The sequence below is a fragment of the Ensifer sp. Root423 genome (assembly GCF_001426275.1).
Classification (GTDB): Bacteria; Pseudomonadota; Alphaproteobacteria; order Rhizobiales; family Rhizobiaceae; genus Ensifer; species Ensifer adhaerens.
Map to the genome: position 1 here is coordinate 606,221 of NZ_LMEG01000045.1, position 56,370 is coordinate 662,590.

The following is a 56,370-nucleotide window of genomic DNA, read 5'->3' on the forward strand; positions in this document are numbered from 1 at the left end:
TGGTGGCGGCGAATGCGGCGCACGATCAGCCAGACCCCGGCAACGGCGAAGGGCACGGCAAGCCCGGTCAAGAGACCGGGATCGATCGGCAGCTCGTGGCTGACCGCCTTGGCGAGATAGCCGAACAGCCCGACCACGTAATAGGAGATGGCGGCGACCGACAGGCCTTCGACGGTCTGCTGCAGGCGCAACTGCAACCTGGCGCGCCGGTCCATCGAGTTCAAAAGCGCGCTGTTCTGCCGTTCAAGCTCGACGTCGACCCAGCTTCGAAGCAGCGCCGTGGCGCGGGCGAGCTTGCGCGACAGGTTCGCCTGGCGCTCCTCGACCGACTGGCAGGTGCGCATGGCCGGCGCCAAACGTCGTTCGAGGAAGGTGCCGATGGTCTCGTAGCCTGGCACCGGCGTTTCGGCGAGCGTGCGGATGCGCTCCTGGACGATGCCGTAATAGGCGCGGCTGGCGCCGAAGCGATAGAGGCTGAGCGCGGCACCGGCCTCGAGATCGGCCGCGAGCCGAGTGATCTCGGCCAACATGTCGTCGGCCTCCTCGCGCACGTTTTCCTTCATGCGCTGGGTCACCGCCGTCAACCCGTCCTCCGTCCGGCGGATTTCCGGCGACAGCGACTGCGCAAGCGGCAGGCCCATCATCGCCAGCGTCCGGTAGGTTTCGATATCGAGCAAGCGCTGGACGAGTGCGCCGGTACCGGCTTCCGTCATGCCGCGATCGATCACCAGGATCTGCGTCAGGCCGTCACCGTTCTGGCGGAAGTCGGTGACGATCACCGCCTGGCCGTTCTTGGTCTCGCTGTAACAGAGGCTCGTCGGATCGAAGAGGCCGATGGCCTCGCGGGTCTCGGGCGTATCCGGCCGGATCTCGAGGCGGATGCCGGAGATCAGAGAGCCGGGCGGCGAAAAGCCGTCGCCGAACGGATGGATCGGCACATCGCCGCCGAATTTCTCCGGCGGCGGCGCGTCCCAGAAATAGGTGGAGAATTCGGTATGACGCTCCCAGCGCAGCGTGCCCTGCCCCCAAGGCATCGCGTGATGGTTGGCGTCACGGCCGGGCGGCGCGATGCCGCGGGCCCGCGAAAGCTCCGACAGCACGGCGTGATCGACGATCGAGCCACCATCTGTCAGGAAGGCGAGCTGAAAGATCACCCGCGGCGTGGTCACCAGCGCATAGGGGCGCGAATGAACCTCGCCCAAGGCCAAAGCGCGCATCGGCGCCACCGGAAATGCAAAACTACCCTTTGCCATGAAGCGCCTTGTCCCCCTCACGCGTTCATCACAACTTTCTTATCAACGGAAAGAGCAAAAGAACAAAGGACGCATTGCCGCAGTTTGACTTTTGTCAGTCGCATCCAATCGGACGCACCCAAGTGGACAATCAAATTGACCACTTTGCGCGACCTGCCTAGATTGCGGCGCTGAGCATCGACGCTCCTTTCGCCCTTGCCGCATGCAAACCGACCACATTCGCGATTTCGGGCAAACCCGGCCGAAATCCGCGTGATCTGGAGACCAGACGTGACCGAAGACCAGATCGACCTTTTCGCCCGTATCAGCCATAGCCGCACGGCGGACGAGGTCGTGCAGCAGATCGAGCTTTTGATCCTCGAAGGCGTATTGCGCGACGGCGACCGTCTGCCCGGCGAGCGGGAACTCTCCAAGCGCTTCGACGTGTCGCGGCCGATCCTGCGCGAGGCGCTGAAGGAACTCGAAGGGCGTGGCCTGGTCGAAAGCCGCCACGGCGGTGGCACCTCCGTCGCCGACGTCGTCGGGCAGATCTTCTCCAGGCCGCTGATCGACCTCATTGCGCGCCATCACAAGGCAACCCAGGATTACCTCGAATACCGGCGCGAGCTTGAGGGGCTGACAGCGGAACTCGCCGCCACCCGCGCGACGGATTACGACCGGGACATCCTGACACGGATCATCGAGCGCATGCGCAGAGCGCACGCCGCCGGCGATTTTGACGCCGAACTCGAAGCCGATATCGAGCTGCATCAGGCGATCGGTGAGAGCGCCCACAACATCATTCTCCTGCACACGCTGCGCGCCTGCTACCGGCTGCTCCAGCAGGGCATATTCTTCCATCGCAATTCGGTCTTCGATGCGCCGGGGGCGCGCGACCGGCTTCTTGTGCAGCACGAAGCGATCTACGAGGCGATCATGGCAAGGGATCCGGCGAAGGCGAAAGCCGCCTCGCAGAGCCATATCGACTTCGTCGCCGCCGCCACCCGCGAGGCGGAACGCACCGGAGAATGGAACCGCATCGCCCGCCTGCGCATGCAGCAGCGCGACCGCGCGAACTGACAGATCGGGCCCGCGCCCGACCCCCGGCTCTACCCTGCAGCCGCCTCTCCGGTCGGAATCAATCGCCCTTGCGATCTCGAACCGTTCCACCCCGAAACCAATCGTGATCCGACGACAACGTATGGCTGTCGGTCGGTTTGCAAATATGCCGCGAAAACACCATATCCTGTCGTATCCGGACCACAGTTCTGCGGAAAGCAAACCGCATATCCGGCTGCCGAATACCCGCGACATTTACACGCTGCAGGACGCTGCCATACTGGCCGGCAAAGCAATTAAAGCCACTGATTCGCCGAGAGGAGCACAGACGACCTTGAACTTCTTGAACAGGCTCGCATCCGATGTCCAATTGATGCTGCGTCGACCGGCGCGCATGCAGTATGCCGCGCTCTGCTATCGGATCCGCAAGAAGACCAAGGCCCTCGAAATCCTCCTGATCACCAGCCGCGATACCGGCCGCTGGGTCATTCCCAAGGGATGGCCGATGCAGGGCAAGCGCGCCCATGAAGTGGCCGAGCGCGAAGCCTACGAGGAAGCCGGCGTCAAGGGGCATGTGCAGAAGGCGACCGCCGGCTACTATCTCTACCAGAAGCGCATGGATCACGGGCTGAAGATTTCGGTCAAGGTGCAGGTGCACGCGTTGGAAGTCGACGATCTCTGCAAGCACTTCCCCGAGGAAGGGCGCCGACAGCTCGAATGGGTCGACTACAAGGAAGCGGCCTCGCGGGTTGCCGAACCGTCGCTGAAAGATCTCATCCTTGCCTTCGGTGAACGCATGGAGAGCGCAGCGAGCCCGATGCCGAAGGCTGTGAACGGCTAGCCTTTCAAGCATTCCAAGAGCATTCGACGCCGCCAGACGCGGGTTCCCGGCCTGCGCCATACGGATGTCCATCAAATCCACTTGAATGCGTGTCGCTGTGGCCTTAGTGGCCGTCGTGACAATGGAGTTCCAGGTAGTGGCACAGCCGCGCATACGCCTCGCAAAACAAACGATCGACAAAGACCTCGACAAGCTCAGCCTTGCCGAAGAGGCGTCGCAACATGTCAAGCGCAGCCTCGCGGCACCTGCGCTCGCCGGGCTGTTCCTGCTCTTGAGCATGGCCTTCGCCGCGAGCTTCGTGACGAGCTCCGCCAGCGCGCCGATCATCATCGCGGCGGCTGCCATTGCCGGCTACATGGCCATGAACATCGGCGCGAACGACGTGACCAACAACGTTGGCGCCGCAGTCGGCGCCAAGGCGATGTCGATGGCGACGGCGCTCGCCATCGCCGCGATATTCGAGATCGCCGGGGCGCTGCTTGCCGGCCGGCAGGTCGCGCTGACGATAGAGGCGGGCATCGTCTATGGCGAAGACGTGCTTGGACCACAGGCAATCGTCTGGATCATGATGTCGGCACTCGCTTCCGCGGCGGCCTGGATCAACATCGCCACCTATTCCGGGGCACCGGTCTCGACCACGCACTCGATCATCGGCGGCATCGTCGGCGCCGGCATCGCGGCGGCCGGCTTCTCGAGCGTGCAATGGTGGTCGCTCGCCGGCATCACGCTCAGTTGGTCGGTCTCGCCGCTACTCGGCGGCGCCATCGCCGCAGCCCTCCTCGCTTTCCTCAAGGAATTCATCATCTACCGCGAGGACAAGATCGCCGCGGCCAGGCGATGGATGCCGGTCATCCTTGGCGTCACCGCCGGCTGCTTCATGGCCTATCTCGCGGTGATCGCACTGGTTCAGGTGGCCGCGATCACCATGCCCGTGGGTCTTGCTGCCGGCGGCGTCGCCGGTTTTGCGGTCTATCTGCAGGCAAAGCCCTGGATCGCCAGCCAATCGGAAGGGCTCGAAAACCGCAACCAGTCGCTGCGCCGGCTCTTCCGCCTGCCTTTGATCGTAGCGGCGGCACTGCTTTCCTTCGCTCACGGCGCCAACGACGTCTCCAACGCCATCGGTCCCTTGGCTGCGATCGTCTCGGCGCTCGACGGCGTCATCACGACGGACAAATCACCGGCGCCCCTGTGGGAACTTGCGATCGGCGCGCTCGGCATCTCGATCGGTCTGCTGCTCTACGGCCCGAAGCTCATCCGAGTCGTCGGCCAGGAGATCACCAAGCTCAATCCGATGCGCGCTTTCTGTGTGGCACTGGCCACCGCGGTCACCGTGCTGCTGGCATCGGCGCTCGGCCTGCCCATCAGCTCGACGCACACGGCCGTCGGCGCCGTCTTCGGCGTCGGCTTCTTCCGCGAATGGTACATCCGCAATTCCAAGCGGCGGCTCGAATATGTCCGGCAAAAAACGGGACAGGCGGATTTCATGGAATCGGCGGAAACCAACTTTGCCGAGGTGCGGCGCCGGCATCTCGTCCGTCGCTCGCATTTCCTCACCATTATCGGCGCCTGGGTTATCACCGTCCCGGCCTCTGCCGCCCTGTCGGCCGTACTTTATTTCATCCTCTCCGGCATTTTCACCTGAAGGCCTCCTCAATGCGCGCCAATTTTCGCATGCAGCGACTGTTCGTCGAACACCCCTTGAGTGCCGGCTCGGCGCACGAAGCGTCCAAGGAACAGTTCAACTACCTGGTGAACGTGCTGCGTTACGAAGAAGGCGCCTCGATCCTCGTCTTCAACGGGCGCGACGGCGAGTGGCGGGCCGAGCTTTCCTTCGCCAGCAAGAAGCGCTTGGTGCTGACGCCCGTCGAGCAGACGCGCCCCCAGCCGGCGCCTTGCGATCTCGTCTATCTCTTTGCCCCGCTCAAGGTCGGGCGGCTCGACTATCTCGCGCAGAAGGCCGTCGAAATGGGCGCCGGCACTTTGCAGCCGGTCATGACGCAACATGTGCAGGGCAAGCTTGGCAATATCGAGCGGGTTCGCGCCAACGTCATCGAGGCGGCCGAACAATGCGGCGTACTCGGCATTCCCCATGTCGAGGAACCGCGCCGGCTCGAAGACCTGCTTGCCACCTGGCAGAGCGACCGGCGCATTATTTTCTGCGACGAAGGCAGCGACAGCCAGAATCCGTCGCCGATCCTCGCCGGCATCAAGGAAAAGAAGCTCGCGCTGTTGATCGGCCCGGAAGGCGGCTTCTCGGAAGCCGAGCGCACGCTGCTGCACAGCCTCGATTTCGTCACCGCCATTCCGCTCGGGCCCCGCATCCTCAGGGCCGACACGGCAGCCGTCGCCGCCATGGCGGTCATCCAGGCAACTGTCGGCGACTGGCGATAGCCGGTCGTTCCCGGGCAAATCGGACACCGCTCGCTCCCCTAGAAGGGGACGATCTCTCCGGCAAGGCAGGATTGGGTCACCAGTACCCATTTCCGCGGTGCTTGCTCCAGAGCAAGCAAATGTCCTACTTTTTTTGATGAGATCTTGAAAGAAATTGACTTGCACCGCACCTGATTACGGTTCAAGCAGCCTCCATCAACTCCCGCTAACCTGCGGGAGCCGCCCAAACAAAAGAAGACGCTCATGGCCCGAGATACCACCGACCAGACGCCGGTAACCTCTGTCGCTGACCTGACCGCCTACCTGGCAGAAGGTTCGAAACCGGAGGAGCGGTTCCGGATCGGCACGGAGCACGAAAAGTTCGCCTTCTTTAAGGCGGACAACAGCCCCGTCCCCTATTTCGGCGAGGCCAGCATCCAGGCGCTTCTGAACGGCATGGCGGCGAAAAGCGGCTGGGAACCGATCATCGACGAAGGCAACATCATCGGCCTTGCCGAACAGTCGGGCAATGGCGCGATCTCGCTGGAACCGGGTGGACAGTTCGAACTTTCCGGCGCGCCGCTCGAAAACCTGCACCAGACCTGCAAGGAATCGAACCAGCATCTGGCGGTGCTGCGCGAAGTCGCCGAGCCGCTCGGCATCCGCTTCCTCGGCATCGGCGGCAGCCCCAAGTGGACCTTTGATGAGACCCCGCGCATGCCGAAATCGCGCTACGGCATCATGAGCCGCTACATGCCGAAGGTCGGCACCCAGGGCCTCGACATGATGTATCGCACCTGCACGATCCAGGTGAACCTGGACTTCTCCTCGGAAGAGGACATGCGCCGCAAGATGCAGGTGTCCTTGAAGCTGCAGCCGCTCTCGACCGCGCTGTTTGCAAGCTCGCCCTTTACCGACGGCAAGCCGAACGGGCTTCTCTCCTGGCGCGGCGACATCTGGCGCGACACCGACAACCAGCGCGCCGGCCTGCTGCCGTCCGCCTTCCGTCCCGATTTCGGTTTTGCCGACTACGTGGAGTGGGCGCTCGACGTGCCGATGTACTTCGTCGTGCGCGACGGCCACTACCACGATTGCACCCACATCACCTTCCGCCAGTTCATGGGCGGCGCACTCAAGGGCGAGGTCGCCGACTGGCAGCCGAACATGGGCGACTGGACCAACCATCTCTCGACGCTGTTCCCCGACGTGCGCCTGAAGCGCTTCCTCGAAATGCGCGGCGCCGATGGCGGCCCGTGGCGGCGGATCTGCGCGCTGCCGGCCTTCTGGGTCGGCCTGCTCTACGACCGCGAGGCACTCGACGCCGCCGAGGCACTGACGCGCGACTGGACCTTCGAAGAGGTGAGTGCCATGCGCAACGCCGTGCCGGCTCAGGCGCTTGCCGCCAAGTTCCGCACCGGCACGCTTTACGACGTTGCCCGCGAGGTCATCTCCATTTCGCGCGGCGGTCTGAAGCGCCGCAACAGGCTGAACGGCGATGGTATCGACGAAAGCCAGTTCCTGGCGCCGCTCGACGAGGTGCTGGCCAAGAAGGCAACGCTCGCGGAAGACCTTTTGGCGCTCTACAATGGCCGCTGGAACGGCTCCGTAGACCCGGTCTTTGCCGAGTACCAGTATTAAGGCTCGGACAGGGGCGCGGTGCTCGTCGCGGCCCTCTCAAAAAGCGGTTCCCAGTCCCTGATTTCCCGTTATAGTGCAAGGATATGCGTCGCTTAGAGCGCCGCGCGTCCATAAAGGGGAACTGGGATGGCACCGCTTTTCGACATGTTCGCGCAGGCGCAGAACGGCAAGGCCATCGAGCTGATGGCGCAACAGTTCGGCATCGCCCAGGAGCAAATGACGAAGGCGACAGCGGCGCTGCTGCCGGCCTTCTCGGCGGCTTTCAAGCGCAACACCGCCAACCCCTACGACTTCGGCGCCTTGCTGACGGCGCTCGGCAGCGGCAACTACGCCAAATACTTCGAAGACATGAGCCAGGCCTTCACGCCGCAGGGCATGGCCGACGGCAACGGCGTTCTCGGGCAACTGTTCGGCTCGAAGGAAATGTCGCGCGCGATCGCCGCGCAGGCGGCCCAGGTCACCGGCGTCAGCCAGGAGATCTACAAGCAGATGCTGCCTGTGATGGCCGATACGCTGATGGGCGGGCTGTTCAAGCAGACAACCGGGCAATTTGCCGCCGCAAGCGATGCCTTTGCCAACAACCCGATGGCGACCGCGATGCGGCAATGGATGGAAGCGGCCGGTTTCGCCAAGAAGCCGGAACCGCAGCCGAGCCCGTTCGACAACCCCTTCACCCAGGCGATGCAGGGCTTCTTCGGCATGGCCCCGAAGAAGGAAGAGAAGCCGAAGACAGCCGACGTCTTTGCCGACAACCCCTTCGTCAAGGCGTTTCAGGACATGATGCAGGCGGGTGCCGCCGGCGCGCAGAAGCCGGCAGCCGACAATCCGGCGCTGGCCCAATTCTCCCAGGTCATGAACAGCATGTTCGACACCGGGCTGGAGATGCAGAAAGAATACCAGAAGAACGTCGAGGCGCTGTTCGACCTTTACAAGACCGGCCCCGGCACGAAGAGCTGAGGCCAAGCCTCCCCGTCAGCACATCCCGCGCCTCCATCGGACGGCAATCGCCTGCAAGTGCGGGCGTCAGCGCGTTGTTTCGAACAGCTTCGGAAAGAAAAAGGCCCGGTGCATGTCTTGGTCATGCACCGGGCCAAGCGGCAGGGTCTATTGGCTCTACCCTGCGGGGAACGTTTGGGCGCGCGACCGTTGAGGTCAGCGGCACCGAATTTCGCAGCATGACCCGCGGCGGCGGCAGGCTTTCGCGGATCATGCTCGACTGGCACATCTCAAGCGGCGGGATGCGCCATTGGGGACGATCAGTCGTGGCGGGCCCCTTTGTAGAAGAGGCTCGCCCGGTTTCGCGACGCGCGTGTCAGGTAACTCGCCGGATTGTCGAAGAAGGGCGAGGTAATCGCCTCGCGCACATCTTCGCGTTTCAGCCCCATGTCGAGGAGCTGGCGGTCATCCAGGTCGTTCAGACGGCCGATCGCATAGCGATTTCGGAGGAGCTGCCATACGGACGTTAGCATGCCTGTCACGCCGACGGCGCGGGAGGCATAGGACTGCGTTCCGGCAACGAGGTCGAGATCGAGGGCGTGCTGTGTCGTGCGCATGACAATTTCTCCTTTCAGGCACGAAGAGGCCCATCCCCTGCGGGAGATCAAACGCAGGGGCGGGCCAAAGAGTTTGGGATTCGCTGGCGAAATTGCCGGCCGGGGATCGATGAATTTGCCTCCGATAGATCGCAAATCCTTATTGATCAGTCCAACGAATGTTTTTAATGATATTCATCAAACAATCTTATGGATGCATTACGGCCATGTCCGCACCCCTTGATATCGATCAGCTCCAGACCTTTGTCGCGATCGCCGATACGGGCAGCTTCACCAAGGCGGCCGACCGGGTCTTCAAGACCCAATCCGCCGTTTCCATGCAGATGCGCCGCCTGGAAGAGCGCATCGGCAAGGCGCTGTTCATGAAGGACGGCCGCGGCAACCGGCTCACGGTCGAAGGCGACCGGCTGCTCAATTTCGCGCGCCGGATGATCCGCCTCAACAACGAGGCGATCGCTTCCTTCGACGACAATCGCCTCGAAGGCACGCTCCGGATCGGCACGCCAGACGATTACGCCGACCGCTACATGCCCGAGATCATCATGCGTTTTGCCAAGACGCATCCGAATGTCGAGCTTTACATCATCTGCGAGCCCTCCGTGGACCTCGCCGAGAAGATGGCCAAGGGCGACCTCGACATCGCGCTCGTCACGCACAATCCGCGTGCCCGCGCGTCGGACGTGGTGCGGACCGAACCGCTCTGCTGGGTGAGCTCGATCAACCACCCGCTGCCCGAGAACGCACCGATCCCGCTTGCTGTCGGCCGGCGCGACTGTCTGTGGCGCCAGGCGGCCTGTGCCGCACTCGATGCGACGGGTCGGGAGTACCAGATCCTGTTCACCAGCTGGTCGTCGACGGTCGTCGCCGCCGCTGTGCTGGCCGGCATGGCCGTCTCTGTCCTGCCGGAATCGGCGCTTCGTCCCGGCATGAAGGTGCTGACGCTTGCGGACGGCTTCCCGGCCTTGGCGCCGGTGCAGATCGGCATCATGAAGCGTCCGGGCCTTTCGCCCTCGCTTTCGAACGCGATCAGCAACCACATCACCGCCTGCCTCGACAACATCACGCCGATCAGCGCCAACGACGACCTCGAGGCCGACATCAAGGGCTTCCCGCGTTATCCGCGCCTCCGGCAGAGCCATATGCTGCCGGGCTGGTAAGAGCTGCAGAAAGCGGAAAAGGCCACGCACCAAGCCGGTGCGTGGCCTTTTTTTGTCCAGAGATCAGCACGCGGCCGAACTCGATACCAGTCTATTCGGCTGCCGCGCCGACGGCGTCGGCTTCGTAGCCGTGGGCCGCGTGAAGGGCGGCGCGCACACCGGCCTCATAGTCCGGGTGGACGCGCTTGAAGTGCGCAAGCTGGCGCTCGACGATCGGCCCCGGCACGCCGCCCATCGCCGCGGCGATGTTGGAGAACAGGCGCGCCTTCTGGCCGGCATCGAAGAGGTTGAAGAGCGCACGCGGCTGGACGTAGTCGTCGTTGCCTTCGCGGTGGTCGTAGCGGGCCATGTCGCCGCTGATGCGTAGCGGCGGTTCCATCGCGGAGGGCTGCTCGACCGGGCCGTTGAACGAATTCGGCTCGTAATAGGCACTCGGATTGCCGGTCTGAATGCCGCCGAACGTGTTCATCTGGCCATCGCGGTGATAGTGATGCACCGGGCATTTCGGCCGGTTGACCGGAATGTGCTCGTAATGCGTTCCGAGCCGGTAGCGGTGGGCGTCGGCATAGGAGAACAGCCGGGCCTGCAGCATCTTGTCCGGCGAAAAGCCGATGCCGGGCACGATGTTGGACGGCGAGAAGGCGGCATTCTCGACCTCGGCGAAATAGTTCTCCGGGTTGCGATTGAGCTCCAGCACGCCGACCTCGATCGGCGGATAATCTGCATGCGGCCAGACCTTGGTGACGTCGAAGGGATCATAGGCCGTCTTCTCGGCTTCGAGCTCGGGCATGATCTGCACCTGCAGCGTCCAACGCGGATAGTTGCCCTCTTCGATCGCCCCATAGAGCGCTTCCTGGTAGCTTTCGCGCGTCCGGCCGATCACGTCTGCCGCCTCGGCGTTGGTGTAGTGCTTGTGGCCGTGCTGGGTCTTGAAGTGGAACTTGACCCAATAGCGCTCGCCGGCGTCGTTCCAGAACGAGAAGGTGTGCGAGCCGTAGCCGTTCATGTGCAGCGGCGACACCGGACATCCGCGATCGGACATCAGGATCGTGACCTGATGCAGGCTTTCCGGCGACAGCGACCAGAAATCCCACATCGCGGTCGCCGAACGCAGGTTGGTCTTCGGGTGGCGCTTCTGGGTGTGGATGAAGTCCGGGAACTTGTAGGCGTCGCGAACGAAGAAGATTGGCGTGTTGTTGCCGACGAGGTCCCAATTGCCCTCGGGCGTATAGAATTTCAGCGCGAAGCCGCGCACGTCGCGTTCGGCGTCGGCAGCACCCAGTTCACCGGCAACAGTCGAGAACCGCGCCAGCATCGGCGTCTCGGCGCCGGGCTGCAAAACCTTGGCCTTGGTGTATTTCGAGATGTCGCCGGTGATCTTCAGCGTGCCATAGGCGCCCCAACCCTTGGCGTGAACGGCGCGCTCGGGAATGCGCTCGCGGTTTTGATGCGACAGCTTCTCGATAAGCTGATAGTCCTGCATCATGACGCCGCCGCGCGGGCCGGCCGTCAGCGAATTCTGGTTGTCCGGCACCGGGGCTCCGGCACTCGTCGTCAATATGGGTCGATCAGACATCGCGTCCTCCTGTCAAAGGGTTTCGCGTCCGGGTGGTCGCACAGGACCGACGGCAGCCGGCTGCAATCTGCGCGGCGATCAAAGCCCGAACGCTCTGGCAAGAGGTTTTTCCCACGGCGCCTCGATAATCTCCAATTGCATAAAAATTAAAGATCGATAAGATTTTCCTATCATGCTTACACTCAGACAGATGCGCTATTTCGATGCGCTCGCCTCCGCTCGCCACTTCGGCAAGGCGGCCGAACTCGTCCATGTCAGCCAGCCGGCGCTCTCCGCCCAGATCATGGAAATGGAGAACCACTTGGGCGTGAAGCTGGTGGAGCGCAGCCGCAGCGGCGTCTTCTTGACCCGCAAGGGCGAAGAGGTTTTGGCCCGTACCCGCGCCATCCTCTCTGAGGTGGATCAGCTGGAGTTGAGCGCGCGCGCCAGTTCCGGCACGCTCGAAGGGCGGATCCGCATCGGCGTCATCCCGACGCTTGCCCCCTACCTCGTGCCGCGGCTGGTGCCGCACCTGCGCCAGGTCTACCCGGCAATCGAGATCGAACTGAAGGAATCGGTGACATCAAGACTGGTCGCCGATCTCGGCGAGGGTCTGCTCGACGCCGTCGTCGCCGCCTTGCCGATCGAGGCCGACGGACTTTCGACGAAGCCGCTCTTTTCCGACCGCTTCTACATGGCAATGGCGGACGACGAGCGAAACATCCTGATGTCGCCGCTGACTGAAGACCAGGTGGATGTCGAACAGTTGCTCCTGCTCGAAGAGGGCCATTGCCTGCGCGATCAGGCGCTCGCCGTCTGCAGCACGGCCGGCAAGCGCCGTCTCGTCTCGTTCGGCGCGACCTCGATGACGACGCTCCTGCAGATGGTCGCCAACGGCATGGGCATGACGCTCATCCCCGAGATCGCGATCGCGACCGAGGCGGCGCGCAACTCCATCCGCATCGTACCCTTCGCCGCGCCTGAACCGGCGCGCGAGATCGGGCTTATCTGGCGGCGCAGCAGCCCGCGCGAGCGCGACATGGAAGCGCTCGCAGCGGCGATCAGCGGCTGCGCCGACGATATTCTCCAGGCGGCAGCGGCCTGAGCGTAGCAGCGCTCAGGCGAGCTTGGCCTTCAGGAACTCGACCGTCCGGCTCCAGGCGAGATCGGCCGCGGCCTTGTCATACCGCGCGGCCGAGGTGTCGTTGTTGAAGGCGTGGTTGACGCCGTCATAGACATAGATCGTCGCGTCCTTGCCGTTGTCTTTCAGCGCCTTCTGATAGGCGTCGATGCCGGCATTGATGCGTTCGTCGAGGCCTGCATAGTGCAGCAGCAGCGCCGCCTTGATCTTCGGCACGTCTTCGGCCTTGGGCTGCGCGCCATAATAGGCGACGCCGGCCTTCAAATCCGGGGATCCGACCGCGAGCCGGTTGACGAGACCGCCGCCCCAGCAGAAGCCGATGGCGCCGACCTTGCCGGTCGATTGCGCGTGTCCTTCCAGAAACGCCACGGTCGCCGCCGCATTCGCGGTCGTTGCCGCCGCATCGAGCGCGCCGATCATCTCGCGCGCCTTGTCCTCGTCCGTCGGCGTGCCGCCCGCAGGCGACAGGAAATCCGGCGCCAGCGCCAGGAAGCCTTCGAGCGCCATGCGCCGCGCGACGTCGCGGATATGCGGGTTCAGCCCGCGGTTCTCATGGATGACGATGACCGCCGGCAGCTTGCCGCTCACCTCTGCCGGACGAACGAGATAGCCTTTCATATCGCCGGCAGCGCCGGGATAGGTGATGTCCTCGCCGGTCACGCGGGTGTCGTTTGCAGCCACGATCTCCGCCTTGGCACCATTGGCCGCCAGCAGCGGCGCGATCGCCGCGGCCGCAGCCGCGGAACCGGCGAGACCGGTGAGCTTTTCCATGAAGCGACGGCGATCGAGGGTCAGATGCGTGTACTCGTCATAGGCGTCGATCATCGCCTGCGTGATTTTCGGTTCCTGCATGCCAGCCTCCTTCGGTTCTTATCTCCCGCGGCGGCAGACAGAACCGCCCGCGACAGAATAGGTCGGCGGGCGGTCTGGAACATACAAACTTGCGTTACTGCCGCGTGTTTCCTTTCGCCCTCACAGGTCGAAGCTCCCACGCACGCCGATCAGCCGTTGAGGTCGAGCACGATGCGACCGTCGATCTTGCCTTCCTCCATGCGCTTGAAGATGGCGTTGATGTTCTCGATCTTGTCCCAGGTGAAGTGCGAGGCGACCTTGCCTTCACCGGCGAACTCGAGCGATTCCTCCAGATCCTGCCGCGTCCCGACGATCGAGCCGCGGATGGTGATGCGCTTCAGAACCGTATCGAAGATTGGCAGGCACATCTGGCCGGGCGGCAGGCCGACCAGCGCCATGGTTCCCTTGGAGCGGAGCATGTTGAAGGCCTGCTCCATCGCCTTGGGCGCGACGGCCGTCACCAGGGCACCATGCACGCCCCCGGTCGCATCTCGCACCTGCTCGACCGCATCCTTGTCGCGCGCATCGACGACGAGGTCGGCACCAAGTTTTCGGGCAAGCTCCAGCTTGTCCGGGAAGATATCGACGGCGGCGACATGCATGCCCATGGCCTTGGCATATTGCACCGCCATGTGCCCGAGTCCGCCGATGCCCGAGATCAGCGCCCATTCGCCCGGACGCACTTCGGTTTCCTTCAAGCCCTTGTAGACGGTGACGCCGGCGCAAAGGATGGGGGCCGCGGGCCCGAATTCGAGCTTTGCCGGCAGGCGGCCGACGAAGTCAGGATCGGCGAGGCCGTATTGCGCAAACGTGCCGTTGACGGAATAACCGGTGTTCTGCTGGCTGCCGCAGAGCGTTTCCCATCCGGTGCGGCAAGGCGTGCAGCCGCCGCAGGCGGTGTGCAGCCACGGAACGCCGACGCGGTCGCCTTCCTTCAGCCGCGCGACGCCGCTGCCGAGCTTGGCGACATAGCCGACGCCTTCATGTCCGGGGATGAAGGGCGGCTTCGGCTTGACTGGCCAGTCGCCGTTGGCGGCGTGCAGGTCCGTGTGGCAGACGCCCGTCGCCTCGTATTTGATCAGCACCTGGCCGGGACCCGGCTCCGGTATCGGCACATTCTCGATTACCAGCGGCTTGCCGAATTCGCGCACCACGGCGGCTTTCATCGTTGCGGTCATCTCGTCCTCCGATGCGTTGTTGCCCAACGCCGGAGAGACTACGCGCAAAAGCGGCATCGGGTAATTGATACGCATCAAGACGGGAAGATGAAGGCGCAGACTGTCTCAGATCTGCGTCAGAATGGCGGTGCGCCTATCCGGATCAGCTCATCGCCATCCAGACGGCAAGCCACACCCACATCGCAAACAGCGTTGCAACACCGCCCATGAACAGCGGGCGGCGATAGCGCAGGCGATTGCTGGTCACATGCACGAAGGCGTGCACATAGCGCAGGGCAACGAAGAGCCAGGCAAGAGCGAGGGAGACGATGTTGTCGGCCTCGGTGATGTAGAGCAGCACGCAGCAGACGTAGAAGAGAACCGGCAGCTCGAACTGGTTGGCGATGCTGTTTTTCACCACCAGGCTTTCGCCCGGCTCGTCACGGTTTTCGCGAAACTGGCCGGCATTCGCCTTACCGGCGCGCACCAGGCCCATCCGGCGGAAGGAGAGAAGAGCATAGAGGCAGAAGACGAGGAAGACATGCGCCACGATCGGCCAGAAAATCTCGAAACCCGTCATTACGCTACTCCCTCAAACACGCTTACTCTGAAATAGCGAAGGGCGCCGCGCGATGGCGCGGCGCCCTTCGAATGCAATCGCAATCAGTGCGCGCCCGGGTAGTTCGGGCTTTCGCGAGTGATCGTCACGTCATGGGCGTGGCTTTCGCGCAGGCCCGCGCCGGAGATGCGCACGAACTGGGCGCGCTCCTGGTATTCCTTGATCGTCGGGCCGCCGACATAACCCATGGAGGCCTTGAGGCCGCCCGCGAGCTGGTGCAGGACGCCTGCGACCGGACCCTTGTAGGGGACCTGGCCTTCGATGCCCTCGGGAACCAGCTTCAGCGTGTCGCGCACTTCCGCCTGGAAGTAGCGGTCCGCCGAGCCGCGCGCCATGGCGCCAACGGAGCCCATGCCGCGATAGGCCTTGAAGGAGCGGCCCTGGTAGAGGAACACTTCGCCCGGGCTTTCATCGGTGCCGGCAAGCAGCGAGCCGATCATGACGGCCGAAGCACCGGCGGCGATCGCCTTGGCAAGGTCGCCAGAGAACTTGATGCCGCCATCGGCGATGACAGGAATGCCGGCCGCCTGGGCGGCTTCGACGGCGCCCATGATCGCAGCGAGCTGCGGCACGCCGACACCGGCGACGATGCGCGTGGTGCAGATCGAGCCCGGGCCGATACCGACCTTGACCGCATCCGCACCGGCATCGATCAGCGCCTTGGTGCCGGAGGCGGTCGCGACGTTGCCGGCCATGATGCGAACCGAGTTCGAGAGCTTCTTGACGCGGGCGACCGCGTCGAGAACGCGCTGCGAGTGACCATGGGCGGTGTCGACGACGATCAGGTCGACGCCGGCATCGATCAGTCGCTCGGCGCGCTCAAAGCCGTCATCGCCGACCGAGATGGCGGCGGCGGCACGAAGGCGGCCCTGCGCATCCTTGGAGGCGTTCGGGTTCAGCTGTGCCTTCTCGATATCCTTGACGGTGATGAGACCGACGCAACGGCCGTCGCCGTCGACCACGAGCAGCTTTTCGATGCGATGGGCGTGCAGCAGGCGCTTGGCTTCCTGCTGGTCGACGCTTTCCTTGACCGTGACCAGGTTCTCATGGGTCATGAGTTCGTGGATCTTCTGGTTCGGATCCGAGGCGAAACGAACGTCGCGGTTGGTGAGGATACCGACGAGGCGGCCCTGCTTCTGGCCACCGGCACCGCCGTTTTCAACGACCGGGATGCCGGAAATGCCATGCTGCTTCATCAGGCCGAGCGCATCGGCGAGCTTGGCGTCGGGACCGATGGTCACCGGATTGACGACCATGCCGCTTTCGAACTTTTTGACCTGGCGAACCTCTTCGGCCTGCTCGGCCGGCGTCAGGTTGCGGTGGATGACGCCGATGCCGCCGGCCTGCGCCATGGCGATTGCGAGACGCCCTTCAGTCACCGTGTCCATGGCAGACGACAGGATCGGCAGGTTCAGGTCGATGTCCTGGGCAATGGTGGTCGCGATGTTGGTCTGACCCGGCATGACTTCGGAATGCCCGGGCAGGAGCAGGACGTCGTCGAAGGTCAGAGCCTCCAGACCAGTTGCCGTTTCGATGATGCGCGCCATGGCCAATTCCCTTCAAATAGCGAAAATCCCCGGGGACGGGCTGCGTTTTGTCCACCGGGCGACTTCAAAGCGTGTCTTGGAAGTTGGCGAGGGCTCGTAACACGGATATGTCAGGATGAAAATAGCCAAAGCCGGGAAATGTCCCGCCGTCGGCCGATATTTGTTGCAGAGCAGCAATTTCGCGCGAAGAGGCGCGGCAACCAATCAGATATCGGGCTGATAGCTTGCGGGCACGAAACGGTAACCCTCGCCCTGCCTCTCGACGAAACCGACCGCAGGAAACGGCATGTGGTAGCCGATAAAGGGCAGCCGTTCGTTGGCGATCATGTCGAACACGCGACGGCGCGTCTCTGCTGCCTTCGCCTTGTCCATGTCGAAGCGCACTTCCCAGTCCGGCCGCTGCAGCGACAACACATAGTGGTTGGCGGCATCGGCCGTCAGCATCAGCGCCTTGCCGTCGGAATCGAGACGGAACACCATGTGCCCCGGCGAATGGCCGAAAGCGGCAATGGCCGAAATGCCCGGAACGACCGCGGCACCGTCGCCGATGAAGGTGGTCTTTTCCGCAAGCGGCACGACCTTTTCCAGCACGGCCTTGTGACCGTTTTCTGCTGGCGTGCCGGCGCGCGCCGGATCTTTCCAGAAGGCGTATTCGACTTCGCCCATCACATAGCGGGCATTGGCGAAGGCCGGTTTTTCGGCCTCCATGAGGCCGCCGATGTGATCGCCATGCATATGGGTTACCACGACAACCGAGACCTGCTCCGGCGAATAGCCGGCAGCGCGGATCCCGTCGAGCAGGCGGCCAGCGCCGGTCTCCCGACCGCCCTCGCCCATGCCGGTATCGAAGAGCACGAGGTCCGATCCGGTATCGACAAGAACCGGCGAATAGCTGTTGAGCAGCGCATCGGTCGGCAGGAAGTTCTGCTGCAGCAGTTCGGCCACCGCCTGTTGCGGCTGGTTGGTGCCGTAGGTCTCGTGCGGCTTGTCGCTGACGCGAGTGCCGTCATTGACGACAACGATCTTGAACGCGCCAAGCTTGAGCATTCTTGTCGGAGGGCTGGCTTTCATGCCGGTGTTTTCCGATTTTTCCTGAGCGACTGCAATGCCCGTCATCAGCGAGGGCGCTGCGAGCACGCCGAGCGTTCCCGCTCCCATCAAGGTCCTGCGCTTCATCGACATTTCACTCATGGTTCGTTTCCGCTTTCTGTTGGATCCATCGGCGACAACTCGGCCAGAACTAGCGTCTTGACAGCAAAGGCCAGTCGGGATCACAGGCTTTTGATCCGCAATCACCGGTTTTGCCCCGACAAAAGCCATGGCCGGTATTATTAGCTTCTGCTTATCGCTGACCGTCCGAAGCATCGTTTCATGAACCGTATCGTCCCGATGATCCTTGCCGTCGCTCTTTTCATGGAGCAGATGGACTCGACCGTGATTTCCACGTCGCTGCCGGCAATCGCCCGCGACATCGGCGTCGGGCCGATCACGCTGAAGTTGGCGCTGACCGCTTACATGGTGGCGCTGGCGATCTTCATCCCCTTGAGCGGCTGGATGGCCGACCGCTTCGGCGCCAAGAGGATCTTTCGCGCGGCGATCCTGGTCTTCATTGCCGGATCGATCTTCTGCGCCATTTCGAACAGCCTGCCCGCCTTCGTCTTCTCCCGGTTCCTGCAGGGAATGGGCGGCGCGATGATGACGCCGGTCGCTCGCCTCGTGCTGGTTCGCGGGACGCCGCGCAGCGAACTGGTGTCGGCCATGGCGCTGTTGACGATCCCCGCGCTCGTGGGTCCGCTTGCCGGACCGCCCCTCGGTGGCTTCATCACCACCTACTTCTCCTGGCACTGGATCTTCCTGATCAACGTGCCCGTGGGCATCGCCGGCTACATCCTGTCGGGCATCTACCTGCCGAAGATGGAGCCGCTCGATCCGCCGCCGGTCGACGTGCTGGGCTTCCTGCTCGGCGGCATTGCTGCCTCCGGCATCGTCTTCGGCCTGTCGGTGATCAGCCTGCCTGCCCTGCCCCCCGTTGTCGGCATCGCCTCGGTAGCGATCGGCCTTGTTTCGGCCCTGCTCTACATCCGCCATGCGCGGCGTCATCCGGCCCCGGTCCTCGACCTGAAGCTCTTCCGCGACAACGCCTTTCGCGCCGCTTCGATCGGCGGCACGATCTTCCGCATCTCGGTCGGCGCCGTTCCCTTCCTGATGCCGCTGATGCTGCAGGTGGGGTTCGGCCTCAACCCGTTCCAGTCCGGCCTCATCACCTTCATCGGCGCGGTCGGCGCGATTACCACCAAGTTCTACGCGCGGCGCGTTCTGGCCTTTGCCGGCTTCCGTACCACGCTGATCATCGCTGCGATCATTGCGGCGATCACCACCTTCGCCAACGGCTTCTTCACGCCGGAGACGCCCTATCTGGTGCTGATCACCATCCTCCTGATCGCCGGCTTTGCGCGCTCGTTCTTCTTCACCAGCGTCAACGCGCTGTCTTTTGCCGATATCGACGATGCGGATGCCAGCAAGGCGACCTCGATGAGCGCGGTGCTGCAACAGATCAGCCTGGCGCTCGGCGTTGCGGTCGCCGGCGCGATCCTCGAAATCGAGACGAAGCTCAGCGGCGGCCCGCTGCAGCTCGACGATTTCCACACCGCTTTCATGATCATCGCCGCCGCCAACCTGATCGCGGCGATCCCGTTCCTCACTATGGCGAAGAACGCCGGCTCCTCCGTGTCGGGACACCGGCTGCCGGCGCGCGAAGTCGAGACGGCTGCGGGGAAATGATCCCTTGGGCACCGACTGATCGACGGTGCCTTCCCAGCAACGGTGCCGGCCTTAGTAGTTGGCCAGCCACTGTTCGGCGCCCAGGTCTCCAAACCGGGGCTTCACCCCGAGGAGCGGCGCTGACCGACCGATGATCGACTTGACCATCGGAGCGGCGTTGGCCGCGGCCGTCCGCCCGCCGTTTTCTCCGGTTTTCGGCGCGTCGATGATCGACAGCACGATGTATTTGGGCTTATCCATCGGGAAGGCCGCAAGGAAGGCGTTGAAGTTGATGTCCTTGGCATAGCGGCCGTTGATGACCTTGTCGGCCGTGCCGGTCTTGCCGCCGACATGGAAGCCTTCCACCTGCGCCCGCCTGCCGGAGCCCTTCACGCCGTTCCAGTTGTAGAGGAAGCGCATGTCGGCGCTGGTCGTTTCCTTGATCACCCTTTGCGAGACGAACTTCGTTTCCTCCGGTGAGCGCGGCAGGAAGGTCGGCGGGATCAGGTGTCCGCCATTCATCAGCGCCGCGGCGGCGACGGCCGTCTGCAACGGCGTGGTCGCCACGCCGTGACCGAAGGAGATCGTCACCGAATTGATCTTCTTCCACGTGCGCGGCTGGGTCGGGATGGCGACCCCCGGCATTTCGGTTTGCATGCGGGACAGGAGGCCCATCTTCGTCAGGAACTGCTGGTGACCTTCGATCCCGACCATGTCGGCAACTGCCGCGGTGCCGATGTTGGAGGAGTACTGGAAGACCTCCGGGATCGATAGCGGACGGTTCTTGCCCTTGAAGTCCTTGATGGTGAAGCCGCCCATGCGGATCGGCCGCGACGCGTCGACGACCGAGTTCAGGTTGACCTTGCCCGCGTCGAGGCCCATCGCCAGCGTGAAGCTCTTGAAGGTCGAGCCCATCTCGAACGTGGCGTTGCTCATCCGGTTGAACCAGCCCTTTTCGTACTCCTTGTCGACGCCGCCGCCAGGCAAGGTTCGCGAGGGTTCGTTCGGATCGTAGTCGGGTACCGAGGCCATGGCGAGCACCTCACCGGTCTCTGCATCGAGAACCACAGCGCCGGCCGCCTCGGCCTCATAGTCGGTCATCGCGTTGGCGACCACTTCGCGCACGATGTTCTGGACGCGCAGATCGATCGACAGCCGCACAGGCTCGAGCGAGGCGTTGCTGGTAAGGCCAGCGGCCCGCAGATCGGCAAAGCCCTGCTGGTCGAGATAGCGCTCGATGCCGGCCAGCCCCTGGTTGTCGACATTGACGTGACCGAGGATGTGCGAAGCGGTGACGCCGCCGGGATAGAAACGGCGCTTTTCCGGGCGGAAGCCGATGCCGGGAATGCCGAGCGCCAGAATGTCCGACTGCTGCTTCGGCGTGAGCTGGCGTCGCAGCCACTGGAATGCTGATCCGGACTGGAGCTTGCGGTGCGTATCGCGCCAATCGAGATTGGGAATCACGGTCGCGAGCTTCTCGACGACCTCGTCGGCGTCGACGATCTTGCGCGGCTCCGCATAGAGCGACATCGTGTTGAGATCGGTCGCCAAGAGATGGCCGTTGCGGTCGACGATATCCGGGCGAGAGGCGATGACATGGCCGCTGCCGCCGATCGACGCGGTTTCGGCCGGCGCCGACAGGCCATATTGAACCAGCCGCCCGCCGACGACGAGAAAGACGACGGCAAAGCCGGCGATCAGGATCCCCACGCGCTGCCGCGCCTGGTTCCTGCGGCCGGCGCTGGTGCCGATGATCACCCCCGGCTTGCCGGCACCATTCCTCTTGACGGAAAAATGCGCGCGGCTTCTGAGCCGAACGGCAAGCGAAATCATCGACATCCAGGTACTTCCACATGCAGCCAACCGGGCACGTGCTCGACCCGTCGCCAATCGTCGATCGGCAGCCAGCGCTCGGTGAAATTTAAAACCTTAGGAGGTCCTAATGGACCAGATAGTAACACCAGAGTTGCACTCAACTGGTTAATGGCCGATTAACCACGATGCGCCGTCTTTGGGGGGGGCCGGGTTTTGGAGGGCGATCAGGAGTGCGGCCGATCGGCACAAGCCGGCCTGGCCCCGTGGCGCCTGCGTGCGCCATCAGGACATCGTTGGAAGCTCGGCGCCGTGCGACAGGTTACTCCGGCTGCTCGCAGACGGCGGCGATCTTGTTGCCGTCGTGATCGCGAACCCAGGCACCATAAAAATTTGCGTGAAACGGGCGTAGGCCCGGCGCACCCTCGTCCGTGCCGCCATTGGCAAGGGCTGCGGCATGAAAAGCGTCGACGGCGGCGCGGGTCTCAGCTGCAAGCGCGATGCTCACGCCATTGCCATAGGTGGCGGGCGCGCGGTTGAAGGGCGTCACCACCCAAAAGCGGATGCGATCGCCCTCAGCGCCATAGCCGATCTCGGTCTCGTCCTGGCGCTGCCGGCGGTAGCCAAGGGTCGGCATTACCGCATCGTAGAACGCGCCGGCGCGTGTCAGATCGTTGCTGCCGACGGTGACGTAAAGCAGCATGTTATTTGGCCGCTTCGTCTTCGGTTTCCGTTTCGCTGCCGGCCTGCTGGCGCCCCTTGAAATCCTTGGCAAGCAGGAACATCTCGACCGATTCGGCGCGCGAGGAGGCCGGCTTCACATGGATGACCTGACGGAAATTCTGCTTGAGCATGTTGAGCAGCTCGCGCTCGGTGCCGCCCTGGAAGGTCTTCGCCAGGAAGTGCCCGCCCTTGGCCAGCACGTCGACGGCGAAATAGGCCGCGACCTCGCACAGATGCATGGTGCGCAGGTGGTCGGTCTGGCGGTGGCCGGTCGTCGGCGCCGCCATGTCGGAGATCACCAGATCAGGCGTTCCGCCGATCGCTTCCATCAGCTTGCCCGGCGCTTCCGGATCGAGAAAGTCCATCTGAAGAATGCGCACGCCCGGAAGGGGGTCGACCTCGAGGAAGTCGATCGCCGCAACGCGCGGATCGGTATCGGTGGAGTTGGTGACCTTGGCGGCAATCTGCGACCAGCTGCCGGGGGCAGCGCCCAAGTCGATGATGCGGCGCGCGCCGCTCAGGATCTTGTGCTTCTCGTCGATCTCCAGGAGCTTGAACGCCGCGCGAGCGCGGTAGCCCTCGAGCTGCGCCCGCTGCACATAGGGGTCGTTGATGTGGCGCTCGATCCAGCGGCGGGAGGATGCCTTGAGCTTGCCCTTCTTGACCTTCTGGCCAAGCTTGCGGCCGCTACGGTTGGCGCCGACGGGGGGTTTCGTCATGGTTTGTTTCCTTCGTGGCTGCCGGAGGCATTGGAACCGCGCTGGTGGCGGCGCGGCCGCGAGCGGCGCCAGGCGCCGTCGTCCGCCATCATATCGGTGAGCAGGCCTTCGCGCAGGCCACGATCGGCAACCCGCATGCGGGTCGACGGCCAGCGCCGGCGGATCGCTTCGAGGATGGCGCAGCCGGCAAGCACCAGATCGGCGCGATCAGGGCCGATGCAGGGATTGGCGGCGCGCGCGTCGAAATCCCAGGAGAGAAGCCGCGCCTGCATGGCCGAGACTTCGTCGTCCGTCAGCCACAGGCCATCGACGCGGCGGCGATCATAGCGCGGCAAGTCGAGATGCACGCCGGCAAGCGTCGTCACCGTGCCTGACGTGCCGATCAGGTGGAAACCGCTGCCCGACGTGCCGTTCGCCAGAGCTTCGACAGGCGGGCTGTCGAAGCGGGAAAGCATGCCTTCCACTTCCTGCACCATCGCCTCGAAGCTTGCCGGCGTCACATGCTGGCCGCCATGGCGCTCCGAAAGCGTCACGACGCCGACCGGCAGCGAAGTCCAGTGGGTGATGTGGTTGGCGAGCCGGTTCGAGCGCGAATCACCGATGCGGATGACGGCGATCTCGGACGAGCCGCCGCCGATATCGAAGAGCACGACCGAGCGCGTCTCGCGATCCACCAGCGACGAGCAGCCGGAAACGGCAAGCCGTGCCTCGGTTTCGCGGTTGATGATCTCGAGATCGAGACCGGTTTCGCTCGCAACCCGCTCAAGGAAGCTTTCACCGTTTTCAGCCGCGCGGGCAGCCTCTGTCGCAATCAGGCGGCTTCGGCGGATGGTACGGGCGCCGAGCTTCGACGCGCAGATCTTCAGCGCCTCGACGGCACGCTCCATCGCCTCGTCCGACAGCCGGCCGCTGGCACCGAGCCCTTCGCCGAGACGGACGATGCGCGAGAAGGCGTCGACCACCCGGAACTGGCCGGGACGGGTCGGCTGAGCGATCAACAGACGGCAATTGTTGGTGCCGAGATCAAGTGCGGCATAGAGCGGCGCGGGCGGTTCGCTAGCAGCGATATAGGGTGCACGCGGTTGTTCGCCGCGATTGCCCGAACGCGGCTGTGCGCCCGCCTGACCGCTGCCGGCGGCAGAAGTCTGCCGCGCATTGCCGCCGCCATCGGCGCCACGCTGCTGCGCCGGCTGGCGCTCGCCGCTCGTCAGCGGGCGCCCCTGGAGCCCGCGGCGGTGCTTGGCCTTCTTGCTGCGCTTGTGGCCCTTGCGTTCGCCAAGCGACGCATCGACGACCTGAACGCCGCTGCTTTGCGACGCGGATCCGGCCTGCGCCTGCTGTTTTGCTGATTTCGAACGACGCCGCCGCTTGCGCTTGCGCGCCGGCTCCGTTTCGTTCTCTCCTGCGGGACGCCCTGCCAAACCGGCTGCGCCGGACTGGCTGGCAATTGCAGACGGCGAAGCAGACGACTTGCGTCGTTTACGCTTGCCCTTGCCGTTGCGCGGACCGAGCTTCGATCCATCACTGCGGCCTGCTGCCGACGCCCCGGATTCGGACGGCTTATCGCCGTGATCGGGGTCTTTCACTTGTTTCAACCATGGCGCCGCGCAAGGCCTTAGGGCCGCTCAAGGCGCTCTCTCGATTTTTCGTTGGCGCGACTGTACCAGCGCAACCCCCATTCGCCAAACTTTTTTTGAGAACCGGCTTGTGCACAACAAAGGCGTCGGGCGCCCGAACCCAGCAAACACACCGGGTTGAGCACCTGGGCCCCTGTTCCGGTCCCCCTCGATGGCTGCGATCTCACTTCAGCCGCGATTTTTTTTGCAAAAGGTATTTGCATCAGCCGTCGATTTGTTTATAAGCCCGCCAACCACACCGACGGGCTTCGCTCCGACGGCGGCTTTGGGGAATAGGTTAACGGTAGACCCACGGACTCTGACTCCGTTAGTCCTGGTTCGAATCCAGGTTCCCCAGCCAATCTTCTCTCTTTAAATCCTTGATTTTCAGATCGCGCTGGATGTCGCTTTGACGCCATTGGCGGCCCGATACGGCGCCGAAATCCCTGCCCACCGTAAGCTCCGTCACCTCTGAGGTAGGAATATTAGGATATTCTGCCCCATGGTCGCTTGCCTATGCGTGGCAAATGGAGTGGGATGTGGTCAACTCGGCTGACGTTGGGCGATGGCGAGAATGAAGGGGTCCGATTCGCGAATTCAGCTCGGCGGCGAAAGGCGCCAGGTGACGGCGGTTTTCTACGATATCGTCGGTTCGACCGAGCTGTTGCTCAGCAACGACCCGGAGAAATACCTCCGCTCCATCGCCAGTCTCCACAACAGTTCGGAAGACATCATTCGTCGCCATGGGGGCAATCTTAGCCGGCGGCTTGGCGACGGCGGATGCGGCTACTTCGGCTATCCGGCGCAGGTCGAGGACGCAGCCGAAATGGCCGTCCAGGCGGCTCTGGAGCTCATTGAGATGGCGACCCGGCAAAGCCACCGCCCGCGCACGGTACCCTTCAAGTTGCGCGTCGGCGTCGCAACCAGCGTCGTCGTCCTCTCCTCCGACGGCAAGGATATTGTCGGCACCGCACCGATACTGGCGGCGCGGCTTCAGGCGGAAGCGCAGCCTGATACGGTCCTTGTTGCCGAGGCAACCTACCAGCTCACCCGAAACAGGTTCGACTATACTTTCTTGCGCGACGCCGCTCTCAAGGGCTTCTCTGAACCGTCGGCGTTGTGGCAGCCTCTTGCCAGAAGCCCTGGATCTCTCCGCGACCGGTCGAACCCGGCGCGCGGCGCGCCGATGGGCGGGCGCGAGAAAGAGCTGGCGCGGCTCACGATCGAGTGGAACGCCGCATGCAGCGGCACTGGCAGATCGGTCGCCGTGACCGGTGAAGCCGGTATCGGCAAGTCCCGGCTCGTCGCCGAACTGCGCCGCTCGCTCGGGCGCGAAAACGATGCCGATATTCTTCTGCAATGCGATGCACGGATGACCGGCGAGCCCATGCAGCCGCTGATCGGCTTTCTGGAAGCAAGCGTGGGAAAGGATGTCCTGCAGCGCGGCAACGCACCGCAGCTGCGGGAGGCCCTGCACGGCATCGGGCTTCCCGTCGACGAGCGCGCGGCGCGCGCGATCGCCACGTTTACCGGCGGCGATTCGCGACGCAAGGCCGGCAATATCCAGGTTGCCGATCTCTCCGGCGAGGCGTTCCGAAAGGATGTCATCCGGGCGGCCGTGCAGATCCTGTGCGCCGGCGAGGCGGCCAAGCTCATCGTGATCGAGGACGTGCACTGGGCCGACAGCATGACCCTGACGATGCTCGAGCACCTGGTGAGCCACGCTCGCCATCGTCCGGTTCTCGTGGTCCAGACCTCGCGTGGACCGACGGCGGTTGCAGCCGCCGAAAGCCTGCCCCTCCAAGGCCTCGGAACCGCGGCGATGAAGAGCCTGGTCGCCTCCGTATGGGGCGGCGCGCCACCGGCAGGCCTGGTGTCCTTCATTCTGCAGCAATGCGACGGACTGCCGCTTTATGCCAAGGAACTCGCGCTTCTGCTTCGCAGCCGGCATTCCGTAGCGCCCGCCGCCGCCAGCTGGACGAAGCTGCTCGTCGAAGAAGGCGTTTCGTCGCTGAACGATCTCCTAGCCGTCAAGCTCGCGAAGGTTGGAAGCGCGCGCCGCGTTGCCCAACTGGCAAGCGTCATCGGCAGGGAGTTCAGCGTCAGCCTGCTCAATCGGCTGCTCGATGGCGCAGCGGCAGCCTCGCTCGAAGCGGACCTTGCCGCACTCGTCGCGCATGGCGTGATCGAACAAGGCGCCACATCCAACGACGCCTTCCAGTTCCGCCACGTGCTGCAGCACGAGGCGACCTATGGCAGCCTGCTTCGCACCGACCGGCGCAGGTTCCACAAACGCATCGCCCAATTGCTAAGCGAGGAGGACGTGCCGAGCGTGCCGCCAGCCGTGGCCGCCTGGCAATGCGCCGAAGCTGGCCTCCATCTCCAGGCGGCGCAATTTGCAATGAAGGCGGCGGAGGCGTGCGTCCTGCGATCGGCGATGCGCGAGGCCCGCCAGTCGCTCGATCTTTGCGCCCGCGAGATTGCGGCGATGCGGCGGCACGTGGATCGCCGTCCGTTCCTGCTGGACCTGCTGCAGCTTCAGGGCGTCGTGGCGACGGCGCTCGAGGGCGAAGGGTCGCAACTGGCCCGCCGGACCTACGCGCGCGCCATTTCACTGCTCAAGCGCGACGGCTCCGCCAACCGCGAAGAGCGCCTGCCGCTTTATTGGGGCTGGTGGTTCACCGCTCCGAACATTTCTCTGCAACAATCGCGGGCGCGCGTGCTGGTGAGCGACATGGAGGGCGCCCGGGATCCCGAAACGCGGCTTCAAGCTTATCATTGCGGCTGGGCGACGAGCTTCCATGCAGGCCATCACGACTACTGCCTGGACTGCGTCGGCAAGGGCATCGCCCTATATGACGCGGAACGGGCGCTTCGCAATCGCGCCTTCTACGGCGGCCACGACGCCAAGGTCTGCGGCCTTGGCGAAAGCGCCTTGTCCTACCTTCTGACGGACGCACACGAACCGAGCGAGGCGGCCATCCGGCAATGCCTGGAGTGGGCCGACAGGACGGAGCATGTCGGCAGCATGGTGCATGCGCTCTACTACGGAATCGTGTTGCGTCGCTGCCAGCAGCGATATGAAGACGTGCACAGCCTCGGCGAACGCATGCTGGCGCTCGCCGACGAAAATGGCCTGGTGGCGAGCCAGGCGCGCGCCAATATGTACTGCGGCTGGGCGGAAGCCATGGCCTCGTCACCGGAGCGGGGCGCTGCGCGCTTCGAGGAAGGGCTGCGCCTCCAAAAGCTCACGGGGACCGACGACAATCTGTCGATCCACAGCGACATGCACTCCGAGATCCTGGAACGCATGGGAGATCCCGGAGCGGCGGTCGTCCCGATCGAGAACGCCATCGCGCTTGGCCGCAAGAGCGGCCAATGGTTCTGGCTTGCGGAGCTCTACCGGCGAAGGGCGCATCTGCGGCTGGCGCTCGGCGACGCTCCTGCGCGGGCACGGCGCGACCTGCGATATGCCTTGCAATCGGCCGAGACGCAGGGCGCCGAATGGCTGGCCAAGCGCGCCGGGCACGATTTGCGACATCACTTCGGCTAGTCGGCGATGGCGAGCGTTTCGTTCCAGGACCGATCGCTCGAGGGCGTGCTGAACGCCCCCTCCCCAGCCCCTCCCGACACCTGGCAAACCGTGGAGAAAATTCTCGCCCTCCGACGGGATTTCGGGATCACCCGCCTCGGATCGGTAACCGGGCTCGATCGGATCGGCATACCGGTCGTGCAGGTGGTCCGCCCGGCCTCGCGCTCGGTTTCGGTCAATCAGGGCAAGGGCCTCAGCTATGCCCAAGCCGCCATCTCCGGCCTGATGGAATCGCTTGAAGGATGGGCATCGGAGCGCATACCGGCGGAGCGCGTGTGGCGGGCCAGCCTTGCGGACATGAATGCCGACGGGATGTGGTCGCATCTCCATCCGGCTGCAACGCCGCCGGCCGACAGCAACGATCTCGCCTGGATTTCAGGCTGGGATCTGATCTCCGGCTCTTTCCGGCCCGTGCCGCTGGCGGCGGTCGACACAAATTACGTCATCCCCTCTCCGCATCCGCACTGGCTTCAACGCAACACCACCGGGCTTGCCGCAGGCACGAGCCTGCAGCAGGCACTGATTCACGGCTGCCTTGAGATCCTCGAACGCCACGCGCATCATCTGGCCACCCGGCGGCCGCACTTCTTCGACCGCTACCAGATCGGTGTCGACACCATTGGCGGAGGCAAATCCGGCGAAATCCTTGGCCGGCTGCGCCAGGCGGGGCTGGCTGCGGGCTTATGGGCGTTACCAAGCCCGAGTGGCCTGCCCGCCTATTGGTGTCATGTCATGGAAGACCCGGCGCGGGTTCCGCTGGCCCCCTTGCCGGCGTCTGGCTTCGGCTGCGACATCGATCATGACCGCGCCCTTGCCAAGGCTCTTCTCGAGGCGTGCCAGTCGCGCCTCGGCGCCATCGCCGCGACCCGGGAAGACGTGATTGGCCGCTTCTACGCCCCACCGGAACGAAGCGAACTGATCGCCTGGTTCGAAACCCTGTCGCGCGGCGGTCTGCCCTTTCCCGAAAATGAGCCTGCGCACGGGGGCGAAAACCCGTTACCGGCCATTCTCGAGGCGATGGTCGCCGCTGGTGTCAAAGCGGTCGTCGTCGTGGTCCTGTTCTCGGACGAAGCGCTCCCTCTGCATGTGGTCAGAGTGGTTGCCCCGCCCCTGGAGGTGAGCATTGAGGAGTGAAACGATCGTCTTCCTCGGACCAACGCTGAGTGCCGCCGAGGCGCGAGCACAGCTCGATGCGACCTATCTTCCGCCAGCCGGGCAAGGGGACGTCGTGCGCGCCGTGCTGAAACATCGTCCAGCGGTGATCGCGATCATCGATGGCGAGTTTGCGCAGCGGCCGGCGGTTCGGCATAAGGAGATCCTCTGGGCCTTGGCAAAGGGCGTGTATGTCTGCGGCGCATCCAGCATGGGCGCCGTCCGCGCGGCGGAACTCAGCGACGAAGGAATGATCGGCTATGGCTTCGTCTACCGTTGGTATCGGCGCACGAGGCTTGCCGACGACGCCGACGTCGCTGTGGCGATGGCGCCGCCCGAACTGGGTTCAAGAGCTCTCACCGAAGCCCTCATTGACATCAGACTGACACTGAAACAGTCTGAACGAAGGGGCATCATCACACACGAACTGCGCGTTGCACTCGAACAGGCGGCACGATCGCTTCATTATTCCGAGCGCAGCTACAGCACCATCCTCGACAGTGTCAGGAATAATAACAACGACCCTGATATTGAGCGATTAAGACGTCATCTCGCAATCGGATTACCGAGACAGAAGAAACTTGACGCAATCGAACTACTAAAGGCGATCTCCACCTTTAAACTTCGGCGCAAAGGCCCGGACAAGAGCAACGCGTTCGAGATGACCGAGGCTTTTGCATACGATCTTCAATACGCTGAGCTGCTCGATGAAATATTCCGAGCGGATTAGTACGAACAAGTTAATCGAATTTTACAATCACAGGTGATATTGAAACCGCGAGAGAGGCCAACATGGATGCCGCCGCTCACACGTCCGACGCCGACCCGGGCAGAGCCGCTTCACCGCGTCTCGGAACGCGCTTTCTTGTCTTTCCGCAACCCCCATACATTCCAGGTTACGAGAAACCCGAGGTGGTCTGGCTCGCCCCTTCGGCAGGCGGGATTACGGCCGGCCCGTCCGACCGGCGCATGTATGTCGCCGATCCGCTCGAAACCAAGAGGCCCTATGCCTACCCTATCCTGCCGCCCTATGCCGGCGCACTCTGCCCGCCGGTGGAACCGGACGCTGACGGACATTTCGATTACATCACGCCGGACTCGCCTGCCTTTCTGGCGACACACAGCTTTGCCTGCGCACGGCGCGTGCTGGATATCTTCGAGGGCTATGTCGGGCGCGAAATCAGATGGTTCTTCGAACCGACCCTGAGCCGGCTGGAGATCATTCCGCACATTGCCGACTGGGACAACGCACAATCGGGCTTCGGCTTTGTGGAATTCGGGGAAAGCGAACCTGCGAGAGTGACGTCGCGATTCGCGCTCAATTTCGATTCCGTCGCCCATGAGATGGGCCACCTGATCCTTCTCAGCGAACTGGGCCTGCTTGAGGGCGACGGCGCCGGCAGCGAGTTTTTTGCCTATCACGAAGCGGTCGCCGACTTCGCATCGCTGCTCGGCTTGCTGCATTTCGATACAGCCGCGGATCGCATCCTGCGCCGCACCGGCGGCAACCTTTTGATCAACAACGAACTCGATCGCTTCGCCGAGCTCAGCGACGAAAGGCAGATCCGCACCTTCAACAATTCGCTGCGCGCGGGCGACGTCAGCCATGAAGTGCACGATCATTCCAAGCCATTTGCCGGAGGGCTCTTCGACTGCTTGGTCGAGGTCTATCAGACACTGCTCTTCGAGCGAGGACTGTCCGACCTCGATCCTCGCCAGTTCGGCAACCTGCGCCAGCAACTGGCGCCAGAGCTCATCGAAGCGACGTTGCGCCCATCAAGAGCGGACTACGAGCTGAAGCACTTTGCCAGCAAGGCTGCCCTAGAAGAGGCGCGAGACATCGTCGGCGAGAGCGTCGTTCGCTCCTGGCGGTTTCTGGAACCCGACGACGTCACCTTCGAAGCGGCAGCGGAAGCCTTTTTGACGGCCGCCGATCGGGGACGTGGTCGAGCCTATGTCGAACAGTTTGAAGATTGCATGCGATGGCGCGAAATTCTTTGGTGAAACAGAGGGAGAACGAGATGGACTACGAACATGTACCGGCACCGGCAACTGGCAGATACAAAGCGGACGAGCTTGTTCTCTACGGCGTCAAGCTCAACGCAAACGATGACTATGGCAGGTTCGATATCGGTGAAGGCCATAGTACCGAGCTTCGGGTCCAACTGTTTAAGGACGGTGGCGGCCTCAAGGCGGGCGACTACTCTATCGTCTTGGCCTACGGCTACGCATTCGACGGGCATTGCTACAGGCTGGATTCCCATCGAATCTTCATCGTGACAGGCCCGAAGGCCGAAGCAGCGGTCGGTTGCGGCTTCGATTCGATCGCAGGTGCATCCTATCAAATGTGGCGCATTCGGGCATCGACAGAGTTGATTGAAATCGCGACTAGCTTTGGCGATGCGCAGTCGCTCATTCTAGACGCGAACCTGCCCGGAAAGCGGTCGCCGACCTCATATGCGATCACCCAATCGATGGCGCATCGCGACCGCCGACTAAACCGCGACTAGCCGGACTCTCTAACGGAGAATGTCATGTCGATCACCTCAACCGTGAAATTTAAGCAGGACTGCAACAATTTAACGATGATAGACGAATTGCCCGGCAGCTACTGCGTGGACGACAAGTTGGAACCTATCGTCGGGCGCAGCGTCAAAAAGGACACAAGCCTCAAATTCTCGGCTGATACAAACAACGGCATCGCAGACGTGAGGATCACTGGGGACATCAACGGAACGCCGCATGACGACAGGTACGATCTGGAGGACCTAAGTAAGGGAATCACTTTCCCCAAGTAGGTGTCGGTACGCACTCGGTCGAAAGCAGCACGCTATTCATCAGGTGGCTAAGGTCGACATTGGCGGCCTCGGCCAAACAAGCGCATGATCACACCTCTCCCGAAACGATCAGGCGGAGGAAGACTCATGCTCGATACCGATAGAAAAGCGGATGCAGCCTATGCGATCGAGTACATCCAGGAACATCCGGAAGCCGGACTTTGCCAGGAGGGTCGGCGCTGGTGGATTACCCCAAACGCCAACGAGACGGATGGGCGGGTTTTTTCCATGGATACGGTGGAGGCCATACGGCTCCGGGATGATGCGCGCCTACGGGCCGTGCCTGACATTGCGCATGCGGGTCGGTCGCTCTGGGTTATGCGGGACATGACATAGTGACCGTGCAGACGCGTTCGGCCGTGAGCTTGCTCCTTACAGCAGCCGCCGTCCTGCCAGATTGCGCATCAGCGCCGCTGCGCCAAAGCTCCAGGGCGCACATTCGGTCGAAAGCCTGACCGTGTTGGTCAGCGACCCGAGTTCGGCACTGGCGATCGTCACCACGTCGCCGAGCTTGTGGGTGAAGCCCTGGCCGGGCTCGTCGCGGTCTTCGACGGGCGCAAAGAGGGTGCCCATGAACAGCATCAGGCCATCAGGATACTGGTGGTGCGGGCCAATCGTCTGAGCGACGAGGTCGAGCGGGTCGCGGCTGATTTCGGCCATCGAACTGCGGCCGGTCAGGCGGTAGCCGTCCTCGCCTTCGACCAGGAGCGTCAGTTCGGCCTTGCGGACATCGTCGATCCCGTAGGTTTCATCGAAGAGGCGGATAAAGGGACCGACGGCGCATGAGGCGTTGTTGTCCTTGGCCTTGCCGAGAAGCAGCGCCGAGCGCCCCTCGATGTCGCGCAGGTTGACGTCGTTGCCGAGGGTGGCACCCCTCACCTGGCCGCTCGAGGAAACCGCAAGCACGATCTCCGGCTCCGGATTGTTCCAGCGTGAGGCCGGGTGCAGGCCGACATCGGCGCCCGGGCCGACCGCCGAGAGAACCTGCGCCTTGGTGAAGACCTCCGCGTCCGGGCCGATGCCGACCTCCAGATACTGCGACCAGACGCCCTCTTCGATGAGGGCTGCCTTGACGCGGGCCGCCTCCGGCGAACCGGGCTTCAGGTTTCGCAGACTGTCGCCGATGACGGCTGTGACGCGGGCGCGGATCGTTTCGGCGCGCGACGCATCGCCCGCCGCCCGCTCCTCGATGACGCGCTCGATCATCGAGCGCGCGAAGGTGACACCACAGGCCTTCACCGCCTGCAGATCGCAGGGCGCAAGGAGATGCAGGGCGGACGGATCCGCCTTCTGTCCGAGGCAATCCTCGAGCGCGACAAGCCGCTCGCCCTGGGTGGAGCGGACGTGCGCAACGGGATCCGGGTGTTCGAGGAGGTCGCGCATGGTGGGCGCTGCCTTCGAGGTGATGTCGAAGAGCGCGCCGTCACGGATCACAACTACCGACGGGCCGCCGACATCGGCTCGCCAGGCGCGACCGACAAAGGTGCCATTTTGAAATACCGGATCCGCCATGCCGTTCTACCCTCCCGTGAGCGCTACCATCATGCAGCGGAAACCTCCGCTGTAAAGCGGGCGACGACGATCGAACGTCCCTTGGGTTGTAGCGGTCGGAACATTGCAAATTTTCACGCGTTTACGGTTACGGCGCGCCGATCCGAGCGCGCCCCGCCGCTCTGTCTCGCGAGCGCACGAAATCCGGCGCCCACCGCTGCCCCGGGAAGGTTCAGGAGCAGCCGGCCGAGGCCACGAGGAGATCAAGAAAGGATCAACGCAATGAACCAGCACGAAGAGTTCAAGGAAAAGCCGGTCATCGACCCCGTGACTGGGCAGCCGCTGCCCCAACCCACTGCGCAAACGCACCTCAGCGACGTACCTGTCGAGCCCCCCAGACGCAGCAGCTGGCCAATCATCATCATCCTGCTCGCCGGCTTGGTGCTGGCGTTGATCGCCTGGCTGCCGGCCGAACTGAGCCGCGACACCGCCAACACGGTAGCGCCGCCGTCGACCACCGACCAGCCGGCAACCGGAACGACGGGCCAGGCCACACCGCCGGCCGATACGGGCACGGCTCCCGCCGGTGGAACGACGACCCAGCCGGCCCCGGAAGCAACGCCGCAGCAGGGAACACAGGGCGCTAGCCCGAACTCGACCCCTGGCACGACACCCGAAATGACGCAGCCGGCGCCGTAAGCAGGACGGAGCACGCGCAAACCGGTGGGCCGGAGGCTTTTGATCTCCGGCCCTCGCGTCGTCGTTCACCTGAACAAAAATCATGAGGCCGAATGACGGATCGGCTGTGTCCGTTAGACGTCGTTCGTCAGTCCGGCCGGATGTTTGCGGATATCATCGCGTCCCAGCCGGCTGCGGCGCAGTCGGCGATCGCGACCAGGGTTTCCCGCGTGGCGCCGTCGCGCGCCTGGATCGACATGCCGTGCTGCAGCGAGGCGACGTAGGCGGCAATCGCGGCGCAGTCGACACCCACAGGCAGTTCGCCTTCCTCGACTGCGCGCTCGAAACGCTGCTCCAGAGCCATCTGCTTCTCCAGCCGACGCAGCTTCAGTGCGTCACAGACCTCCGCATCACCACCCGCCATCTGCGGTGCCGACAGAACCACCATGCAGCCTCTCGGCTCGCCACGCTGTGTAAAATTCTCGGCCGTGCGTCTCAACAGGTCGTGCACCGCCGCCTTTGCGGTCGGAACCGTCTCCAGTTCATCCCAGATGCCGGCACCGTCGGTGCGGCCGTAAAGGTCCACGGCCTCGATGAAGAGCTGCGCCTTGCTGCCGAAGGCAGCGTAGAGGCTCGGCGGGTTCAATCCCATGGCCCGAGTCAGATCCGACAGCGAGGTATTGTCATAGCCCTTGTCCCAGAAGAGCTGCATGGCGCTTGCAAGCGCCTCGTCTCTCGAAAAATTGCGTGGCCGCCCGCGGCTCATCTCGGCTGATCCTTTTTTTGTATCGATCAATACATAAATCGCTTGACAGCGGATGGCAAGTCGTTTCCCCTTATATGTATCGATCACTACAGATTTGGAGAAACCAGTGACGAGTTTGAAAGACAAGGTGGCCCTGGTGACGGGCGGCAGCCGCGGCATCGGTGCAGCGATCGCAAGGCGCCTGGCGAGCGACGGCGCAACCGTGGCGGTGACCTACAGCCAGTCGAAAGAAAAGGCCGAGGCGCTCGTGGCGGAGATCACGGGGGATGGCGGCAGCGCACTGGCGATCCAGGCGGACAACCGCGATCCGGGCGCGGTTGAAGCCGCCGTCAAGACGGTCGCGGAAAAACACGGTCGCATCGATATCCTCGTCAACAATGCCGGCATCTTCGACGCCGGAACGGTGGACGAGGTGACTGAGGAGGATTTCGACCGGACGATCGACGTCAATGTGAAGGCGGTGTTTCTCGCCACGCGCGCCGCTTCGGCGCACATGCCGGATGGCGGGCGCGTCATCAACATCGGCAGCAACCTCGCCGCCCGCGTCCCATGGCCGGGCATGAGCCTTTATGTGCTGAGCAAGAGCGCGCTGATTGGCTTCACCAAAGCGGTGGCGCGCGATCTCGGGCCGAAGGGCATCACCGTCAACATCGTCCATCCTGGCTCGACCGACACGGACATGAACCCGGCCAACGGCGAACATGCCGGCCCGCAGCGCGGACTGATGGCGATCCCGCGTTTCAACGAGGCGAGCGACGTAGCAGGCGTCGTCGCCTGGCTGGCGGGGCCTGACGGCCGCAGCGTAACGGGCGCCGAATTCACCATCGACGGCGGCACCAACGCCTGATCAGGCAAGGAACAAGGCCGGAAACGCAGCGTCCGGCCTTTTCCTACTTCGTGATGCTATGGCTTCGGACCGTGTCAGGCCAGGAAACGCTCCGGCCGGTAGGGCGCGATGTCGATGACCGTCTTTTCGCCGGTCATGGCTTCCGCCAGCGCCCGACCGGTGACCGGCCCAAGCGTCATGCCGTGATGGGCATGGCCGAAGGCAAACCACAGGCCCTCGTGACGCGGCGCCTTGCCGATAAGCGGCATCATATCCGGCGTGCAGGGACGCGCGCCCATCCAGGGTTCTTCGTCGCGACGTTCGGCAAGCGGGAAGAATTCGCGCGCCACCCGCTCGGCCCGCGTCAGCTGCACCGGCGTCTTCGGCGCATCGCGCCAGGCAAATTCCGCACCCGTCGTCAAACGGATGCCGCGCAGCATCGGCGCCAGGAAGTAGCCCTTTTCGGCATCGAGCACCCAGTTGTTGAGCTGCGCGCCGTCCTGCATGCCGTAGTGCATGTGGTAGCCACGCTTCACAGCCAGCGGGAAATGATAGCCGAGCTTGCGGGTAACCGTATCGGCCCAGGGGCCGAGCGCCACGACGACTTCGCGGGCTTCCAGCGGCCCTTCCGGGGTGGCGACGCGCCAACCGGGACCTTCGAGTACGTGTTCGGTCGTCGCCGCATCGCCGGAAATCAGCCGTCCGCCCAGGGACTGGAAGTAGGCGAGATAGGCCTTGTTGAGGCTGTGCGGATCGCGGATCGACCAGGGATCGCTCCAGCGCAGACCGCCGACGAGATCGGCCTTGATCGACGGCTCCAGCGTCTTCAGCTCGCTCGTCGAAAGCTTCTGGTGGTTGACGCCGAAGCCCGCCGAGAGCTTTTCCGCTTCCTTGTACGCGGCGTCGCGTTCCTTCTCGGTGCGGAACACCTTCATCCAGCCGTCCTTACGGATGAGGTCGCCGGCTCCGGACGCCTCGATCAGATCCTGATGTTCGGTGATCGAATGCTCGATCAGCGGCGCATAGAGCTGGGCGATGCGCCGGTGCTGGGTAAAGCCGGAATGCCACCAGTAGCGGGCGAGGAACGGCACCAGGCCCGGAAGGGCGCGGAAATGGTAATGGGCGTCGATGGTGTTGTTGAGCGCGTAGCGGAAGAGTGCGCCGAAATCATGCGGGAAGCCGTATGGAAAGACGCCTTCGCGCTGGATCAGGCCGGCGTTGCCGTAGGAGGTTTCCTCGCCGGGGCCACGACGATCGAGCAGCACCACCGACTTGCCGCGGCGGGCGAGATGGATGGCGGTGGAAATGCCGACGATGCCGGCGCCCAGAACCACTACGTCAGTCTTCATCTCAGGCTGCCCCGTTGCTCGATCAAGACAAACCGCGGCTTTGCTGAAGCCGCGGCACCAATATCACTTCTTCTTCAGCGCATTCATGATTTGCTCGAGATAGCCGAGCAGTACGGCCGAGACGACAAAGGCCAGATGTATGATCGTCGCCCACATCAACTGCTCGCTCGAATATTGCTGCGCGTTTAAGAAGATCTGCAGCAGGTGGATCGAGGAAATGGCCACGATCGACGACGCAACCTTGATCTTCAGGCTGCCGGAATCGAGCTTGCCGAGGAAGGAGACCTCCGCATCGCCTTCGTCGAAGCGGCTGACGAAGTTCTCGTAACCGGAAATCATCACCATCACGATCAGGCTGGCCACGAGCGCTGCATCGATCAGGCCGAGCATCGCCAGAATCATCTGCGCATCGTCATAGACGAAGACCATGCTGGCGATCTTCAGCAGCTTGAAGGCGAACGAGATGCCGTAGAGGGCAAGTGCCGCGACCAGGCCAAGGTAGAAGATGACGAGAAGCCAGCGGCTGGACAGGATGATCCGCTCGACGAGCAGTTCCAGCGATTTCATGATGTTCGATACCCCGGGGCGAAAACGACAATTGGGGCATCAATAGCCAAGCGGACCAGCAAGGGCAAGCAAGACGATTCGGCCACCAAACACATCGAGGGCGGCTGTGACGCCGCCCGTTTCCTGTTTATGCCTAACAACTCAAATAGGGCCGCTCAGCCGCGGCGCACCAGGCCGGCAACGAGCGAAATCACCAGAAAGACCAGGAAAAGGAAGAAGAGGATCTGCGCGATGCCCGCGGACGTGCCGGCAATACCCCCAAACCCAAGTACACCCGCTATGATTGCCACAACGAGGAAGACAAGCGCGTAGTATAACATAGCAATTCTCCTTGCCTAAATCACTGCAATGCAAACGCGATAGCTTTCAATTTGTTCCAGTTCTCGATCAAAATCGGCGCGCGGAATTCCGTGGCGTCACTCGACATTAATATTCTGTTTACGATGAAAGACGAAAGAGTCCCAAATCGGCACGGTTTGCACCGGAAATGCCCGGAACCTTCGCAATACTCTGACGTTCTTCATCCATGGAACGCAGGGTCGAAATGAAGATGCCGACAGCACATATCTGGAAAACGGCGACCGAAGCCGGACGGGAGCGGACGCATCTCTCCGATAGAAATCTTCACATCGGAAAGACGATGCGCGACCTGTACACGGACGGCGAAAAACAAAGCGCCAAGCTTCAGTCTCTGCTTGAAGAACTTCGCAGGCGAGAGGCCAAGGCAAAGAAGAAATAAGCGCGATGCGCATGACAAACAAAAAGCCGCGCGACAGGTGTCGCGCGGCTTTTGTCTTGGCGTCGTTCTTCCGGGGAAGCAAGACTGACTGCTTGCCGCGAACCGCCTAGCGGCGCGACATCCATTCGTCGATCTGCCGCTCCGCCTCGTCACGTGCAACGCCGTATCGCGCCTGGATCCGCCCGGCGAGTTCTTCCCTGCGACCATCGATGATATCGAGGTCGTCGTTGGTGAGCTTACCCCACTGCGACTGAGCCTTACCCTTCAACTCGTGCCATTTGCCTTCAACAATGTCCCAGTTCATTTCCGATCCTTTCGGTTGATGCAGTCGCCCTAGCGCAATTGCCCAAGAGCTACCGGTGAAATCAGTTACGAGCCTTGGCGCCGCTTTCGCTTCGCGCGGCAACGGCATAGCTGCCGTCATCGACCTTGACCTCGACCTGCAGACGGCCAGGCGCCTTCACCTGCCACTCGATGGTCGCGTCTTCTACGAACAGCGCCGGATCGACTTCCGCGCAGGCGCCATAAGCGTGCTTGAAGCTCGTCGATGTCGCCTCGATCGCAGGCGAAAGCAGTTCGCGGCATTCGTCTACGGTCTCGAAAGCCACGGTGGGCGCCGGCACTTCGCGGCAGGCCTCTGTCGTCTGCATGCAGCCGACCAGGACCATGATGGCGGCAATGTGTTCCATTCGCATGCTCCCTTGCGTCAAACTCCAACAGCAAACGGAAATGTGCGATCTGCGGTTCCGCGAATGGGCGCGAAATATTTCCTGGAACCTTGGCGTCAGCTGCGCGTTTGAGCGGCCCAGAGACGGTCGGGAGGCGTCATTCGCCCACAGCGTTCAGCGGGCGACCACGGCCCACAACCGGGACGGCCATCGACCGTCGGCCACCCCAACAATGGAACAAAAATGCCCCGGTCTCGTTTTCGCAACGATAACAAGCGCTGCGACCGCGGCCGAGCGACGGAGGAGATACTGGCGAGGCAAGGACACACCACAAGCGGCTCGCTCATTGCGAGCGCCGAAAGGTAACATCAAAAGTCGATCAGGACGGCGCGGCATCGGGTACGGGCTATGCCTATGCCTCATTGTCGTCATTCTGTTCGTCACCAGTCGCGGGCAAATCGATTTCACCGAAAATTGATTCTCAGTTCAACAAAGCAACCCTCGGATAGGAACGCGTCATGAAGAAGATACTTATCGTAGCAAGCCTGATCCTCCCCCTCGCGGCATGCACGCAGACAGAAAAGGGCGCGGCGATCGGCGCAACCGGCGGTGCCATCGTCGGCGGTGCGGCGACGGGCAATGTCAGGGGTGCGGCCGTGGGCGCGGCCATCGGCGGCGTCGCCGGTGCGCTCATCGGCAACGCCAACGAACCGGGCCGCTGCATCTATCGCGACCGCTACGGCCGCCGCTACGAAGCCGCCTGCTGATCGGCGCATCTCATGAAGAAACGGGCAGCCGCCCGTTTCTTCCCCCCTCAAAGCGGAACCCCACCCTTCGACGGGACTTTGGCCGCAGCCTCCGCTTCATCGAGTTTTTCAAGAAGATTGAGAAAGAGTTCCGGAACGGGCTCCTGCTCCAGCGACCGATAGAGCGCCCTCAAGCTGGTGCCGATCGAGCCGCCGATGTCGAGCGTTTCGGCAGTGCCTCCGCGCTGTTGGCCTACGCCGCCGTGCTTTCCGGTTTCTTCATCCATGCTGCGTCCCACCACCGCTTAGTCCTTCACGGCTTTTGCTGCCCTTGCGAAATCGCCGGCACACCGTTTCGAACACGTCCCCCATTTGCTCTAAGCCGAAAAACGTGTTCAAAACATCCATCTATTCCGCCCCATACCCCCTATCCTCAGAAATCAAACGAATCGCATTGCACGTAAGGAAGTCGTTGATGTCACTTTCGACCCGGATTGCGCCCCACCTGCCCTTTCTGCGCCGTTACGCGCGGGCCGTCACAGGCTCGCAGGCCGCAGGCGACGGCTATGTGGCCGCCGTTCTCGAAGCCCTGATCGAGGATATCAGCCTCTTTCCGGAAGCCTCGAACGACCGGATCAGCCTCTACAAGCTGTTCTGCTCGCAGTTCGAAAAGATCTCGATCGACCGCAGCGAAAATGCCTCACCGTTCGCATGGGAAAAACAGGCGGCCGCCAATCTCTCGCTGATCGCGCCGGCGCCGCGCCAGGCGTTTCTGCTCGTATCGGTCGAGGGTTTCTCCATCGCCGATGCGGCCGAGGTCATGAACCTCAGCCAGGCCGAGTTTTCGAAGCTCCTGACAGTCGCCTCGGAGGACATTTCGCACCAGGTCGCAACGGACGTCCTGATCATCGAGGACGAGCCGCTGATCGCGCTTGATATCGAGGATATGGTGACCAGCCTCGGCCACCGCGTCACCGGGATCGCCCGCACCCACGGCGAGGCGCTCGATCTCTACCGCAAGACCTCTCCGAAGATGGTTCTGGCCGACATCCAGCTTGCCGATGGCAGCTCGGGCATCGACGCCGTCAACGAGATCCTCACGCAGGCCGCTGTGCCGGTGATCTTCATCACCGCATTCCCCGAGCGGCTGCTGACCGGCAAGCGGCCGGAGCCAGCCTTTCTCGTGACCAAGCCGTTCAATCCGGACATGGTGAAGGCACTGATCAGCCAGGCGCTGTTCTTCGACGAGCACGCACGCTCTGCCCGGCGCTAGGCCGGGCAACACATCCCCTTATCCGGGCAGCTGACGTTCAGGCGGCTGGTCGCTGATTTCCTCGACGATGGCGAGGACGATGAGAGAGAGCGGCAGCGCCAGCATGGCGCCGACCGCCCCCCACATCCAGGTCCAGAACACGATCGCCAGGAAGATCAAGAACGGGTTCACCTCGAGCTCGTTGCCGAGGATGGCCGGAATGGCAAGGTTTTCCATCGCAAGGTGAACGACGAAGAAGGCCACCGCCGGCGCCAATGCCAGCCACAGCACCTCGTGCGTCATCAGCCCCGCCACCAGCAAGCTCAGCGTCATCGCCGTCACGCCGAGATAGGGAATGAAGCTGGAGACGAAAGCGAACAGGCCCCACAACGGCGCCATGCCCAGACCCCCGACAAAAGCGATCACCGTCGTCACGAGGCCGAGCGAGAAATAGATGACGCTGGCGATCGAGAAGTATCGCGCCAACGCATCCTCGATGCCGTTCATGATGCGAATGGCGCTAAGCCGCCGCTCACGGCTGGCAAAGGCAAGGATGACCGCCTTGCGCAGTTGCAACCGTCCGAGCAGAAACAGGCCGAGTGCTGCGAGGAAGATCAGTGTCTGCACCAAAGCGGGTGTCAGCCCGGCGGCGGTGGCGGCAAGCATCGGGCCGGCATTCTTCATGACGGTATCGGCAATCGCATCGTTGCCGACGCTGCGCGCGACGGCCAGACGCAGCCACTCGAACCGGTCAATGAACGGCATCACCCGCGCCACCACGCTTTCGGCAAGCTTCGGCGCCTCCGAGGCGAGCGCCGTCAACGGACCCAGGAGGGCGTTGACGAGCCACGAGAGGCCGGTGACGAAAATGATCGCCAGCAGTAGCCCTCCGAAAATCGGCGGCAGACCATAACGCGCCAGTCCGTCGGCCGTCCGGCCGAGCACGACGCCGACGACGATCGCAAGCGTGATCGGCAGGAGGATCGTTTCCATGGCGTAGATGCCCGCGCATGCGGCAATGGCGAAGAGGCCAATGATGCTCCAGGCGACCATCAGATCGATGCCGTCGCGCCGCGGGGCTGTCGATGGCGCCGCCGTCGCCACAGCAGCCTCTTCCTCGACGATCCACCGCGCACGCTTGCGCTGCTGGGCGGCACCCGCCCGACGCAGCGTATTCGCGATCATGCCTCGCCGTCCTTCAGCCAGGGCCGCGCGCGGTTCGTTCGCGTTTCCGGTCAACAGATCAGGCCGCCCTGCCTTTTGCTCCGGCCCGGCTTGCGGCACATCGCGTGAATGATCTTGCACGGTCAATGGTGTTCCGGCGGGAAGACATGCAGGGTCAGCGACAATAGGCCAAGCCCCAGAATGATGACGAGCAAGGTATGGGCGACACCTGCGGCGGTGTAGGGAACAAGACCGAAACCGATCATGACGCCCGCCAGGAGAAGGACACAGACACGGGGCAGCCAGTAAAGCATAGACAGTCCTCCCAATCGTGGCGGCCGGTTTTGGCCTGCTTCTTCGGATTGGACACTTAACGTGCCGGTGCGCCGTTTGGTTCCGCGCAAGGGAACTGAAATGGGAACGAAAAACGCCGCCGGACGGCAGTCCGGCGGCGCAGGAATAAGAAGACGAGAAATCCCGTAGCGCAGGCCTTAGGCGGCAGCGGCGACGACGATGACTTCGACGAGGTAGTCCGGGGTCGCGAGCTTGGCTTCGCCGGTGGCGCGAGCCGGGGTGTGGCCCTGCGGTGCCCAGGCGTCCCAGACCGAGTTCATCTTCGGGAAGTCTGCCATGTCGGCGAGCCAGATGGTGGCCGAGAGGATGCGGGTCTTGTCGGTGCCGGCGAGCGCCAGAAGACGGTCGACTTCGGCAAGCGCCTGCTTGGTCTGCGTCACGACATCGTCACCGGCGTTGCCGACCTGGCCGGCGAGGTAGACGGTGTTGTTGTAGACCACGGCCTGGCTCATACGGGGGCCGGTTTCGAAACGCTTGATTTCCATGAACGTGTTCCTGAGGTTGGGCCGAACGATCGGTCCGGCCAAAAAAGCGGCTGCCCGCCGCCAAGAGGCGAGAAGTGAAGGCGGCGCGACACCTCTACACCATCAAGCCCCCAAGTCAAAGAAGCCGGGCATTGGCTGCCCGGCTTCTCTTGTTTCTTCAGCAAAAATCAGCAGCGGCGGGTCAGGCCGCCTGCTTCTTCTTGGCAAGGCGCGCCTTGATGCTCTCGACATCCGCACGCGGCGTCGCTGCGAACAGCGTCTTGGTGTAGCTGTGCTTCGGGTCGGCAAAGACCTCGTCGCGGCTGCCGTATTCGACCGCTTCGCCGAAATACATCACCATGACATCGTCAGCGATATAGCGCACGACAGAGAGGTCGTGGCTGATGAAGACGTAGGTGAGCTTCAGTTCGTCCTGAAGGTCGGCGAGCAGGTTCAGCACCTGTGCCTGGACCGACAGGTCGAGCGCCGACACCGGCTCGTCGAGCACCAGCAGCTTCGGGTTCAGCATCAACGCGCGCGCAATGGCGATACGCTGGCGCTGGCCGCCCGAAAACATGTGCGGATAGCGGTTGAAGTGCAGCTCGGTGAGGCCGACCTTCTTCAGCATCGTCATCGCCCGGTCGCGACGTTCGTCGGCCGGCGTGTCGGTGTTGATGACCAGCGGTTCCATCAGGATGTCGCCGATCTTCTGGCGTGGGTTGAGCGAGCCATAGGGGTTCTGGAAGACGATCTGCACCTTGCGGCGCATCTCCGGCGTCATGTCGCCTTTGGAGATATCGATCTTCTTGCCCTCGATCAGCAGTTCGCCGGAGGTCGCCGGGTCGATCAGGGTGAGGATGCGGCCCAGCGTGGACTTGCCGCAACCGCTTTCGCCAACGATCGCCAGCGTCTTGCCCTGTTCGACGGAAAAGCTCACGCCTTTCAGCGCATGAACCGTCTTTGCCTTTTTGATGAGGCCGCCGGGGATATGGTAGTCGCGCACCAGATTGCGCGCTTCGAGGATCACGCTCATTGGGCCGCTCCTTCGTCGACGAAGAGTTCGGAAATCGTCGGCAGACGATCGCCGGTCGCGTTGTCAGGCAGCGCCGCCAGAAGTGCGCGCGTGTAGTTGCTCTTCGGGTTTTCGAAGAGCGTCAGCACGTCGGCCTCTTCCATCTTGCGGCCCTTGTACTGCACGACCACCCGGTCGGCAGTCTCGGCGACCACGCCCATGTTGTGCGTGATCATGATCAGGCCCATCTTGTGCTCGGCCTGCAGCCTCATCAGGAGGTCCAGGATCTGCTTCTGGATCGTCACGTCGAGCGCGGTGGTCGGCTCGTCGGCGATCAGGAGCTTCGGGTTGCAGGCGATCGCGATCGCGATCATCACGCGCTGGCACTGGCCGCCCGACATCTGGTGCGGATAGTGGCCGAGCCGCTCGGCCGGATCGGGAATGCCGACCGCCTCGAACAGTTCGATTGCGCGCTTGCGGCGACCGGCCTTGTCGAGGCCCATGTGGATGCGCAGCACTTCCTCGATCTGGAAGCCGACGGTGAAGCACGGGTTGAGGCTGGCGATCGGCTCCTGGAAGATCATGGCAATATCCTTGCCGACGATCTTGCGCCGTTCGTTTGCCGACATGCCGAGCAGGTCGCGGCCGTTGAAAGTGAGCTTGTCGGCGGTCACTTTCGCCGTCCAGGGCAGAAGCCCCATGGCGGCCAGCATCGACACGGACTTGCCCGAGCCGGACTCGCCAACGATCGCAAGCACTTCGCCTTCATGGACCTTCATCGACACGCCGTTGACGGCGCGGAAGGGACCGGAGGCCGTCTGGAATTCGACGACCAGGTTTTCGATTTCGAGAAGCGCCATGATCAGGACCTCTTCAGCTTGGGATCGAGCGCATCGCGCAGGCCGTCACCCATAAGGTTGATCGCCAGCACCGTGATCAGGATCGCGATACCCGGAAGGGTCACCACCCACCAGTGGCTGCTGATGAACTCGCGGGCTTCGGCGAGCATCGTGCCCCATTCCGGTGTCGGAGGCTGTGCGCCCATGCCGAGGAAGCCGAGGGCCGCAGCGTCAAGGATCGCGCTCGAGAAGGAGAGTGTCGCCTGTACGATCAGCGGCGCCATGCAGTTCGGCAGGATCGTCTTGAACATCAGACGGCCATGACCGGCGCCGGCCACCTTGGCGGCAACGACATAGTCACGGGTCTTTTCGCTCATGACGGCAGCACGCGTCAGGCGCACGAAGTGCGGCTGGAAGACGAGCGCGATGGCGATCATGGCGTTGACGAGGCCCGGGCCGAGGACGGCGACCAGCACGAGGGCGAGCAGCAGCGACGGGAAGGCGAGGATGATGTCCATCACGCGCATGATGACGGTATCGACCCAACCACGGAAGTAGCCGGCGATGACGCCAAGCGCGATACCGCCGACGAGCGACAGGGTCGTGACGATGACACCGACGAACAGCGAGAAGCGCGTGCCGTAGATCAGGCGGGACAGCATGTCGCGGCCGACGGCGTCGGTGCCGAGCAGGAAGCCGGCGCGGCCGCCCTCCTGCCATACCGGCGGTACCAACACCGCATCGCGGTACTGTGCCACCGGATCGTGCGGTGCGACCCACGGTGCGAAGACCGCGAGCAGAACGAGGAACACGAAGAACACGAGACCGATCACGGCGCCGCGGTTCTCGGAGAAGTAATACCAGAACTCGGCCAATCGCGCCCGGCGGGACGGATCGGTCGAAACGGTGCTTGTTGCAGCAGCTTGAGACATGACGCCCTCCTTAGTGCCGGATGCGCGGATTGATGAGACCGTAGAGCAGGTCGACGATGAGGTTGACCAGCATGATCACCGCGGCGATGACGAGCAGGCCGCCCTGGATGACGGCGTAGTCGCGACGCGACACCGAATCCACCATCCACTTGCCGATGCCCGGCCAGGAGAAGATCGTTTCCGTCAGGATCGCACCGGCGAGCATGACGCCCACCTGCAGGCCGATGGTGGTGACCACCGGGATCATCGCATTGCGCAGCGCATGGACGCCGACGACCCGGAAGGTCGAAAGGCCCTTGGCCCGTGCCGTGCGCACGTAGTCTTCGGAGAGAACTTCAAGCATCGCCGAGCGCGTCTGGCGCGCGATGACCGCAAGCGGAATGGTTCCAAGCACGATCGTCGGCAGGATCAGGTGGCTGACGGCCGACTTGAACGCGCCGGCCTGACCGGACAGGAGCGAGTCGATCAGCATGAATCCGGTTACCGGCGGGAAGAAGTACATCAGCGAGATGCGGCCGGAGACCGGCGTCCACTGCAGCATGCCGGAAACGAGCATGATGAGCAGCAGGCCCCACCAGAAGATCGGCATGGAGAAGCCGACGAGTGCGGTGCCCATCATCGCCTGGTCGACGGCCGAGCCGCGCTTGATCGCAGCAATCACGCCAGCCGGAATGCCGAGAATGACCGCAAACAGGATCGCACAGAGCGAAAGCTCGACGGTTGCCGGAAACAGTTCGAAGAACTGATCGATGACCGGCTTCTTGGTAACGATCGAGGTGCCGAAATCACCCTGGAGCACGCCCCAGAGATAATCGAGGTATTGCACCACGATCGGCCGGTCGAAGCCGAGTGCGTGTGAAATTTCCGCATGTCGCTCCGGCGACATGACGCGCTCGCCCGAAAGCAGCGCAACCGGATCGCCCGGAAGCAGGCGGATGAAGGAGAAGGCGATGATGGAGACGCCGACGAAGGTCGGTATCAGGACAGCCAATCGCCCCAAGAGAAATCGGAACATGTTAAACCCCGCGCCATGTTGCCGCGGCATTGTATCCCGCCGCTGGCACCACCGCATGCTTTCCCACTTAACGGCCAAGCATACAGCAAGTCGAAATGCCACAGCGACCTTTTGCGCTCCAGCCGGAACTCAGGGTCGCTATAGTGGATGCAAAGAGGGGCGCTTGCCCTTGGCAAACGCCCCCTTAAGGATCAGTTAACTAAATTACTCGGTGATGTCCACGCCGTCGAAGGCAAAATCACCAAGTGGGCTCTGAACGAAGCCCTCGACGTTCTTGCGCATCGGCACGACCGAGAGCGAGTGGTCGATCGTCGCCCACGGCGCTTCGCGCTTGAAGACGACCTGCGCCTCTTCGTAGAGCTTGGTGCGCTCTGCGGGGTCAGAGGTTTCCTTCGCCTTCTTCACGAGAGCGTCGAATTCCTGGTTGCACCACTGTGCACGGTTGTTGCCGCCGACAGCGTTGCAGCCGAGAAGCGTGTCGAGGAAGTTGTCCGGGTCGCCGTTGTCGCCGGTCCAGCCGAGGATGACGGCACCGTCACGATCCTTGGCCTTGGACTTGTCGAGGTATTCGGCCCATTCGTAGGAGACGATCTCGACCTTGACGCCGATCTTGGCGAAGTCCGACTGCATCAGTTCAGCTGCGCGACGGGCGTTCAGCATGTACGGACGCGAAACCGGCATTGCCCAGAGCTTCATCGACAGGTCCTTGACGCCTGCGTCTTCAAGCATCTTCTTGGCGACTTCGGGCTCGTAGGTGTCGTCTTCGATCTTGTCGTTGTACGACCACATCGTCGGCGGGATCGGGTTGACGGCCGGCTGGGCAGCACCCTGGAAGACGGCATCGACGATCGCCTGCTTGTTGATCGCCTTGTTCAGCGCCTTGCGGACTTCCGGCTTGTCGAACGGAGCCTGGGTCGTGTTGTAGGCGAGGTAGGAGACGTTGAGGCCGGCCTGTTCCATGACCTTCAGGTTCGGGTCTGCCTTCATCTTCGAAACGTCGGCAGCATTCGGGAACGGCATCAGGTGGCATTCGCCAGCCTGGAGCTTCTGGAAGCGAACCGAAGCGTCAGACGTGATCGCGAAGACGAGGTCGTCGATCTTCTGCTTGCCACCCCAATAGTCCGGGTTTGCCTTGTAGCGGATGACGGCATCCTGCTGGTAGGCGACAAAAGCGAACGGACCGGTGCCGAGCGGCATCTGGTTCATCTGCTCCATCTTGCCGTCAGCCTGCAGCTTGTCGGCATACTCCTTCGACAGGATCGAAGCAAACGGCATCGCGATGTTGGCGAGGAACGGCGCTTCCTTGCGCGTCAGGGTGAACTTGACGGTCAGGTCGTCGACCTTCTCAACCGACTTGATGACTTCCGGGAAGCCCATGCCGGCTGCGTATTCCCACGAAGCGCCAGCAATGTACTTGTTCCACGGATTGTCAGCCTTCAGCTGGCGCTCGTAGGAGAACACCACGTCGTCGGCAGTGAAATCACGCGACGGCGTGAAGAATTCGGTGGTCTGGAACTTGACGCCCGGACGCAGCTTGAAGGTGTAGACCAGGCCGTCGTCGGAGATCGTCCAGCTTTCGGCGAGGCCCGGCTCAACTTCGGTCGTGCCCTTCTTGAACTCGAGCAGGCGGTTGTAAACCGTGTGCGCAGCCGCGTCGAAGGTCGTGCCGGCGGTGTACAGGCCCGGGTCAAAACCCTCTGGCGAACCTTCCGAGCAATAAACGAACGTCTTCGACCAGGCGGAGCCGGCCATCAGCGTGGCAAGCGCCGTCGCTGCAAACAGAGTAGTGAGCTTTTTCATGAGCTTTGCTTCCCAGATTTGTTTTTGTTCTCGTGTTTTCCTGACGCGGAATGCCGTTGCCCCCGGTCAAGGCCGGATGGAACGACATTTGGCGTCGCATTGCAATAAGTCGCCGCAGAAATTTGTCTATGCGAAAAATTCGTCCGCAGGTAGAGCCGGGATATTCGTCCACTGTTTTAGAATCGCCTGACAAAACAGTACACCGCGGCACCTAAAATCCACGACGTTCCGGCCGCTTCCACAGGGTCTGCAGCCTCCCCCGCCAGCCCCTTGGGCGGCGCGATGCCACACCGGGGAAGCCACCTTGGTTCCGGGTGAATACCCCTACCGAGAATGCCGTGATCGTTGGCCGCACGAACACGCGATTCGGCCTCGACAGGTTTTCGTCAATCCCAAGATACTATGGTAGAAATCCCGAACGGGATTGTGCAATAAAATGTATACAAATTCGGGGGAGATATTCGACGTGCCCAGACGTCCTTGGGAGGGACCGGCAGCCGCCTTTTACAGCTTTCAGTCGCTCGGTGGGCTTGCCGAGGGACGCGCATGACCCTGCCTGTCGGCAATACCGGCAACGCACTTTGCCGATTGATCGCTGCGGCTCGCGGGATAAACTGCCGCACGACGATAAGGGGATAGCCAGTCCGTGGCGGCTTTGCTGGAAAATCACAGGCGATACGACCTTCGCGACGAGCTAGAGAAGGCGCTCAACCGCGTCGATTTCTTCCGCATTTTTCATACCATGGCATTGCGCTACGGCTTCAGCCATTTCGGCATTCTGCAGCTCGGCAACGAGAACGACGCCTGCATGCTGTCCACCCGCCTAGTATTGCACGACCTGCCATCCGGGCTCGCGGAGGAATACGACAAGCGCCATCGCTTTGGCGACTCCGTGTTTTACAAGACGCTGCACCGCTCGGCGATCTCGTCGGTATGGCGGGCGGACGACCCCGGCTGCGACGCCAGCCAGAACCTGCTGGTGCAGCTCGGTTTCGAACTGCTCGTCAGCGTACCGGTGCACGCAGCTTCCACCGGCGCGCGCTATGCCGTGCTCTTTCTCGGAGACGGGGAGGATATCGGCCGGGCCGAGCATGTGGCGCTCGCCTATGACGCGATCGCCGCCTTCGACTATTTCTATCGCATCGCGCTTGCCAATAAGGCCGGGATGGGACTGACGCCGCGCGAAACCGAAATCCTCAAGTGGATCTCGCACGGCAAGACGGCAAGCGAGATTGCGCTCATCGTTTCGGTGTCGGAGCACACGGTGAACTCACACACCGCAACGATCCTGAAGAAACTCGACGTCGTCAATCGCACCCAGATGGTGGCGAAGGCAATCCGAGAGCAGATCATCCAGTAGCAGCCGATGCGTGGCCGCGTTTCGCACCGCCACGCCCAACGAACGGGACGCCCGCCATCAGCAAGGGTATTCGGTCATGACGCGAAAAGCACACATCCTGCTCGTTGACGACGACCCGGCAGAAAACCTGATCCTGCGCGCGCTCATCCGCAAGGTGAGCAGCATCGACATCGAGCTGCACTACTGCCAGACGATCGATGATGCGCTTGCATTCCTGCGCTCGGGCAAACCCGTATCGATGATCCTGCTCGACAACCGTCTGCGGCCGCAGCTCGATTTCCGCGAGACGGTCCCGGCCCTCCGGCATCAGGGCTATATCGGCCCGATCGGGGTAATCTCAGCATCGCTCGCCGATGCCTATTTTCAGAATCTGGAGGATTACGGCGCCGATTTCCGCATCGACAAGGCTGAAATCGACCCCACTGCGATCGACTTCATATTGCGGGAATATCTACCGCAAGAGTAACACCCGGCGGCACTTCAGCCGCCAGGTCATGCCGCACCATTTGCGCGGGCGTTGCTCGGAGATATCAGGCCGCCGAGGTCTGCGGACGCTTGGTTTCTTCCAGGCCGAGCAGGAAGTTGATCTGCGGGCGCGCCTTGACCAGGTCGTCAATCGTGTAGCCCTGCAGCACTTCGAAGAAGGCGTTCAGCGCCTTGCGGAGCGCCGAGTTCAGGCCGCAGCTGTCGACGAGCGGGCATTCGATCTCGCCCGCCTCGAAGCACTCGGCCATCGCGAAACTGTCTTCCGTCACCTTGACGACGTCGAACAGCGTGATCGCCGAAGCGGGCTTCGGCAGGCGCACGCCACCGTTACGGCCACGCACCGTTTCAACGAGGCCGGCCTTGGTCAACGGCTGCAAGATCTTGAAGAGAAACAACTCGGAAACACCGTAAGCCCTGGCGATTTCGGGAATGCGGCTGAGCTTTTCCCCGTTGGCGGCGCAGTACATCAACATGCGAACCGCGTAGTTCGTTTGCTTCGTCAGACGCATCATTCACTCCGGCATCGAGAGGTTCACGAACTCATCATATAGGACGGATCGTAGTTTGGAACAATTCCAAAAAGCCAGAAAAGTCACTTCTTGTTGAGCGTTTACGGTTTCCTGATTGACTGTTTTCAGCGCTCCGGTCAGAAAGATGAGGAATTTTGTTAACTTAGCTCAAACAAGAAAATGGAGGAAGCGATGTCCGTTTCAAGAGCAGCGATGGGCGTTCTGTCCCTGACGGCAACCCTGCTGGCAACGAGCGCCGCCTGGGCCGATGGTGAAGTCAATATCTACTCGTACCGGCAGCCCGACCTGATCAAGCCGCTGCTCGACGCCTTCACCAAGGAAACCGGCATCACCACCAATGTGCTCTTCCTAGACAAGGGCCTCGTCGAGCGCATCCAGGCCGAAGGCGCCAACTCGCCGGCCGACGTGATCCTGACCGTCGACATCAGCCGCCTGACCGAAGCCAAGGATGCAGGCGTAACCCAGCCTGTCGTCAACGAGACGATCAACAAGGATATCCCGGCGCATTTCCGCGACCCTGAAGGCAACTGGTTCGGCCTCACCACCCGCGGCCGCGTCGTCTACGCATCCAAGGAGCGCGTCGCCCAGGACGACATCACCTATGAAGAGCTTGCCGACCCCAAGTGGAAAGGCAAGATCTGCACCCGCGACGGCCAGCACTCCTATAACATCGGCCTCTTCGCCTCGATGATCGCCCACCATGGCGAAGCCGAGACCGAGAAGTGGCTGACCGGCCTCAAGAACAACCTCGCCAAGAAGCCTGACGGCGGCGACCGCGACCAGGCCAAGGCGATCCTGGCCGGCGAATGCGACCTGGCACTCGGCAACACCTACTATGTCGGTCTGATGATGACCAACGAGAAGGAGCCGGAACAGAAGGATTGGGCAGCGGCGATCAAGGTACTCTTCCCGAACGCCAAGGACCGCGGCACGCACGTCAACATTTCGGGCATGGCACTCGCCAAGAATTCCCCGAACAAGGACAACGCGCTGAAGCTGATGGAATTCCTGTCGGAAGGCGAAGCCCAGAAGATCTACGCCGAGCAGGTGTTCGAATATCCGGTTCTGCCGGGCGCCGAGCCGTCTGACGTCGTGAAGTCCTTCGGCACGATCAAGCCGGACGAACTGCCGCTCGCCGACATCGCCGCAAACCGCAAGAAGGCTTCGGAACTGGTCGACAAGGTCGGCTACAACGACGGTCCGCAGGACTGATCAACAAGGCAATTGCTTGAATGCGAACAGCGGGCCATCGGCCCGCTGTTTTCGTTTCAACAAGCGAAATTCAAGGAGGCTCATTGCGCCTTGGCGCGCAACTCCGCGGCGTAGTCGAGGATCGCCTTGCGCCGCTCCGGCGTCCCTGGATGCGTTGAGAGAATGCTGGTGTCGCCGTGATCGTCTAGCTTCTTTTCAAGCAGGTCGAAGAAGCGCGCGGCCGCCGTCGGATCTCGCCCTGCCTTCTGCATCAGCTCGACCGAGTGTCGGTCGGCAGCAGTTTCTGCGCCGCGCGAATAGGAAAGCGACAAGAGACCAGCGCCCTGCACCAGGACGTCGTCCACGCCCGAACCGATATCGCCGCCGATCATCATGATGAGGCCGGCAACGCCGGCAGCACGGTAGATCTGCCGCAGACTATGTTCGAGCTCGACATGGCCGATCTCGTGCGCCAGCACGCCAACGATCATTTCGGTATCGTCCCCGGCAAGTTCGATGAGCTCGTCGGTGACGACCAGCGTGCCATCCGGAAGCGCAAACGCATTTGGTCCGACCACACCGCCCTTGCGGAAATTGAGCGTGTAACCGGCCTCGCCGCGGCCTGATCGGGCGGCGATTGCCTTGAAGCCGTCGCGGATCCTTTCCTGCCGCTCAATCGCCAGCTGCGTTTTGTCGAACAGTGTCTGATCCATCGTCTCCATCGTGCCCTTCGACATCATCTCCGGCACGATCGGCGGGGTCACGAGGACGGCGACCTCAACGAGCGCAGGAACCGCATAACGATAGATGGCAACGCCGCACAGCACGGTGGCTGCGACGACGGCGATGAGACGTGGACGAAAGCGCTCCCATTCGTGGATGTGGTTGACCCTGCCATTCAGCTTCAGAAAACGATCGACTGCCTCGTTGTCCGGCGTTTCGAACAACGAGCCGTCTGCAAATTCGACGCGACGCGGTATCGCTCCGACGCGGTCGGAAATATCGACACTTGCCAAGGTGCCACGGGCAAGTTCGGTGCTCGCATCGTCTACGGCCCTAAGGCTGCCCCCCTCTTCCAACAACCGCGAGGGCACCGACCGGCTGGAACCGGCCGGATGCCACTCGCCACGTGCGATCTCGATGCTGCTAGAAGCCAAAATCGAACCCTTCGAAATCCATGAATTCCGCTCCAACCGCCGACGCTTCCGCTTCGATTTCGCTCATCAGCGTTCCGACGGCGCCAAAGACGGTTACGCCCGTCAGGGTCCATTTGTAACGGGCCATGCGGACAGCCGCCCAAGGTCGCAGCAGGCCCAGCGTCAGGATGGTGACGACGAAGTTCGATATGGCGATCCACGTGTAGCGGCCCCGAGAAAGACCGCTGAGGAACCGATGTTTTCCGTCAAAAACCGTCGCCCCCCAAACGGCGTTGCGCACGGCTGCACTGTAGAACAACGCGATGACTGCGTAGAAAGACATGGACGCCACATATCCTGCGCCCAAGCCTACCCATCCCCACCTCGGATCGTTCAGCGATTGGAGCAAACTTGGCGATGCGCGAAGCGTTCCCATCAAGATCGCGAAGACAACAACGCCAAGAACCAGCGCAAGCCCCACACCCAGGAACATGCCGCGATAGAGCGGGCCGAACGGCGGGTTGGTCTCAAAGGCCCTGCCGCCAAAGCGCAGGTTCGATCCGACGTAGCGCCCAACCCATCGGCTTGCGAGCGGCGTCAGTAGGCCCAAGGTGATAATGGAAAGGAACCCGCCCAGAATGAACGCCTTGAAGGCACCGCCCATCGTGCCGACGAAGTCGAAGCGGACGTTGCGGTAGCTCGTCACCCGTGCGCTGAAGCGCAACCCGCGTGCGGCCAGCCAGGGAACGAAGAAGAGCGAAAGCAACAATAACGCGATGCCGACGATCGGAACGAATGTCAGCAGAAGATTGTAGAGGATCAGATAGCCGAAAACGATCACTCGCCCGATCAGGATCTGCTTGCCCTTGGCATGGTACTCGAAGGTACGGCCGAGCAGAACCGTGTTTCCGTAGAAGTATCGGTTGCGCCGGACTTTTGCCCAGGCGGAATAAATGCCAAGCGTGACGATCGTCAAAAACACGTTGACGATCCAGATGCCGAAATATTCCTTGCCGCTCCCCATGAACGAGAAACGGTGAAAATCGATCGACACGTCGCGTGTCGGCGCTGCTTGAAACGACGTCGCTTCGGCCACGACCATGATGGGCCCCTCCGTCCATCCTTTGTGCATCGGACGCGCCGCAAAGCGCTCCGGAGCACATGATCAAACACAAATCGTCTGGTGCGCCCCCGCCCGCCAGACTGCCGTTGGAGCAGCGATCAATTCACGACCCTTGCCCACGGTTCGCAAGTTAGTTGTGCCGTATTGCCGAATGCAACAAAAAAGGGCCTCCCGAAGGAGGCCCCGAGGCGGGAGGATCTTTATCCCGTTGTTACTTCATCGTCGGCATGACGAACTCGGCACCGTCCTTGATGCCCGAAGGCCAGCGCTCGGTAATGGTCTTGGTGCGGGTCCAGAACTTGATCGAGTCCGGGCCGTGCTGGTTGAGATCGCCGAAGGACGAGGACTTCCAGCCGCCGAAGGAGTGGTAGGCGAGCGGAACCGGGATCGGAACGTTGACGCCGACCATGCCGATGTTGATGCGCGAGGCGAAGTCGCGGGCCGCATCACCGTCGCGGGTGTAGATCGCGACGCCGTTGCCATACTCGTGCTTCATCGGCAGGTCGAGGGCTTCCTCGTAGGTCTTGGCGCGGACGACCGAGAGAACCGGTCCGAAGATTTCCGTCTTGTAGATGTCCATGTCCGGCGTGACGTTGTCGAACAGGCAGCCGCCAATGAAGTGGCCCTGCTCATAGCCCTGCAGCTTGAAATCGCGGCCGTCGACGACGAGCTTGGCGCCTTGCTCGACACCGCTGTCGATCAGGCTGCGGATGCGCTGTTCGGCTTCCTTGGTGACGACAGGGCCCATATCGGCCTTCTCGTCGGTGTAGGGGCCGATGCGCAGGCTTTCGACCATCGGGGTCAGCTTGCTGATCAGGCGGTTGGCGGTCTCTTCACCGACCGGGACGGCAACCGAGATCGCCATGCAGCGCTCGCCGGCCGAGCCGTAGCCGGCGCCCATCAGGGCGTTCGCGGCCTGGTCGAGATCGGCGTCGGGCATGATGATCATGTGGTTCTTGGCGCCACCGAAGCACTGGGCGCGCTTGCCGTTCATCGCCGCGGTGCCATAGACGTAGCGGGCGATCGGGGTCGAGCCGACGAAGGAAACGGCTGCGATATCCGGATGCGTCAGGATCGCGTCGACAGCCCCCTTGTCGCCGTTGACGACGTTGAGGATGCCTGCCGGCAGGCCGGCTTCGATCATCAGTTCGGCAAGGCGGATCGGAACGGACGGATCACGCTCGGACGGCTTCAGGATGAAAGCGTTGCCGCAGGCGATGGCCGGGGCGAACATCCACATCGGGATCATGGCCGGGAAGTTGAACGGGGTGATGCCGGCGCCGATGCCGACGGCCTGGCGGATCGAGTACATGTCGATGCCGGGACCGGCACCTTCGGTGAACTCGCTCTTCTGCAGATGCGGAATGCCGATGACGAATTCGCAGACTTCGAGGCCACGGATGAGGTCACCCTTGGCGTCTTCGATCGTCTTGCCATGCTCGCGCGACAGGATCTCGGCGAGCTCGTTCATGTTGGCGTTCAGAAGTTCGACGAACTTCATGAACACGCGGGCGCGGCGCTGCGGGTTGGTGGCCGCCCACTTCGGCTGTGCTGCCTTGGCGCTTTCGACGGCTGCCGAAAGTTCCGCGTCGCTTGCCAGCGCCACGGTGCCCTGCACTTCGCCGGTTGCCGGGTTGAAGATGTTGCTGACGCGGCCGCTCTTGCCGGCGACGCGCTTGCCATCGATGAAATGACCGAGTTCGTACATGAATGGTTCCTCCAGATCTTGATTGTGGCGGCATGATCGCACTACGATTTCAACAAATCAATTTCCGATATTCAGCAACCGTTGTGCAAAAATTGAAGTCCAACGGTTTTGTATAGGATTGTCGCACTGTGAACTGGGACGATGTCAGAATGTTTCTAGCCGTCGCGCGGACCGGACAGATCCTGGCCGCATCCAAGCGGCTCGGCGTCAATCATGCCACGCTCAGCCGTCGGGTGACTGCG

Annotated in this window: 57 protein-coding genes and 1 tRNA gene (2 of these 58 only partly in view); 26 read left to right on the forward strand and 32 right to left on the reverse strand. The window is 62.7% G+C overall.

The genetic code is table 11. The features are described from left to right. A protein-coding gene (locus ASD01_RS31545) for a DUF3422 family protein (RefSeq protein ID WP_034800929.1) crosses the window boundary here: on the reverse strand, positions 1-1,253 show its 5' portion. The gene continues 22 nt to the left of window position 1, outside the view; 1,253 of the gene's 1,275 nt are visible here — the first part of the coding sequence; it begins with the start codon at positions 1,251-1,253; the stop codon falls past the left edge of the window. Positions 1,254-1,523: 270 nt separating this feature from the next. On the opposite strand from ASD01_RS31545, the gene ASD01_RS31550 reads away from it, so the two are divergent. The 6 genes from ASD01_RS31550 to ASD01_RS31575 all read left to right on the forward strand — a co-directional run bounded on the left by ASD01_RS31550 (position 1,524) and on the right by ASD01_RS31575 (position 8,097). Next, positions 1,524-2,312 carry a FadR/GntR family transcriptional regulator gene (locus ASD01_RS31550; protein ID WP_082584715.1) on the forward strand — a complete coding sequence of 263 codons (789 nt, stop codon included), beginning with the start codon at positions 1,524-1,526 and terminating at the stop codon, positions 2,310-2,312. A gap of 313 nt (positions 2,313-2,625) precedes the next feature. Continuing rightward, positions 2,626-3,132, forward strand: coding sequence for an NUDIX hydrolase (locus ASD01_RS31555; protein ID WP_034801419.1), 507 nt, complete (start codon positions 2,626-2,628; stop codon positions 3,130-3,132). Between the two features lie 136 nt (positions 3,133-3,268). Further along, entirely contained in the window at positions 3,269-4,774 is a 1,506-nt protein-coding gene (locus tag ASD01_RS31560; RefSeq protein ID WP_034801417.1) for an inorganic phosphate transporter, read from the forward strand. 11 nt (positions 4,775-4,785) lie between these two features. Next, the gene (locus tag ASD01_RS31565; protein WP_034800927.1) at positions 4,786-5,523 is read left to right on the forward strand and encodes a 16S rRNA (uracil(1498)-N(3))-methyltransferase; all 738 of its coding nucleotides are present in this window, start codon (positions 4,786-4,788) and stop codon (positions 5,521-5,523) included. Positions 5,524-5,766: 243 nt separating this feature from the next. Further along, the gene (locus ASD01_RS31570; protein WP_034800925.1) at positions 5,767-7,140 is read left to right on the forward strand and encodes a glutamate--cysteine ligase; all 1,374 of its coding nucleotides are present in this window, start codon (positions 5,767-5,769) and stop codon (positions 7,138-7,140) included. A 126-nt stretch (positions 7,141-7,266) separates the two neighbouring features. Beyond that, positions 7,267-8,097: a DUF937 domain-containing protein gene (locus tag ASD01_RS31575; protein ID WP_034800922.1), complete on the forward strand. Its 831-nt coding sequence runs from the start codon at positions 7,267-7,269 to the stop codon at positions 8,095-8,097. Positions 8,098-8,396: 299 nt separating this feature from the next. On the opposite strand, the gene ASD01_RS31580 is transcribed toward ASD01_RS31575, so the two are convergent. Beyond that, positions 8,397-8,693: a DUF1127 domain-containing protein gene (locus ASD01_RS31580; protein WP_034800920.1), complete on the reverse strand. Its 297-nt coding sequence runs from the start codon at positions 8,691-8,693 to the stop codon at positions 8,397-8,399. 206 nt (positions 8,694-8,899) lie between these two features. On the opposite strand from ASD01_RS31580, the gene ASD01_RS31585 reads away from it, so the two are divergent. Beyond that, positions 8,900-9,850 (forward strand): LysR substrate-binding domain-containing protein, encoded by a 951-nt coding sequence (locus ASD01_RS31585; protein WP_034800917.1) that lies wholly within the window; start codon positions 8,900-8,902, stop codon positions 9,848-9,850. A 91-nt stretch (positions 9,851-9,941) separates the two neighbouring features. Here the strand turns inward: ASD01_RS31585 and katA are convergent, their stop codons facing one another. Beyond that, a complete protein-coding gene (gene katA / locus ASD01_RS31590; RefSeq protein ID WP_034800915.1) occupies positions 9,942-11,426 on the reverse strand; it encodes a catalase KatA in 1,485 nt (494 codons plus the stop codon). Between the two features lie 172 nt (positions 11,427-11,598). Between katA and ASD01_RS31595 the strand changes: the two genes are divergently transcribed. After that, positions 11,599-12,510 (forward strand): hydrogen peroxide-inducible genes activator, encoded by a 912-nt coding sequence (locus ASD01_RS31595; RefSeq protein WP_034800912.1) that lies wholly within the window; start codon positions 11,599-11,601, stop codon positions 12,508-12,510. A gap of 12 nt (positions 12,511-12,522) precedes the next feature. Here ASD01_RS31595 and ASD01_RS31600 read toward each other — a convergent pair whose 3' ends face one another. The 5 genes from ASD01_RS31600 to ASD01_RS31620 form a co-directional block, all read right to left on the reverse strand. Beyond that, on the reverse strand, positions 12,523-13,398 hold the full coding sequence (locus tag ASD01_RS31600; RefSeq protein ID WP_034800909.1) for a dienelactone hydrolase family protein: 876 nt from the start codon (positions 13,396-13,398) through the stop codon (positions 12,523-12,525). Positions 13,399-13,547: 149 nt separating this feature from the next. Further along, a complete protein-coding gene (gene adhP, locus ASD01_RS31605; protein ID WP_034800906.1) occupies positions 13,548-14,576 on the reverse strand; it encodes an alcohol dehydrogenase AdhP in 1,029 nt (342 codons plus the stop codon). A 142-nt stretch (positions 14,577-14,718) separates the two neighbouring features. Continuing rightward, complete coding sequence (locus tag ASD01_RS31610; protein WP_034800904.1) at positions 14,719-15,135, reverse strand: MAPEG family protein; 417 nt, start codon at positions 15,133-15,135, stop codon at positions 14,719-14,721. An 83-nt stretch (positions 15,136-15,218) separates the two neighbouring features. Continuing rightward, the gene (gene guaB / locus ASD01_RS31615) at positions 15,219-16,721 is read right to left on the reverse strand and encodes an IMP dehydrogenase (protein ID WP_034800902.1); all 1,503 of its coding nucleotides are present in this window, start codon (positions 16,719-16,721) and stop codon (positions 15,219-15,221) included. A 204-nt stretch (positions 16,722-16,925) separates the two neighbouring features. After that, positions 16,926-17,912, reverse strand: coding sequence for an MBL fold metallo-hydrolase (locus ASD01_RS31620; RefSeq protein WP_234798731.1), 987 nt, complete (start codon positions 17,910-17,912; stop codon positions 16,926-16,928). 180 nt (positions 17,913-18,092) lie between these two features. Here ASD01_RS31620 and ASD01_RS31625 point away from each other — a divergent pair, with 180 nt between their 5' ends. After that, positions 18,093-19,502, forward strand: coding sequence for a DHA2 family efflux MFS transporter permease subunit (locus ASD01_RS31625; protein ID WP_034800899.1), 1,410 nt, complete (start codon positions 18,093-18,095; stop codon positions 19,500-19,502). A gap of 51 nt (positions 19,503-19,553) precedes the next feature. Here ASD01_RS31625 and ASD01_RS31630 read toward each other — a convergent pair whose 3' ends face one another. The 4 genes from ASD01_RS31630 to ASD01_RS31645 form a co-directional block, all read right to left on the reverse strand. Then, positions 19,554-21,320 (reverse strand): peptidoglycan D,D-transpeptidase FtsI family protein, encoded by a 1,767-nt coding sequence (locus ASD01_RS31630; RefSeq protein WP_034800896.1) that lies wholly within the window; start codon positions 21,318-21,320, stop codon positions 19,554-19,556. A gap of 295 nt (positions 21,321-21,615) precedes the next feature. Then, positions 21,616-21,996, reverse strand: coding sequence for a VOC family protein (locus ASD01_RS31635; protein ID WP_034800894.1), 381 nt, complete (start codon positions 21,994-21,996; stop codon positions 21,616-21,618). A gap of 1 nt (position 21,997) precedes the next feature. Then, positions 21,998-22,735 (reverse strand): RlmE family RNA methyltransferase, encoded by a 738-nt coding sequence (locus ASD01_RS31640; protein ID WP_034800892.1) that lies wholly within the window; start codon positions 22,733-22,735, stop codon positions 21,998-22,000. Further along, positions 22,732-24,321, reverse strand: a complete 1,590-nt coding sequence (locus ASD01_RS31645) for a Ppx/GppA phosphatase family protein (protein ID WP_034800890.1) — start codon at positions 24,319-24,321, stop codon at positions 22,732-22,734. The genes ASD01_RS31640 and ASD01_RS31645 overlap by 4 nt, the downstream gene beginning before the upstream one ends. Before the next feature lie 317 nt (positions 24,322-24,638). On the opposite strand from ASD01_RS31645, the gene ASD01_RS31650 reads away from it, so the two are divergent. The 8 genes from ASD01_RS31650 to ASD01_RS31685 all read left to right on the forward strand — a co-directional run bounded on the left by ASD01_RS31650 (position 24,639) and on the right by ASD01_RS31685 (position 32,268). Continuing rightward, positions 24,639-24,712, forward strand: a tRNA-Gln gene (locus ASD01_RS31650). 213 nt (positions 24,713-24,925) lie between these two features. Then, complete coding sequence (locus ASD01_RS31655; protein ID WP_034800888.1) at positions 24,926-27,904, forward strand: ATP-binding protein; 2,979 nt, start codon at positions 24,926-24,928, stop codon at positions 27,902-27,904. Positions 27,905-27,910: 6 nt separating this feature from the next. Beyond that, positions 27,911-29,077, forward strand: a complete 1,167-nt coding sequence (locus ASD01_RS31660; RefSeq protein ID WP_060644849.1) for a YcaO-like family protein — start codon at positions 27,911-27,913, stop codon at positions 29,075-29,077. After that, positions 29,067-29,825 carry a TfuA-like protein gene (locus ASD01_RS31665; RefSeq protein WP_034800884.1) on the forward strand — a complete coding sequence of 253 codons (759 nt, stop codon included), beginning with the start codon at positions 29,067-29,069 and terminating at the stop codon, positions 29,823-29,825. The genes ASD01_RS31660 and ASD01_RS31665 overlap by 11 nt, the downstream gene beginning before the upstream one ends. Positions 29,826-29,887: 62 nt before the next feature. Further along, positions 29,888-31,099: a gluzincin family metallopeptidase gene (locus ASD01_RS31670; RefSeq protein WP_034800881.1), complete on the forward strand. Its 1,212-nt coding sequence runs from the start codon at positions 29,888-29,890 to the stop codon at positions 31,097-31,099. A gap of 17 nt (positions 31,100-31,116) precedes the next feature. Next, the gene (locus ASD01_RS31675; protein WP_060644860.1) at positions 31,117-31,605 is read left to right on the forward strand and encodes a hypothetical protein; all 489 of its coding nucleotides are present in this window, start codon (positions 31,117-31,119) and stop codon (positions 31,603-31,605) included. Between the two features lie 24 nt (positions 31,606-31,629). Beyond that, positions 31,630-31,893, forward strand: coding sequence for a hypothetical protein (locus ASD01_RS31680; protein WP_034800877.1), 264 nt, complete (start codon positions 31,630-31,632; stop codon positions 31,891-31,893). A 126-nt stretch (positions 31,894-32,019) separates the two neighbouring features. Further along, a complete protein-coding gene (locus ASD01_RS31685; protein WP_034800874.1) occupies positions 32,020-32,268 on the forward strand; it encodes a hypothetical protein in 249 nt (82 codons plus the stop codon). A 36-nt stretch (positions 32,269-32,304) separates the two neighbouring features. Here ASD01_RS31685 and ASD01_RS31690 read toward each other — a convergent pair whose 3' ends face one another. After that, complete coding sequence (locus ASD01_RS31690; RefSeq protein ID WP_034800872.1) at positions 32,305-33,444, reverse strand: fumarylacetoacetate hydrolase family protein; 1,140 nt, start codon at positions 33,442-33,444, stop codon at positions 32,305-32,307. A gap of 261 nt (positions 33,445-33,705) precedes the next feature. Between ASD01_RS31690 and ASD01_RS31695 the strand changes: the two genes are divergently transcribed. Beyond that, positions 33,706-34,122, forward strand: a complete 417-nt coding sequence (locus ASD01_RS31695) for a hypothetical protein (RefSeq protein WP_051659567.1) — start codon at positions 33,706-33,708, stop codon at positions 34,120-34,122. 127 nt (positions 34,123-34,249) lie between these two features. Here ASD01_RS31695 and ASD01_RS31700 read toward each other — a convergent pair whose 3' ends face one another. Further along, complete coding sequence (locus ASD01_RS31700; RefSeq protein WP_034800870.1) at positions 34,250-34,867, reverse strand: TetR/AcrR family transcriptional regulator; 618 nt, start codon at positions 34,865-34,867, stop codon at positions 34,250-34,252. Positions 34,868-34,919: 52 nt separating this feature from the next. On the opposite strand from ASD01_RS31700, the gene ASD01_RS31705 reads away from it, so the two are divergent. Next, entirely contained in the window at positions 34,920-35,714 is a 795-nt protein-coding gene (locus ASD01_RS31705; protein ID WP_082566269.1) for a 3-oxoacyl-ACP reductase family protein, read from the forward strand. A gap of 74 nt (positions 35,715-35,788) precedes the next feature. On the opposite strand, the gene ASD01_RS31710 is transcribed toward ASD01_RS31705, so the two are convergent. The 3 genes from ASD01_RS31710 to ASD01_RS35075 form a co-directional block, all read right to left on the reverse strand. Beyond that, positions 35,789-37,042 (reverse strand): NAD(P)/FAD-dependent oxidoreductase, encoded by a 1,254-nt coding sequence (locus tag ASD01_RS31710; RefSeq protein ID WP_034800866.1) that lies wholly within the window; start codon positions 37,040-37,042, stop codon positions 35,789-35,791. A 63-nt stretch (positions 37,043-37,105) separates the two neighbouring features. Beyond that, entirely contained in the window at positions 37,106-37,609 is a 504-nt protein-coding gene (locus tag ASD01_RS31715) for a TIGR00645 family protein (protein ID WP_082566270.1), read from the reverse strand. 155 nt (positions 37,610-37,764) lie between these two features. Continuing rightward, a complete protein-coding gene (locus ASD01_RS35075) occupies positions 37,765-37,929 on the reverse strand; it encodes a DUF1328 domain-containing protein (RefSeq protein ID WP_034800864.1) in 165 nt (54 codons plus the stop codon). Between the two features lie 224 nt (positions 37,930-38,153). Here ASD01_RS35075 and ASD01_RS31720 point away from each other — a divergent pair, with 224 nt between their 5' ends. After that, entirely contained in the window at positions 38,154-38,348 is a 195-nt protein-coding gene (locus tag ASD01_RS31720; protein ID WP_034801404.1) for a hypothetical protein, read from the forward strand. A gap of 106 nt (positions 38,349-38,454) precedes the next feature. On the opposite strand, the gene ASD01_RS31725 is transcribed toward ASD01_RS31720, so the two are convergent. Beyond that, positions 38,455-38,652 (reverse strand): CsbD family protein, encoded by a 198-nt coding sequence (locus tag ASD01_RS31725; RefSeq protein ID WP_034800861.1) that lies wholly within the window; start codon positions 38,650-38,652, stop codon positions 38,455-38,457. A 61-nt stretch (positions 38,653-38,713) separates the two neighbouring features. Next, a complete protein-coding gene (locus ASD01_RS31730; RefSeq protein WP_034800858.1) occupies positions 38,714-39,037 on the reverse strand; it encodes a hypothetical protein in 324 nt (107 codons plus the stop codon). A gap of 497 nt (positions 39,038-39,534) precedes the next feature. On the opposite strand from ASD01_RS31730, the gene ASD01_RS31735 reads away from it, so the two are divergent. After that, entirely contained in the window at positions 39,535-39,783 is a 249-nt protein-coding gene (locus ASD01_RS31735) for a glycine zipper domain-containing protein (RefSeq protein ID WP_034800856.1), read from the forward strand. A 47-nt stretch (positions 39,784-39,830) separates the two neighbouring features. Here the strand turns inward: ASD01_RS31735 and ASD01_RS31740 are convergent, their stop codons facing one another. Then, the gene (locus tag ASD01_RS31740; protein WP_034800854.1) at positions 39,831-40,049 is read right to left on the reverse strand and encodes a NepR family anti-sigma factor; all 219 of its coding nucleotides are present in this window, start codon (positions 40,047-40,049) and stop codon (positions 39,831-39,833) included. Positions 40,050-40,237: 188 nt separating this feature from the next. On the opposite strand from ASD01_RS31740, the gene ASD01_RS31745 reads away from it, so the two are divergent. After that, the gene (locus tag ASD01_RS31745; RefSeq protein ID WP_034800852.1) at positions 40,238-41,035 is read left to right on the forward strand and encodes a response regulator; all 798 of its coding nucleotides are present in this window, start codon (positions 40,238-40,240) and stop codon (positions 41,033-41,035) included. Between the two features lie 18 nt (positions 41,036-41,053). Here the strand turns inward: ASD01_RS31745 and ASD01_RS31750 are convergent, their stop codons facing one another. The 8 genes from ASD01_RS31750 to ASD01_RS31780 form a co-directional block, all read right to left on the reverse strand. Then, positions 41,054-42,184: an AI-2E family transporter gene (locus tag ASD01_RS31750; protein ID WP_370689547.1), complete on the reverse strand. Its 1,131-nt coding sequence runs from the start codon at positions 42,182-42,184 to the stop codon at positions 41,054-41,056. A gap of 137 nt (positions 42,185-42,321) precedes the next feature. Beyond that, the gene (locus ASD01_RS36325) at positions 42,322-42,492 is read right to left on the reverse strand and encodes a hypothetical protein (RefSeq protein ID WP_090425577.1); all 171 of its coding nucleotides are present in this window, start codon (positions 42,490-42,492) and stop codon (positions 42,322-42,324) included. Positions 42,493-42,669: 177 nt separating this feature from the next. After that, entirely contained in the window at positions 42,670-43,017 is a 348-nt protein-coding gene (locus ASD01_RS31755; RefSeq protein WP_034800849.1) for a RidA family protein, read from the reverse strand. A 181-nt stretch (positions 43,018-43,198) separates the two neighbouring features. Continuing rightward, positions 43,199-44,029: an ABC transporter ATP-binding protein gene (locus ASD01_RS31760; RefSeq protein ID WP_034800847.1), complete on the reverse strand. Its 831-nt coding sequence runs from the start codon at positions 44,027-44,029 to the stop codon at positions 43,199-43,201. Beyond that, the gene (locus ASD01_RS31765) at positions 44,026-44,868 is read right to left on the reverse strand and encodes an ABC transporter ATP-binding protein (protein WP_082566271.1); all 843 of its coding nucleotides are present in this window, start codon (positions 44,866-44,868) and stop codon (positions 44,026-44,028) included. The genes ASD01_RS31760 and ASD01_RS31765 overlap by 4 nt, the downstream gene beginning before the upstream one ends. A 2-nt stretch (positions 44,869-44,870) precedes the next feature. Beyond that, complete coding sequence (locus ASD01_RS31770; RefSeq protein ID WP_034800846.1) at positions 44,871-45,779, reverse strand: ABC transporter permease subunit; 909 nt, start codon at positions 45,777-45,779, stop codon at positions 44,871-44,873. 10 nt (positions 45,780-45,789) lie between these two features. Then, complete coding sequence (locus ASD01_RS31775) at positions 45,790-46,794, reverse strand: ABC transporter permease subunit (protein WP_034800844.1); 1,005 nt, start codon at positions 46,792-46,794, stop codon at positions 45,790-45,792. Between the two features lie 204 nt (positions 46,795-46,998). Continuing rightward, positions 46,999-48,594, reverse strand: coding sequence for an ABC transporter substrate-binding protein (locus ASD01_RS31780; protein WP_034800843.1), 1,596 nt, complete (start codon positions 48,592-48,594; stop codon positions 46,999-47,001). Positions 48,595-49,240: 646 nt separating this feature from the next. Between ASD01_RS31780 and ASD01_RS31785 the strand changes: the two genes are divergently transcribed. Both ASD01_RS31785 and ASD01_RS31790 read left to right on the forward strand, forming a co-directional pair. Next, positions 49,241-49,954 (forward strand): helix-turn-helix transcriptional regulator, encoded by a 714-nt coding sequence (locus ASD01_RS31785; protein WP_051659566.1) that lies wholly within the window; start codon positions 49,241-49,243, stop codon positions 49,952-49,954. A gap of 10 nt (positions 49,955-49,964) precedes the next feature. Next, the gene (locus ASD01_RS31790) at positions 49,965-50,420 is read left to right on the forward strand and encodes a response regulator (protein WP_089044704.1); all 456 of its coding nucleotides are present in this window, start codon (positions 49,965-49,967) and stop codon (positions 50,418-50,420) included. Between the two features lie 64 nt (positions 50,421-50,484). Here the strand turns inward: ASD01_RS31790 and rirA are convergent, their stop codons facing one another. Further along, the gene (gene rirA / locus ASD01_RS31795) at positions 50,485-50,949 is read right to left on the reverse strand and encodes an iron-responsive transcriptional regulator RirA (RefSeq protein ID WP_034801384.1); all 465 of its coding nucleotides are present in this window, start codon (positions 50,947-50,949) and stop codon (positions 50,485-50,487) included. A gap of 213 nt (positions 50,950-51,162) precedes the next feature. Here rirA and ASD01_RS31800 point away from each other — a divergent pair, with 213 nt between their 5' ends. Then, a complete protein-coding gene (locus ASD01_RS31800; RefSeq protein WP_370689548.1) occupies positions 51,163-52,182 on the forward strand; it encodes a Fe(3+) ABC transporter substrate-binding protein in 1,020 nt (339 codons plus the stop codon). An 80-nt stretch (positions 52,183-52,262) separates the two neighbouring features. On the opposite strand, the gene ASD01_RS31805 is transcribed toward ASD01_RS31800, so the two are convergent. From ASD01_RS31805 to ASD01_RS31815, 3 genes are all read right to left on the reverse strand, one after another. Continuing rightward, entirely contained in the window at positions 52,263-53,318 is a 1,056-nt protein-coding gene (locus tag ASD01_RS31805) for a M48 family metallopeptidase (RefSeq protein WP_034800842.1), read from the reverse strand. Beyond that, positions 53,308-54,399, reverse strand: coding sequence for a YjgN family protein (locus tag ASD01_RS31810; protein ID WP_051659565.1), 1,092 nt, complete (start codon positions 54,397-54,399; stop codon positions 53,308-53,310). The genes ASD01_RS31805 and ASD01_RS31810 overlap by 11 nt, the downstream gene beginning before the upstream one ends. Positions 54,400-54,631: 232 nt before the next feature. Further along, on the reverse strand, positions 54,632-56,128 hold the full coding sequence (locus ASD01_RS31815) for a CoA-acylating methylmalonate-semialdehyde dehydrogenase (RefSeq protein ID WP_034800841.1): 1,497 nt from the start codon (positions 56,126-56,128) through the stop codon (positions 54,632-54,634). Positions 56,129-56,256: 128 nt separating this feature from the next. Between ASD01_RS31815 and ASD01_RS31820 the strand changes: the two genes are divergently transcribed. Next, positions 56,257-56,370, forward strand: partial view of a LysR family transcriptional regulator gene (locus ASD01_RS31820; protein ID WP_034800840.1) — the 5' end (the start) only. 768 nt of this gene lie beyond the right edge of the window; only the first 114 of its 882 coding nucleotides appear in the window; the start codon lies at positions 56,257-56,259; its stop codon lies off the right edge, out of view.

Coding starts and splice junctions, on each gene's coding strand:
- ASD01_RS31575 (WP_034800922.1), top strand. CDS start 7,267: ATGGCACCGCTTTTCGACATGTTCGCGCAGGCGCAGAACGGCAAGGCC.
- ASD01_RS31620 (WP_234798731.1), bottom strand. CDS start 17,912: ATGAGTGAAATGTCGATGAAGCGCAGGACCTTGATGGGAGCGGGAACG.
- ASD01_RS31700 (WP_034800870.1), bottom strand. CDS start 34,867: ATGAGCCGCGGGCGGCCACGCAATTTTTCGAGAGACGAGGCGCTTGCA.
- ASD01_RS31580 (WP_034800920.1), bottom strand. CDS start 8,693: ATGCGCACGACACAGCACGCCCTCGATCTCGACCTCGTTGCCGGAACG.
- ASD01_RS31765 (WP_082566271.1), bottom strand. CDS start 44,868: ATGGCGCTTCTCGAAATCGAAAACCTGGTCGTCGAATTCCAGACGGCC.
- ASD01_RS35075 (WP_034800864.1), bottom strand. CDS start 37,929: ATGTTATACTACGCGCTTGTCTTCCTCGTTGTGGCAATCATAGCGGGT.
- adhP (WP_034800906.1), bottom strand. CDS start 14,576: ATGACCGCAACGATGAAAGCCGCCGTGGTGCGCGAATTCGGCAAGCCG.
- ASD01_RS31780 (WP_034800843.1), bottom strand. CDS start 48,594: ATGAAAAAGCTCACTACTCTGTTTGCAGCGACGGCGCTTGCCACGCTG.
- ASD01_RS31640 (WP_034800892.1), bottom strand. CDS start 22,735: ATGACGAAACCCCCCGTCGGCGCCAACCGTAGCGGCCGCAAGCTTGGC.
- ASD01_RS31810 (WP_051659565.1), bottom strand. CDS start 54,399: ATGGTCGTGGCCGAAGCGACGTCGTTTCAAGCAGCGCCGACACGCGAC.
- ASD01_RS31685 (WP_034800874.1), top strand. CDS start 32,020: ATGCTCGATACCGATAGAAAAGCGGATGCAGCCTATGCGATCGAGTAC.
- ASD01_RS31660 (WP_060644849.1), top strand. CDS start 27,911: ATGGCGAGCGTTTCGTTCCAGGACCGATCGCTCGAGGGCGTGCTGAAC.
- ASD01_RS31710 (WP_034800866.1), bottom strand. CDS start 37,042: ATGAAGACTGACGTAGTGGTTCTGGGCGCCGGCATCGTCGGCATTTCC.
- ASD01_RS31720 (WP_034801404.1), top strand. CDS start 38,154: ATGAAGATGCCGACAGCACATATCTGGAAAACGGCGACCGAAGCCGGA.
- ASD01_RS31680 (WP_034800877.1), top strand. CDS start 31,630: ATGTCGATCACCTCAACCGTGAAATTTAAGCAGGACTGCAACAATTTA.
- ASD01_RS31675 (WP_060644860.1), top strand. CDS start 31,117: ATGGACTACGAACATGTACCGGCACCGGCAACTGGCAGATACAAAGCG.
- ASD01_RS31705 (WP_082566269.1), top strand. CDS start 34,920: ATGGCAAGTCGTTTCCCCTTATATGTATCGATCACTACAGATTTGGAG.
- ASD01_RS31715 (WP_082566270.1), bottom strand. CDS start 37,609: ATGAAATCGCTGGAACTGCTCGTCGAGCGGATCATCCTGTCCAGCCGC.
- ASD01_RS31625 (WP_034800899.1), top strand. CDS start 18,093: ATGAACCGTATCGTCCCGATGATCCTTGCCGTCGCTCTTTTCATGGAG.
- rirA (WP_034801384.1), bottom strand. CDS start 50,949: ATGCGTCTGACGAAGCAAACGAACTACGCGGTTCGCATGTTGATGTAC.
- guaB (WP_034800902.1), bottom strand. CDS start 16,721: ATGGCGCGCATCATCGAAACGGCAACTGGTCTGGAGGCTCTGACCTTC.
- ASD01_RS31695 (WP_051659567.1), top strand. CDS start 33,706: ATGAACCAGCACGAAGAGTTCAAGGAAAAGCCGGTCATCGACCCCGTG.
- ASD01_RS31725 (WP_034800861.1), bottom strand. CDS start 38,652: ATGAACTGGGACATTGTTGAAGGCAAATGGCACGAGTTGAAGGGTAAG.
- ASD01_RS31690 (WP_034800872.1), bottom strand. CDS start 33,444: ATGGCGGATCCGGTATTTCAAAATGGCACCTTTGTCGGTCGCGCCTGG.
- ASD01_RS31800 (WP_370689548.1), top strand. CDS start 51,163: ATGGGCGTTCTGTCCCTGACGGCAACCCTGCTGGCAACGAGCGCCGCC.
- ASD01_RS31775 (WP_034800844.1), bottom strand. CDS start 46,794: ATGTTCCGATTTCTCTTGGGGCGATTGGCTGTCCTGATACCGACCTTC.
- ASD01_RS31745 (WP_034800852.1), top strand. CDS start 40,238: ATGTCACTTTCGACCCGGATTGCGCCCCACCTGCCCTTTCTGCGCCGT.
- ASD01_RS31770 (WP_034800846.1), bottom strand. CDS start 45,779: ATGTCTCAAGCTGCTGCAACAAGCACCGTTTCGACCGATCCGTCCCGC.
- ASD01_RS31610 (WP_034800904.1), bottom strand. CDS start 15,135: ATGACGGGTTTCGAGATTTTCTGGCCGATCGTGGCGCATGTCTTCCTC.
- ASD01_RS31635 (WP_034800894.1), bottom strand. CDS start 21,996: ATGCTGCTTTACGTCACCGTCGGCAGCAACGATCTGACACGCGCCGGC.
- ASD01_RS31585 (WP_034800917.1), top strand. CDS start 8,900: ATGTCCGCACCCCTTGATATCGATCAGCTCCAGACCTTTGTCGCGATC.
- katA (WP_034800915.1), bottom strand. CDS start 11,426: ATGTCTGATCGACCCATATTGACGACGAGTGCCGGAGCCCCGGTGCCG.
- ASD01_RS36325 (WP_090425577.1), bottom strand. CDS start 42,492: ATGCTTTACTGGCTGCCCCGTGTCTGTGTCCTTCTCCTGGCGGGCGTC.
- ASD01_RS31565 (WP_034800927.1), top strand. CDS start 4,786: ATGCGCGCCAATTTTCGCATGCAGCGACTGTTCGTCGAACACCCCTTG.
- ASD01_RS31815 (WP_034800841.1), bottom strand. CDS start 56,128: ATGTACGAACTCGGTCATTTCATCGATGGCAAGCGCGTCGCCGGCAAG.
- ASD01_RS31670 (WP_034800881.1), top strand. CDS start 29,888: ATGGATGCCGCCGCTCACACGTCCGACGCCGACCCGGGCAGAGCCGCT.
- ASD01_RS31630 (WP_034800896.1), bottom strand. CDS start 21,320: ATGTCGATGATTTCGCTTGCCGTTCGGCTCAGAAGCCGCGCGCATTTT.
- ASD01_RS31740 (WP_034800854.1), bottom strand. CDS start 40,049: ATGGATGAAGAAACCGGAAAGCACGGCGGCGTAGGCCAACAGCGCGGA.
- ASD01_RS31655 (WP_034800888.1), top strand. CDS start 24,926: ATGAAGGGGTCCGATTCGCGAATTCAGCTCGGCGGCGAAAGGCGCCAG.
- ASD01_RS31755 (WP_034800849.1), bottom strand. CDS start 43,017: ATGGAAATCAAGCGTTTCGAAACCGGCCCCCGTATGAGCCAGGCCGTG.
- ASD01_RS31760 (WP_034800847.1), bottom strand. CDS start 44,029: ATGAGCGTGATCCTCGAAGCGCGCAATCTGGTGCGCGACTACCATATC.
- ASD01_RS31735 (WP_034800856.1), top strand. CDS start 39,535: ATGAAGAAGATACTTATCGTAGCAAGCCTGATCCTCCCCCTCGCGGCA.
- ASD01_RS31595 (WP_034800912.1), top strand. CDS start 11,599: ATGCTTACACTCAGACAGATGCGCTATTTCGATGCGCTCGCCTCCGCT.
- ASD01_RS31730 (WP_034800858.1), bottom strand. CDS start 39,037: ATGGAACACATTGCCGCCATCATGGTCCTGGTCGGCTGCATGCAGACG.
- ASD01_RS31600 (WP_034800909.1), bottom strand. CDS start 13,398: ATGCAGGAACCGAAAATCACGCAGGCGATGATCGACGCCTATGACGAG.
- ASD01_RS31570 (WP_034800925.1), top strand. CDS start 5,767: ATGGCCCGAGATACCACCGACCAGACGCCGGTAACCTCTGTCGCTGAC.